We start from the raw sequence: 57,479 nt of genomic DNA on the forward strand, positions 1-57,479 counted from the left end.
CACGTGGACGTACAGCGTCCCGGCGGGCGGCTCCACCGAGGACTTCTTCAACGCGGTGGCGTACCAGAACGGCTGGTACGACTTCACGGTCACGGCCGACTCCGACTCGACGTGGTCGCGCCGGTACACGGGGCACATCGAGACGGGGGCGGTGTCGGTCAGCGGGTGACGCCGACCGCGTGCCGGAGCTTTGCCTGAGTACGAGAGCTCATGTGGCGCCGGTCACGCGTCGGCTCAGAACAGCGTGTCGCTGTTCTCCACGTTGTAGGTGACGGTCTCGGCCTCGCCGAGCCCACCGCCCTGGAGGCCTCGATAGACGCGGACGACTCCGCCGACGGCGAGCAGGTCGGGGTGCCCGTCCTGGTCGTAGTCGCCGATGCCGAGCAGGGTGTCGTACGCGGCCCAGCCACCCGTACCGATCATGACGCGGTTGCCGAACCCGCCCCTGCCGTTGCCCGGGTAGAGCCACAGCTTGCCGTTGTTCTCGCTGACGACGAGGTCGTTCCTGCCGTCGCCGTTCAGGTCGCCGGGCCCGGCGAAGGACTTCATGGCGTTCCAGCCGGCGCCGAGCAGCAGCCGGTTGCCGAACGAGCCCTTGCCGTTGCCCGGGTACATGTAGAGGTTCCCGGCAGTGTCCCGGGCCAGCAGGTCGCCCTTGCCGTCGCCGTTGAGGTCGCCCGTGGCCTGGATCTGGCTCATGCTGTTCCAGCCACCGCCGAGGGCCAGCCGGTTGCCGAACGAGCCGTTGCCGTTGCCCGGGTACATGTAGAGGTTCCCGGTGGTGTCCCTGACCAGCAGGTCCTCGTTGAGGTCGCCGTTGAGGTCGCCGTGCCGGGTCATCGCCGTCATGGAGTTCCAGCCGGCCCCGAGCAGGGATCCGGCGGAGTTGCCGCTCAGGAACCACAGCCGGCCCGCGTAGCTGCGGTGGAGCAGGTCCGGCCCGCCGTCGCGGTTGAGGTCGCCGAACGACTGGGCCGGACCCGCGTTGGGGCCGTACGGGGTCGACCAGTCGATGCTCTCGGTGCCGCCCTGGCACTCCCGTACGGTGTGCGCCCAGCGGGCGGAGCCGAGGTTGTTGTCCAGGTGGCTGTTGGCGTCCGCGAAGTCGGACAGATTGATGCCGTAGCTTCCCGGCCCGCCCGCCATGACGTCGTGCACGGAGTCGAGGTACTCGTAGTTGGTCCGGCTGTACAGGCAGAGCTGTTCGTAGCCGGTGCGGTTGACGACCGACGACGCCTTGGAACGCCAGGCGCCGAGGTCGCGCTGCGGAGTCGAGTACGACGCCATCGCGCCTTGGCCGTCGGCGCCGTCGAAGACGCAGAACTTGCCCTGAGGACAGCGGTCGAAGCCGGTCGCGGCCTGGGCCGGAACGACGGAGGTCGCGACGAGCCCCAGGGCGGCAGCAGCCGTCACCAGGGCAGCGCGAAGCTTGGTACGCATGGAAGGTTCCCCCCAAGGAACAACTCATCCGCACACGTGCACGGAGAGAGCTGCATCGTAATGGCTGCCCAAAAACCGCACCACGCGGATGGTGGCCGGGCTCCCCGAGGCACCCCGCGGCCGAGGCGGAGGCCACCCTCCGAACCTTTCAAGTCACCTGCGCGCCACATCACTTGGCCCAGACCACGCCCCGCCGCCAGACTCGCCCCATGCCCACACCTACCGAGCAGCACTGGACCCCGATCCACGGCGAGCCGTACCGGCCCGTCCCCTACCGTCCGGCCCGGATGGCGAGCACCGAGACCCTGGCGCGGGCCGCCGAGTTGCGCGAGCGCATGGACGAGCGCCGCACCGTACGCCGCTTCTCACCCGACCCCGTCCCCGAGCGGGCCGTCCGTGACGCGGTCGCCTGCGCCGCGACCGCCCCGTCCGGCGCCCACCAGCAGCCGTGGACGTTCGTCCTGGTCAAGGACGCGGACGTACGGCGCAGGATCCGCGCGGCGGCCGAGGAGGAGGAGCGGATCTCCTACGACGGGCGGCTCGGCGAGGAGTGGCTCGCGGCGCTGCGGCCCATCGGCACGGACGCCGTGAAGACCCATCTGACCGACGCCCCGGTGCTGCTCGTCGTCTTCCAGCAGCGCTACTGGCTGGCCGAGGACGGCACCAAGCACAAGCACTACTACGTCGACGAGTCGGTCGGCATCGCGGTGGGCATGCTGCTCTCCGCCCTCCACCAGTCCGGCCTGGCGGCCCTCGTCCACACGCCGAGCCCGATGCGCTTCCTGTCCGAGGTCCTGGAGCGGCCCGCGAACGAGAAGGCGTTCGCCGTCATCCCGGTCGGCTACCCCGCCGACGACTGCGAAGTACCGGATCTGGTCCGCAAGTCGCTCGACCAGGTGCTGGTCGAGGTCTGAGAGCCTGTGTCCGGACATGGAACCGCCCCCGTCCTCGGTTGGGGGACCAAGGACGGGGGCGGGGTTTCGGTGCGACCGAAGGTCAGCCCATGTGCGGGTAGCCGTAGTCGGTCGGCGGGACCAGCGTCTCCTTGATGGCGCGGGTCAGCGTCCAGCGCATCAGGTTCTGCGGGGCGCCCGCCTTGTCGTTGGTGCCCGACGCGCGGCCGCCGCCGAAGGGCTGCTGGCCGACGACGGCGCCGGTCGACTTGTCGTTGATGTAGAAGTTGCCCGCCGCGTAGCGGAGCTTCTCCATCGTGTGGGCGGCCGCGGCGCGGTCGTTGGAGATGACGGCGCCGGTCAGGGCGTAGTCGGAGGCCGACTCCATCTGCTCCAGCATCTCGTCGTACTTGGCGTCGTCGTAGACGTGGATCGCCAGGATCGGGCCGAAGTACTCGGTCGTGAAGACCTCGTTCGCCGGGTCGGTGCACTCGATGACGGTCGGGCGGACGAAGTAGCCCACCGAGTCGTCGTACGTGCCGCCCGCGACGATCGTGCAGGAGGCGTCGGCCTTCGCGCGGTCGATCGCGGCCTTGTTCTTGGCGAACGAACGCTCGTCGATGACCGCGCCGATGAAGTTCGACAGGTCGGTGACGTCACCCATGGAGATGCCGTCGACCTCGGCCGCGAACTTCTCCTTGAAGCCGTCGTTCCAGATCGACGCCGGAATGTACGCACGCGAGGACGCGGAGCACTTCTGGCCCTGGAACTCGAAGGAGCCGCGGGTCAGCGCGGTCTTCAGGACGGCGCGGTCGGCGCTCGGGTGCGCGACGACGAAGTCCTTGCCGCCCGTCTCGCCGACCAGGCGCGGGTAGGTGCGGTACTTCTCGATGTTCGTGCCGACGGTCTTCCACAGGTGCTGGAAGGTCTTGGTCGAACCCGTGAAGTGGATGCCCGCCAAGTCGCGGTGGTTCAGGGCGACCTCGGAGACGGCCAGGCCGTCACCGGTGACGAGGTTGATGACGCCCTTGGGCAGGCCCGCCTCCTCCAGGAGCTGCATGAGCAGCACGGCGGCGTGGGTCTGCGTCGGGGACGGCTTCCACACGACGACGTTGCCCATCAGGGCCGGGGCGGTCGGCAGGTTGCCCGCGATGGCCGTGAAGTTGAACGGCGTGATCGCGTAGACGAAGCCTTCGAGCGGGCGGTGGTCCATGCGGTTCCACACGCCCGGCGAGTTCGCCGGGGGCTGCTCGGCGAGCAGGTTGCGGGCGTAGTGGACGTTGAAGCGCCAGAAGTCGACGAGCTCGCACGGGGTGTCGATCTCGGCCTGCTGGGCGGTCTTCGACTGGCCGAGCATCGTGGAGGCGGCCAGCGTCTCGCGCCAGGGGCCTGCGAGCAGCTCGGCGGCGCGCAGGATGATCGCGGCGCGGTCGTCGAAGGACATCGCGCGCCAGGCCGGGGCGGCGGCGAGCGCGGCGTCGACCGCGTCCTGGGCGTCCTGCTCGGTGGCGTTGGCGTAGGTGCCGAGGAGGGCACGGTGGTTGTGCGGCTGCACGACGTCGAAGCGCTGGCCACCGCCCATCCGCTTCTCACCGTTGATGGTCATCGGCAGGTCGACGGGGTTCTCCGCCAGTTCCTTGAGCTTGGCTTCCAGACGGGCGCGCTCCGGGGAACCAGGGGCGTAGCCGTGCACCGGCTCGTTGACCGGGGCGGGGACCTGGGTCACAGCGTCCATGATTCCTATACTCCTTTGTGAGGGGTGTTCGGGTGAGCGGAGGCTCGGGGCCTGTCCGAAATCTAGTTCTTTGTGATCATCGAGCGGACGAAGAACAGCAGGTTGGCCGGCTTCTCCGCGAGGCGCCGCATGAAGTAGCCGTACCAGTCGGTGCCGTACGCCGTGTAGACGCGCATCCGGTGGCCCTCGGCGGCGAGCCGCAGGTGCTCCTCGCTGCGGATCCCGTACAGCATCTGGAACTCGTACTCGTCCAGCTTGCGCCCTGCGCGCCGGGCGAGCTCCTGGCCGATGGCTATCAGGCGCGGGTCGTGGGACCCGATCATCGGGTAGCCCTCGCCCTCCATGAGGATCTTCAGGATGCGGACGTACGCCTTGTCGATCTCGCCCTTGTCCTGGTAGGCGACCTCGGCGGGCTCCTTGTAGGCGCCCTTCACGATGCGCACGCGGCTGCCGTTCGCGGCCAGGCGGCGGGCGTCGGCCTCGGTGCGGAAGAGGTAGGCCTGGATGACGCAGCCGGTCCCCGGGAAGTCCTTCCGCAGCTCCTCGTGGATGGCGAACATCGAGTCGAGGGTGGTGTGGTCCTCCGCGTCCAGGGTGACCGTGGTGCCGATGGAGGCTGCGGCCTCGACTACCGGGCGGACGTTGGCGAGCGCCAGCTCGTGGCCGCCCTCCAGCGCCTGGCCGAACATCGACAGCTTCACCGACATCTCGGCCTTGGTGCCGTGGCCGAGCTCCTTGAGGCGCTCGATGAGTTCGAGGTAGGCGTCGCGGGCGTGGCCGGCCTGCTCGGGGGTGGTGATGTCCTCGCCCACCACGTCGAGGGTGAGCTCCAGGCCCTTGCCGACGGTCTCCTCGACGATCGGGACGACCTGGTCGACGGTCTCGCCGGGGATGAACCGGTTCACCACGGGCTTGGTCACCGGGGCGGCCGAAACAAGCTTGCGCATCTTGTCGCTGCGCGACGCGGCGAGGATCACGGGACCCAGCACGGGGCACCTCCACGGAAAGAACTAGACGGGGCCGTGACCGGGACCGAAGGGACGATGGACGCCTTCCGGACGTACCGGTAACGGCACGGAGAACCACCGTGAAACCTAAGGATCTCCCCGATCCTCTGCCATCGACAGCTGTCACGCATCCGTGGCCCAGATCTCATACACATGTCTGAAGCGCCTTCCTGGATGAGCGAGAATGGCTCTTGTGAAGGGCGACTACCAGGATCTGGTCGATGAAATCTCGGCGCTGCTCGGCGCCCCCGCGACGCTGGAGAACCGGGATTTCGGGCTGATCGCCTTCGGTGCGCACGACTCCGAGGACGACCTCGCGATGGACCCGGTCCGCACCCGTTCGATCCTGACCAGGAAGTCGACGCCCGCCGTCCGCGCCTGGTTCGAGGCCTTCGGCATCACCCGCGCCACCGGCCCGGTCCGCATTCCGGCCGCCCCCGACGCGGGGGTCTTCCGCAGCCGCATCTGCCTTCCGGTGCGCCACCGGGGCGTCGCCCTCGGATACGTCTGGCTGCTCGACGCCGAGCCGGGACCGGCCGCGGACAAGCTGGCCGCGGCGATGGAAGTGGCGGCCCGGATCGGGGTGCTGCTCGCGGACGAGGCGCAGGCCGGCGCGGACCTCTCGCGCGAGTTCCGGGCGGCGCTGACCGCCGAGCGCGGCTGGCAGCGCGACACCGCGACGGCCGCGCTGCAGACAGCCCTCGGCCCGGACGCGGAGGGCCTGCACGCGCTGGTGTTCGTGGCCCCGTGGCCGGGCGAGGACGCCCCTTCGGCCCGTACGGTGCCCGGCGCCGCGGCGGTGTGCACGGTGCCGTGGCCGTCTTTGGGCGCGAGCGCGGGGCTGGGTCTCGCCGCCCTGGTCCGGTTGCGGTCGGCGGACGCGCTCGCGCCGGCCCGGACCGCGGCGGAGCGGCTGCGCGGGGATGCCGGGAACGGTGCGGCGGCCGGGGTGGCGGTGGCCCGCCGCGGTCTCGCCGAGCTCGCCCTCGCGCACCAGGAGGCGACCTCCGCCGTGCGTGCGGCGCTCGCGGAACCCCGGCTCGGCCCGGTCGCCCAGTGGTCGGACATCGGCCCGTACCGCATACTGACCGCGCTGCCCGCCGTACGGGACCAGGACCCGGCGGTGCGGGCCCTGTTGACCCCGGCGCACCGTGAACTCGCCCGCACCGCCGAGGTGTTCCTCGACCACGCGGGCCAGGCGGGGCGCGCGGCGGCGGCCCTGGGCATCCACCGCCAGACGCTCTACTACCGGCTGTCCCGCGTCGAGCACCTCACCGGCCTCGACCTGGACCAGGGCGAGGACCGGCTGCTGCTGCACATGGCGCTGAAGGCGGCGCGGCTGTGACGGTCAACTCCGGCCCTGGGAACGGGAGTTGACCGTCAGCTCCAGCCCTGGGTCCCCGGCGTGACCCTCAGCTCGCACCCTGGGCGCCCTCGGCGCCCTCGTCCCCGTCGAGCCCCATGACGATCTTCAGGCCCTCGGTCAGGTCCTTCGCCGAGGGGGCCGTTTCCGGGTCGACCATCCACTGGACCATCACCCCGGCGAGCAGCGCCTGGTAGAAGGTGCCGGCGAGCCGCGCCCGTTCGGGGTCGGCGTTCTCGTCGATGCCGAGGAAGCCCTCCGCGAGGCCCTTGCGCCCCTCCAACTGCGGCCCGGCGAGGGCCTTTTGGAGCTCGGGGTCGCTGTCGATCCGGGAGACGATCTCCATCTGGAGCTTCCAGACCGGGCGGCTCCGCTCGTACGAGTCGATGACGCCCGCCCAGCCCCGCTCGAAGCGTTCCAGCGGGGGCAGGTCCTCGGCCACGGCCCCCTTGTCCCGGCCCTCGGCGACCGCGTCGCCCCACTCCTCGGTCAGCTTCAGGAAGGCCAGGTTGAGCAGGGCCTCCTTGGAGCCGTAGTGGTAGCCGATGGAGGCCAGGTTGGTGCCGGACTCGGCGACGATGTCGCGGGCGGTGGTGCGGGCGTAGCCCTTTTCCAGCAGGCAGCGCTTGGCGCCTTCGAGCAGATCCTCACGGTGTCCCATGACAGCAGCGTACCCGGCATGCAGACATCCGTCTAAGACAAGCGTCTAAGTCGGATTCTGCGGGCCGGGTACGGGGCCGCGGGACCGGCGCGGGTCAGTCGGTCAGGTTCACCGAGCGGGCCGAGTTGGCGCCGATCTCCTCGGCGACCTCGGTCAGCACGTTCTGCGGGATGGTGTCGTCCACGGTCAGCACGGCGAGCGCGTCGCCGCCCTCCTCCGCGCGGGAGACCTGCATGCCGGCGATGTTGAGCCCGGCCTCGCCGAGCACCCGGCCGACGGTGCCGACGATGCCCGGACGGTCCTCGTAGCGCAGCACGATCATGTGGTCCGCGAGCGCCAGGTCCACGTCGAACTCGCCGATCGCGACGACCTTCTGGAGGTGCTTGGGGCCGGCCAGAGTGCCGGAGACCGAGACCTCCTCGCCGTTCGAGAGGGTGCCGCGCACGGTCACCACGTTGCGGTGGTTCGGGGACTCGCTCGACGTGGTCAGGCGGACCTCCACGCCGCGCTCCTGCGCGAAGAGCGGCGCGTTCACGTAGGAGACCGTCTCGTCCACCACGTCCTCGAACACGCCCTTGAGCGCGGAGAGTTCGAGCACCTTGACGTCGTGCTGGGTGAGCTCGCCGTACACCTCGACGTCGAGGCGGACCGCGACCTCGCCCGCCAGCGCGGTGAAGATGCGGCCGAGGCGCTCGGCCAGCGGCAGGCCGGGCTTGACGTCCTCGGCGATCACGCCGCCCTGGACGTTGACCGCGTCCGGCACCAGTTCGCCCGCGAGGGCGAGGCGTACGGACTTGGCGACGGCGATGCCGGCCTTCTCCTGGGCCTCGTCGGTGGACGCGCCCAGGTGCGGGGTGCAGACGACCTGGTCGAGCTCGAACAGCGGGGAGTCCGTGCAGGGCTCCTTCGCGTACACGTCCAGACCGGCGCCCGCGACGCGGCCCTCCTTGAGGGCGGAGTACAGCGCGGCCTCGTCCACGATGCCGCCGCGCGCCGCGTTCACGATCCGCACGTGCGGCTGCACCTTGTGCAGCGCCTCGTCGCCGATCAGGCCGAGCGTCTCGGGGGTCTTGGGCAGGTGCACGGTGATGAAGTCGGAGACTTCGAGCAGCTCGTCGAGGGAGAGCAGCTTGACGCCCATCTGGGCGGCGCGGGCCGGCTGCACATAGGGGTCGTACGCGACGATCTTCATGCCGAAGGCCGACATGCGCTGGGCGACCAGGACGCCGATGCGGCCGAGGCCGACGACGCCGAGGGTCTTCTCGCTCAGCTCGACGCCGGTGTACTTGCTCCGCTTCCACTCGCGGTTCTTCAGCGCGGTGTTGGCCTGCGGGATGTTGCGCGCGGTGGCGACCAGGAGGCCGCAGGCGAGCTCGGCGGCGGTGACGATGTTGGAGGTCGGTGCGTTCACGACCATGACGCCGGCCTTGGTGGCGGCCGAGACGTCGACGTTGTCGAGGCCGACTCCCGCGCGGGCGACGACCTTCAGCTTCTTGGCGGCGGCGACCGCCTCCGCGTCGACCTTGGTGGCCGAGCGGATCAGGATCGCGTCGACACCGGCGATGGCGGGCAGCAGTTCCGCGCGGTCGGCTCCGTTGCAGTGCCGGATCTCGAAGTCCGGCCCGAGGGCGTCGACGGTGGCGGGCGACAGCTCTTCAGCGATGAGTACGACAGGTTTCGAGCTCACGTGGGTCCTCACTGAATCCTTTGCGGACGGCCGTCCCGACGGCCGCAGGCGGTGGAGGGGCTAGCCGCGTGGAAGACGCACGACGCTGTGGGCCTGACGCGTTTGTGTTGCTGAGCAGTGTAGTGCTGCTCCCCCGAGGGTTTTCCGCCACGAAGGCAGGATCACCCGATGGGGGTTGGACTGGTTGTCCAGGGTCGTGCGGTAGCCGACGGGGCCGGACACGGATACTGTGCCCGACCCCGCTGACATCCGGCTTACGCCTCGTCGTTCTGGACCCAGCTCATGAGCTTGCGGAGCTCCTTGCCGGTGGTCTCCAGGAGGTGCTCGGAGTCCTGGGTCTTGTACTCGTTGTACTTCTTCAGACCCGAGTGGTACTCCTCCATCCAGTTCTTCGCGAACGTACCGTCCTGGATCTCCGCGAGAACCTTCTTCATCTCCGCCTTCGTATCGGCGGTGATGATCCGCGGACCGGTCACGTAGTCGCCCCACTCGGCGGTCTCCGAGATCGACCAGCGCATCTTCTCCAGACCGCCCTCATACATGAGGTCCACGATCAGCTTCAGCTCGTGCAGACACTCGAAGTACGCGATCTCCGGCTGGTAACCCGCCTCCGTCAGCGTCTCGAAACCCGCCTTCACCAGCGCCGCCGTACCACCGCAGAGCACGGCCTGCTCACCGAACAGGTCGGTCTCGGTCTCCTCGGTGAACGTCGTCTTGATGACACCCGCCCGCGTGCCGCCGATGCCCTTCGCGTACGACAGGGCCAGCGCCAGACCGTTGCCCTGGGGGTCCTGCTCGACGGCCACGATGCACGGAACACCACGGCCCTCCTCGTACTGACGGCGCACCAGATGACCCGGGCCCTTCGGAGCGACCATCGCCACGGTCACGTTGGCCGGCGGCTTGATGAACCCGAAGCGGATGTTGAGGCCGTGGCCGAAGAACAGCGCGTCGCCGTCCTTCAGGTTGTCCTTGATCGACTCCTCATACACCTGGGCCTGGATCGGGTCCGGGACCAGGATCATGATGACGTCGGCCTCGGCCGCCGCCTCGGACGGCGTCACCACGCGCAGGCCCTGCTCCTCGGCCTTCGCCTTGGACCTGGAGCCCTCGTGCAGACCGACGCGGACGTCGACACCCGAGTCACGGAGCGACAGCGCGTGGGCGTGGCCCTGGCTGCCGTAACCGATCACCGCGACCTTGCGGCCCTGGATGATGGACAGGTCGGCATCGTCGTCGTAGAACAGCTCGGCCACTGGGATATCTCCTTGGTGTGCTGGTGTTGCGTCCACCGTATCGGTGGGGGTGAGTAAGGAATGGGTGAGTCCGCTATACGGGCGGGTCAGGCCCGTATCGGCGGGTCTCAGGCGCTGCGGTCCAGGGCGCGCAGCGAGCGGTCCGTGATGGACCGGGCCCCGCGCCCTATGGCGATCGTGCCGGACTGGACGAGCTCCTTGATGCCGAACTGCTCCAGCATCTTCAGCATCGCCTCCAGCTTGTCCGCGCCGCCGGTCGCCTCGATGGTCACGGCCTCCGGGGAGACGTCGACGGTCTTGGCGCGGAACAGCTGGACGATCTCGACGATCTGGGAGCGCGTTTCGTTGTCGGCACGCACCTTCACCAGGACGAGCTCGCGCTGGATCGCAGCGCCGGGCTCGAGTTCGACGATCTTCAGGACGTTGACGAGCTTGTTGAGCTGCTTGGTCACCTGCTCCAGGGGCAGGTCCTCGACATTGACCACGATGGTGATGCGGGAGATGTCGGGGTGTTCGGTGACACCGACCGCGAGCGAGTCGATGTTGAAGCCGCGGCGGGAGAACAGGGCGGCGATCCGGGCGAGGATGCCGGGGGTGTTCTCGACCAGGACCGAGAGCGTGTGCTTGGTGGACATGAGCCTCTTACCTCTTCCTACAGCTCTCAGTCGTCTTCGTTGTCGCCGAAGTCGGGGCGGACTCCGCGGGCGGCCATGACCTCGTCGTTGGAGGTCCCGGCGGCGACCATCGGCCACACCTGGGCGTCCTCGTGGACGATGAAGTCGATCACGACCGGGCGGTCGTTGACCGAGTTCGCCTCCTCGATCGCCTTGTCCAGGTCCTCGGGGCGCTCGCAGCGGATCGCGTAACACCCCATCGCCTCGGACAGCTTGACGAAGTCCGGGACCCGGGTGCCGCCGCTCGGCTTGCCCTGCTCGGCGATGCCGTCCTCCGGGCCGGAGTGCAGCACCGTGTTGGAGTAGCGCTGGTTGTAGAACAGGGTCTGCCACTGGCGGACCATGCCGAGGGCGCCGTTGTTGATGATGGCGACCTTGATCGGGATGTTGTTCAGCGCGCAGGTGGTCAGTTCCTGATTGGTCATCTGGAAACAGCCGTCACCGTCGATCGCCCAGACCATCCGGTCCGGCCGGCCGGCCTTGGCGCCCATGGCGGCCGGGACCGCGTAGCCCATCGTTCCGGCACCGCCCGAGTTCAGCCACGTCGCGGGCAGTTCGTAGTTCACGAAGTGGGCGGCCCACATCTGGTGCTGGCCGACACCGGCCGCGTAGATGGTGTCCGCGTCCGCGAGCTCGCCGATGCGCTGGATCACGCGCTGCGGGGACAGCGTGCCGTCGTTCGGCTCGTCATAGCCAAGGGGGTAGGTCTCGCGCCAGCGGTTGAGGTCCTTCCACCAGGCCGTGTAGTCGCCCTTGTGGCCCTCGGAGTACTCGGCCTGGACGGCCTGGACCAGGTCGGCGATGACCTCGCGGGCATCGCCCACGATCGGGACGTCGACCTCGCGGTTCTTGCCGATCTCGGCCGGGTCGATGTCCGCGTGGATGACCTTGGCGAACGGCGCGAAGCTGTCCAGCTTGCCGGTGACGCGGTCGTCGAAGCGGGTGCCGAGCGCGATGAGCAGGTCCGACTTCTGCAGTGCGGTGACGGCGGTGACCGCACCGTGCATGCCGGGCATTCCCACGTGCAGCGGGTGGCTGTCGGGGAAGGCGCCGAGCGCCATCAGGGTGGTGGTGACGGGCGCTCCGGTGAGCTCCGCGAGGACCTTCAGCTCGGCGGTCGCGCCGGCCTTCAGGACGCCGCCGCCGACGTACAGGACCGGGCGCTTGGCCGCCACGATCAGCTTGGCGGCCTCGCGGATCTGCTTCGCGTGCGGCTTGGTGACCGGCCGGTAGCCCGGCAGGTCGGTCCCCGGTGGCCACGTGAACGTGGTCTGCGCCTGCAGCGCGTCCTTGGCGATGTCGACCAGGACCGGGCCCGGACGGCCGGTCGAGGCGATGTGGAACGCCTCCGCGATCGTGCGCGGGATGTCCTCGGCCTTCGTCACCAGGAAGTTGTGCTTGGTGATCGGCATGGTGATGCCGACGATGTCCGCCTCCTGGAAGGCGTCCGTGCCGATCGCCTTCGACGAGACCTGCCCGGTGATCGCGACCAGCGGCACCGAATCCATGTGCGCGTCCGCGATCGGCGTGACCAGGTTCGTGGCACCCGGCCCCGACGTCGCCATACACACGCCGACCTTGCCGGTGGCCTGGGCGTACCCGGTGGCCGCATGCCCCGCGCCCTGCTCGTGACGGACCAGGACGTGACGGACCCGGGTGGAATCCATCATCGGGTCGTACGCCGGGAGGATGGCACCGCCCGGAATCCCGAACACCACCTCCGCCCCGACTTCCTCAAGAGAACGGATGAGGGACTTCGCGCCCGTGACGTGCTCAACGGTCGCGGACTGGTGTCCGCCGTTACGGGGCCGCGGCTGCGGATGGTGGGCCCCGGTGGCCTGCTCGGTCATCGGCATTCTCTTCTCGAAGCTGAGGGTTTTTGCGGTGGTTTAGTCGAGATCGCGGTAGTGCTTGAGGGGTGCCAGTGCAACAAAAAACCCCTCGTGCCGTGAGGCAAGCGAGGGGAGCGCGTCGGGTGCGGTCTGCGGAGCCTGCTTGGGGCTCCGCTTCAGCCGACGCGCTTTCCAAGTACGAGAATTCGGGTGCGCATGGCATTGACCCTCCCCCCGGCGCGCAGGTGGTGTCAAGTAGGTGGGACGGGCGTCTCATTATTTGAGCTCAGCATGGGCCTGCTCCGGCCACTGAGCACGGGGAGCGCAGCCCCGCCGGGCACCGGGTATTCGCCGCGTACCAGGGCCCGCCGCAGCCGGTACTCGTCGAGCGGACCGGAGAACGCCATGCCCTGCCCATGCGTACACCCCATGGCGCGCAGCGCCAGGACCTGCTCCGGCACGTCCACCCCGTCGGCCACCGACTGCATGCCGAGATCGCAGGCGATCCGGAGCAGCCCCGCGGTGATCTTGTGGAGGCGGGCCGATTCGACGACGCCCTCGACCAGCCCTCTGTCCAGTTTCAGCAGGTCGATGGGGAGCCGGCGCAGAGCGTTGATGGCCGCGTAGCCGCTGCCGAAGCCGTCGAGCGCGACCCGCACGCCGAGTCTGCGCAGGCCCACCAGGCGCCGCTCCAGCTCGTCGAAGGAGATCCTGGGGTCGCTGTCGGCGAGCTCGATGATCAGGGCGCCCGAGGGCAGCCCGTTCCTGGTCAGGAGGGCTTCCACCGAGCCGAGCGGCATCGACTTGTCGAGGAGGCGGCGGGCCGAGAGGCGTACCGAGACGGGTGCGTGGTGGCCCGCCCTCATCCGTTCGGCGGCGAGCTCCACGGCCTCTTCGAGCAGCCAGCGGCCGAGCTCGGCGGCGCGCTCGCTCTCGTCGGCCACCCGGAGGAATTCGGCCGGGGTGAACAGGATGCCCTGGGCTGATCTCCAGCGGGCCTGGGCGGCGACCGCGGAGACCTCACCGGTGGTGAGGTCGACGACGGGCTGGTGCAGGACCGCGAATTCGCCCTCGTTCAGCGCGGTACGCAGCCGGGCCGCGAGCTCCGACTTGCGGACGACCTCGGCCTGCATCTGCGGGGCGTACAGCTCGACCCGGTTCTTGCCGCCCTTCTTGGCCCGGTACATCGCGAGGTCGGCGTTGCGCAGCAGCTCGCCCGCGCCGACGCCCGGCTCGGCGAAGGCGACGCCGATGGACGCGGCGACCCGGACATCGTTGCCGTCGATCTGGTAGGGCTGCGACAGGGTGAGGCGCAGTCTGTCGGCGATCTCCCTGACGTGGTACTCGCGGGCCGATCGGTCGCGGGTGCCGTCGCCCAGGATCAGCGCGGCGAACTCGTCGCCGCCGAGCCGGGCCGCGGTGTCGCCGGCCCGTACCGAGTCCTGGAGCCTGCGGGCGGCCTGGATGAGCAGTTCGTCGCCGGCCTGGTGGCCGATGGTGTCGTTGACCTGCTTGAAGCCGTCGAGGTCGATGAAGAGCACGGCGGTGCCGGGGTCGGAGCTGCGCCGCCCGCCGAGCGCCTTGCGCACCCGCTTGGTGAACAGGGCGCGGTTGGGCAGGTCGGTGAGCGGGTCGTGCTCGGCGTTGTGCTCCAACTGCGCCTGGAGGCGCACCCGTTCGGTCACGTCGCGGCTGTTGAGAATGAGCCCGCCCTGGTGGCGGTTGACCGTCGACTCCACGTTGAGCCACTCGCCGGTCCCCGACTTGAAGCGGCATTCGATCCGCGTCGTGGGCTCCTCGGCGGGCGGCGCCGCCAGAAACCGGCGCACCTCGTGCACCACCCGGCCGAGGTCCTCGGGGTGGATGAGCGAGGCCAGTTCGGAGCCCACCAGTTCCTCCGCGTCCCGTCCGTAGACGCCGGCGGCGGCGGGGCTGACGTACCGCAGCATTCCAGTGGGGGCAGCGATCATGATGACGTCGCTCGAACCCTGCACCAGGGAGCGGAAGTGGTTCTCCTTCTGGGCCAGTTCATGGGTGAGCGCGATGTTGTCGAGCAGCATGATCCCCTGGCGGACCACCAGGGCCAGCACGACCGTGCAGCCGGTGAAGACGACCATCCGGTCGACCCGGTGCCCTTCGATGACGTTGTAGAGGATCCCCAGGGTGCACACGGCGGCCGCGAGGTACGGCGTGAGCGCGGCCAGCGAGCTGGCGAGCGGCCGCGTCACCGGCAGCGCGTGCGAGCGCACCCGGCCGGCCGCCGGGCGGGCGTCGCGCGGGGCGGCCATCGGCGGCCGGGGCGGCGCGGCCGGTGTCCTGCGGGCGCCCCAGGGCGCGTACGCGAGCAGCAGGGAGCCGGCGAACCAGCCGGCGTCCAGGAGCTGGCCCGAGCGGTAGTGCTCGCGCAGCAGCGGCGAGGTGAACAGGGCGTCGCACAGCACGGTCAGGGCGAGCGCCGCGATCGCGGTGTTCACGGCGGACCGGTTGGCCGACGAGCGCCGGAAGTGCAGCGCGAGCACCATGCTGACCAGCACGATGTCCAGCAGCGGGTAGGCGAGCGTGAGGGTGGCGTGGGCGACGCCCTCACCTTCGCCCTCGTGGGCCGTGCGCGCCAACGCTAGGCTCCAGGACAGGGTGAGCAGGGAGCCGCCGATGAGCCAGGAGTCCAGTGCCAGGCAGACCCAACCCGCCTTGGTGACGGGGCGTTTGGCGAGCACGAGCAGGCCCACGATGGCGGGCGGCGCGAAGCAGAGGAAGAAGAAGTCGGCGGGCGAGGGGGTGGGCACGCCGCGCTGGAGCACCACCTCGTACCAGCCCCAGACGCCGTTGCCGCAGGCGGCCATGGCGGAGGAGAACGAGAAGAGGAGCCACGCCGGCCGAAAGCTGCTTTCGCCCTCGGTCGCGCCGCTCCGCGCGTAGCGGAAGCAGGAGACCGCGGCGATCAGGGCCGCGCCGGAGAGGCCGAAGTCGCCCATGATCAGGGCGAGTTCCTCGGAACCCCAGCCCAGGAATGCGCCGGTGGCATATCCGGCACAGATCAGTGCGAGCGCCAGTTGGGAGACCATGCCGGTCCCGCCGCCTCCGCTCAGGGGCGGCCGGGTCAGAACCGCTCCGGGGGCGCTCACCGGACTGCTCCTCGCCAGCGGGCCCGCCTCGGGGTACCGGCCGGCCGGGGCCGGGTGTCCGTGTCGCCGCCCCATCGGCCGTGCTCCTGGGCGCCGTTCCTCGTTGTGCCGGTTGTCGCCTCGACCCTCGCCGCTCCACCGCGGTGCATTGTCGCGCGATGCGCGCGGCGGGGTTTCCGCAGGCGGCTCCACCGCGTCGGATCGTTCGTCCATTGGCCGTGCATCGCCCGTCGCCCCCCTCGCAGTGATCGCTCCCCGCGCCGTAGACGCACGGCGTCGGCCCCCGGTCGGGACGATACACCAGTCTCGTCACTCAGGGACATAGCCCTTATACGCTCAGTGACAGTCCGGAGTTGTGTGGGCACCGGGTGCACCTGAATCGCTGCGGAGCGTTACTGATCCGTCGTCAGAACGACGTTGGCGAGGGGTTCTTGGGCCACGAAGCGGGTGAGCTGAGCGGCCAGCAGCCGCTTGGCACGGGGCAGGAACGCGGAACTGGAACCGCCCACATGCGGGCTGATGAGGACATTCGGTGCGTGCCACAGCGGGTGTCCCTTGGGCAACGGTTCGGGGTCGGTGACATCGAGTGCCGCGTGGATGCGCCCCGACTCCAATTCGGCGAGCAGCGCCTTGGTGTCCACCACGGGCCCGCGCGCGACGTTCACCAGGAGCGCCCCGTCCTTCAGGCGGCCCAGGAACTCGGCATCGACCAGGCCCTTCGTCCGCTCGGTCAGCGGCGTGGAGACGATGACGACGTCCGCTTCAGGGAGCAGCGCGGGCAGATCTGTCAATGCGTGCACTTCACCGCGCTCCGTTGTGCGCCATGAGCGCGCGACGCGCGCCACCCGCGCGCACTCAAAGGGCGCGAGCCGGTCCTCGATGGCGGCGCCGATCGACCCGTAGCCCACGATCAGGACGGACTTGTCGGCGAGCGCCGGATAGAACCCGGACCGCCACTCCTGCCTCTCCTGTCCCTGGACGAAGCCGGGGATCCCGCGCAGCGAGGCGAGGACGAGGGCGAGGGTCAGCTCGGCCGTGGACGCCTCGTGGACACCGCGCGCGTTGCACAGGCGTACGCCCGGCGGCAGCAGGCCGAGGCCGGGTTGTACGTGGTCGATGCCGGCGGTCAGCGTCTGCACGACCCGGATGCCGGTCATGGCGGCGAGCGGGCGGACCGCGATCTCGGACGGCTTCATGTACGGGACCACGTAGAAGGCGCAGTCGGCGGGGTCGGCCGGAAAGTCGGGGCCGCCGTCCCAGAACCGGTAGTCGAGGGAGGCGGGCAGGCCCGGGACGTCGGCCGGGTCGAAGGGGATCCATACGTCTGCGGTCATGGTCAGGAGGCTATGCGAAGGGCCCCGGTGGCCAGAGGTTAGTTTGGGGAGGGACGAGGGAGGGATCCGGCCAGGTGGAGCGCAGGACAATCGGGGCGGGGGCCCTGCGGGCGGGTGCGATCGGACTCGGCTGCATGCCGATGAGCTGGGGCTACTCCCGCTCGCAGCAGGACCTGGAGCGCTCGCTGCGGGCCGTTCACGCGGCCCTCGACACCGGCTCGAACCTCCTTGACACCGCCGACATGTACGGCCCGTTCACCAACGAGCTGCTGCTCGGGCGGGTCCTCAAGGAGCGGCGGGACGAGGCGTTCGTCGCCACCAAGTGCGGGCTGCTCGTGGGCGTCGACCAGCACGTGGTCGCCAACGGCCGCCCCGGGTACGTGCGCCGGGCCTGTGACGCCTCGCTGCGCCGCCTCCAGACGGACGTCATCGATCTGTATCTGCTGCACCGCGCCGACCCGGAGGTCCCGGTCGAGGAGACCTGGGGGGCGCTGGCGGAGCTGGTGACGGCGGGGAAGGTGCGGGCGCTGGGGCTCAGCGCCATGGGCGCGCGGGCGGTGCGCCGGACCGCGCCGGTGGCCGGGGTGCACGGGCTGCACGTGGGCCGGTACGAGGAGACGGTGCGGCTGCTCGACCGGGTCCAGCAGGTGTTCCCGGTCGCGGCCGTGCAGGCAGAGCTGTCCCTCTGGTCGCGGGAGGCGCTGGACACGCTGCTGCCGTGGTGCACGACCCGGGGCGTCGGCTTCCTCGCCGCAATGCCCCTGGGCAACGGGTTCCTGACGGGCACGCTCACCCCGGGCCAGGGGTTCGAGCCGGACGACATCCGGGCCCGCCACCCCCGCTTCACGGCGGAGATGATGGCGGCGAACCAGCCCGTGGTGGCGGGCCTGCGCCGGGTCGCCGCGCGGCACGGGGCGACCCCGGGCCAGGTGGCGCTGGCCTGGCTGCTGCGCCTCGGGCACCAGGTGATACCCGTCCCGGGGGCCAAGCGCGAGGAGTGGGTGCGCGAGAACGCCCTCGCGGCGGGCCTGGCCCTGACCCCGCGGGACCTGGCGGAACTGGCTGCGCTGCCACCGGCGCGGGACTGAGCGCGGGCTCGGCGGACCCTGCGCGCGGCGGGAGTTGGAGCGCCCGGCCGGGGTCGCTGCCCGCAGAATGAACCCAGCGCATCGACCCCGTCGAAGGGAACCACCACCGTGCGACGAACCACCGTGGCCACCGCCCTGGCCGCAGCCACGCTCGTGCTCGCGGCCGGCTGCTCCTCCACGGACGCGCGGCCGCAGGGCAAGGGCGCCCCCTCCGGCCCCCAAGCGTCCTCGACAGCGACCCCGCACGCCCAACTCCCGCCCGCCAAGGGCTCGGTGAAGGTGGCCAGGACCGTCACCGAGGATCTGAAGTCGCCCTGGGGCATCGCACCGCTCCCCGAGGGCGGGCTCCTCGTCGGCTCCCGTGACGACGGCTCGGTCGTGCTCGTCGACGCGCAGACCGGCAAGAAGACGGCCGTGGGCAGCGTGCCCGGCGTCGCCCACCAGGGCGAGGGGGGACTGCTCGGGCTCGCCCTGTCGCCCTCGTACGCCTCGGACCATCTCGTCTACGCGTACTTCACCACCGAGTCCGACAACCGCATCGCCCGGATGATCTACGACCCGCAGCGGCCGGAGGGCCAGCAGCTGGGGGCGCCGGACACCATCCTGCGCGGGATCCCCAAGGGCAACAACCACAACGGCGGGCGGATCGCGTTCGGGCCCGACCGGATGCTGTACGCGGGGACCGGCGAGACGGGCGAGCGGGGGCTCGCCCAGGACAAGAAGTCACTCGGCGGGAAGATCCTGCGGATGACGCCCGACGGGCAGCCCGCGTACGGCAATCCGGAGGCGGACTCCGTCGTCTACTCCTACGGGCACCGCAATGTGCAGGGCCTCGCCTGGGACGGCGAGAACCGGCTGTGGGCCTCGGAGTTCGGGCAGGACACCTGGGACGAGCTCAACCTCGTCGAGCCCGGGAAGAACTACGGCTGGCCCGTGGTGGAGGGCAAGGGGAACAAGCCGGGGTACGTCGATCCCGTCGCCCAGTGGAAGACGTCGGAGGCCTCGCCCAGCGGGATCGCGTTCGCGGCCGGCTCCGTGTGGATCGCCTCGCTGAAGGGCGAGCGGCTGTGGCGCGTCCCGCTGGACGGCACCAAGCCGCTCGCCGACCCCGAGGCCTTCCTGACCGGCCAGTACGGTCGGCTGCGCACCGTCCTGCCGGCCGGGAGCGACGGCAAGCTCTGGCTGCTCACCAACAACACCGACTCGCGCGGCAAGCCGAAGCCGGAGGACGACCGCATCCTGGAGTTGGACGTCACCTAGGCGTCGACGTCACGCGAGGCTCGGCGTTGCGTAAAGGCTCGGCGTCGCGTCGGCATCAAGGGGCGGGGCTGATCGCCTCCGGGAACAGGTTGAGGCGGTGGGCCAGGGCCGCCGCCTCGCCCCGGCCCGAAACCCCCAGCTTGGCGAGGATGTTGGAGACGTGCACGCTCGCCGTCTTCGGGGATATGTAGAGCTCCTCGGCGATCTGGCGGTTGCTGTGACCGGCCGCGACCAGGCGCAGGACGTCCTGTTCGCGGCTGGTGAGGCCGAGCGCCTCCACCGGCTCGGCCCGGGCATCGGCCTCCACGGGGTCCGGGGCGGTCAGCGGGAGGCGGGCCCGGCGGGCCAGGAGCTCCAGTTGTTCGCGCAGGGGGCGGGCGCCCAGGCGTACGGATTCGGCGTGGGCCTGGCGGAGCAGCGAGGCGACGGTCTCGCGGTCGCCGCCCTCGGCGAGGAGGGCCGCGGCCCAGCGGTGACAGACCAGGGCCAGGTCGTGGGGGCGTTCGACGGGTCTCAGGGCGCGGGCGGCCGCTTCCCAACCGGCGGCCCGGTCGCGGCCCTCGGCGCGGTCCAGCTCGGCGGCCACGACCAGGGCGAGCGCCTCGCACGCGGGGACGCCGGTCGGCAGCCGTTTGGCCGCGGTACGGATCAGGTCGAGGCCGGCGGCCCGGCCGGGCCCGGCCGACGGGAGGCCTCGTAGGTCGGCCTCCATGGAGGCGGCCGCGGCGAGCAGCGGCCAGGCATAGCGCTGGGTGCCGGGCGGGAAGCCCGTTTCGACGGCGCGGGCCAGCTCGGCGCGGGCCTCGTCGATGCGCCCCTGGGTGGCCGCGATGCCGAGCGCGATCCGGGCGAGCGGGATGGCGTGCTGGGCCATCGGGTCGTACTTGCCGAAGGCCGCGTGGGCCTCGGCGAGGGAGGCCGTCGCGGCGTCCAACTCGCCCCGGAGCAGGGCGAGATCGGCGCGGCGCATGAGGGCGTTGCCGAGCGGTTTGGTGCTCACCGCGATCCGCTGGACCCGCTCGACGCAGTCGGCGGCCTCCGCCCAGCGGCCGAGGTTGAACAGGGACTCGGCACGGTTGGCCTGCACCCAGGCCTCGTTGTCGAGGAGGCCGTACTTCTGGGCGAGGCGCACCCCGTCGTCGGCCAGGCGCACGGCGTCCGCCGAGCGGCCGACGGCCTCAAGGCCCGAGCAGAGGTTCACATGGCCGCGGGTGGCCTCGCCGATCAGGCCCAGCTCCAGCGAGCGGTCGATGACCGTACGCATCAGGGCGAGGCCCCCCTCGACCGAGCCGGAGTCCAGCATGAGGCTGCCGAGGGTGAGCTTGACGTTGAGCTCGATCTCCTCGGTCTTCACCAACCGGGCGTATTCCACGGCCTGTTCGGCCGCGGCCAGGGATTCGGCGCCGGGCTTGTGCAGCATGCGCCAGCCGGCCGCGGTGGCGAGGACCTCGGCGTGCACGGCGGACGGCGCGAGCCCGCGCACCAGCTCCTGGGCGGTGGCGATCTCGGCCCAGCCGTCGCCGCGCCCCAGGTTCTGCATCAGGCGGGAGAGCTGGATCCAGAACCAGGCGGCGCGCAGCGGGTCGCCTCCGGAGGGCTGGTCGCTCTCGGCCTCGATGAGCCGCAGCGCCTTCTTGGCGAGCTTCAGGGCGCGTTCGCGCTCGCCGCACAGCCGGGCCGCCTCGACGGACTCGGCGAGCAGGTCGAGGTAGCGCAGCGACGCCGGGGTCTCGGGGGCGCAGCCGCAGGCCGGGTAGGAGCCCGCGTGGTCCAGGGGCCGGAGCCCGGCGCGTATCTCCTGGGGGACGGCGTCCCAGAGCTCCATCGCCCTTGACAGGAGCTTCAGTTGCTCCGCATAGGCGTGCCGGCGGCGGGCTTCGACCGCCGCGTCAAGGACCACGGGCAGCGCCTTGGCGGCGTCGTGCGCGTGGTACCAGTAGGTGGCGAGCCGGGTGGTCCGCTCGTCGGGCCGCACCAGCGAGGGGTCGGCCTCCAGGGCTTCGGCGTAGCGGCGGTTGAGGCGCGAGCACTCGCCGGGCAGCAGGTCGTCGCTGACGGCCTCGCGGACCAGGGAGTGGCGGAAGCGGTAGCCGTCGCCGTCCCACGCGGGCAGCAGGATGTTCGCGCCGACGGCGGCGCGCAGGGCTTCGATGAGCTTGTCCTCGGGGAGCCGGGCGACCGCGGCGAGCAGCGGGTACTCGACGGTGGAGCCGCCCTCGGCGGCGATCCGCACCACCCGCTGGGCGTCCTCGGGCAGGCCCTCGACGCGGACGAGCAGGAGGTCGCGCAGCGAGTCGCTGAGGTCGGGGCAGGTGCCGTCGGGGTCGCGGCCGACGACGAGTTCCTCGACGAAGAAGGCGTTGCCGTCGGAGCGCTCGAACACCTCGTCCACCAGGCGCTGTTCGGGTTCGGCGGCGAGGATGCCGGTGAGCTGGCGGTGGACCTCGGCCCGGGTGAAGCGGGGCAGTTCGATGCGCCGCACGCTGCGCAGCCGGTCGAGCTCGGCGAGCAGCGGGCGCAGTGGGTGGCGGCGGTGGATGTCGTCGGCGCGGTAGGTGGCGACGACGACGAGCCGGCCACGCCGCAGGGTGCGGAAGAGGTAGGCGAGCAGATGGCGGGTGGAGGCGTCCGCCCAGTGCAGGTCTTCGAGGACCAGGACGACGGTGCGCTCGGCGGCGATCCGTTCCAGCATCCGTACGGTGAGCTCGAAGAGGCGGGCGGTGCCGTCCTCGCGCGAGGTGGGGCGGCCGGTCCTGGCGAGCTCGGGCAGGAGCAGGGCCAGCTCTTCCTCCTGGCCGTCGGCCGCGGCGGCGAGCTCGTCGGGCAGCCGGCGGCGCAGGGCGCGCAGCGCGGCCGAGAAGGGGGCGAAGGGCAGCCCGTCGGCGCCGACCTCGACGCAGCCGCCGATGGCGATCACCGCGCCGGCCGCGCGGGCGGCGTCGGTGAACTCCTCGACGAGCCGGCTCTTGCCGACGCCCGCCTCGCCGCCGACGAGCAGCGCCTGCGGCTCTCCCCCGGCCGCGGCGCGGGCGAGTGCTTCGTTCAATACCGCCAGTTCGCCGGCGCGGCCGACGAACACGGGGCTGACTGACCTGGTCTCCACGCTGCCGAGCATCGCACAGGAGTCTGACAACGCGGCCTCGGACGGTCCGTCCCCGGCTGGGGAGGCGGCCCCGGAGGAGGTCGGGGCCACGGCCGGGGACGGCGTCCGGGCGGTGGTGGCGGGGCGGGTCGGGGTGGTCGTCATCGCGGGCGGCCGGGGGCTCAGGCGGCCCGTACGAACCGGTTCCGCGGTGAACTCACCCGCCCCTCCGGCCCGTTGTCGCCATCGCGGCGGCCGAAGCGGCGCCCGGCCCGGCGGGCCAGGCCCACCAGGCGCTCCTGGTCGGCGCGGCGCAGCAGCTCGGCCTCGTGGACCTTGTGCATCTCGTAGTCGAACATCTCGGCACTCCTGGGTTGACGCGGTTGAGGTTGCTCCGCTCGGTTCCGGTGTTGTTCCGGTCCCTTGCGATGCCTCAACTCTCGTCTCCCAGGGGCCTCTCCCACATCGGGCGACTGCCGCATCTGTAAGGAGGTGCTGCCTTAGACGTCTCGGATGCCGGACCCGATCCGTCTAAGGCGGGGTGGCGGGTGCCTTAGGCGCGCCCTTCGAAACCTCAGCCCTTGGTGCTGGGCAGCGCCGCGAACAGGTCGAGGTACATGCCCGCGGAGATCAGCAGGCCGATCACGCCGAGGACGACTCCGGCGAGGGCGACGGCCTTGACCCACACCGGCTGCTCGGCGCGACCGGGCGTCCCGAAGGCGGGCCGGGCGAGCACGATGGCGCCGACGACCAGGGCGAGCAGCGCGAAGACGCCGTTGACCAGGGCGGTGGTGTGCCAGGAGTTGCCGTAGATCTCCTGGATCTGCTGGGCGGCGGTGCCGGTCTGGGAGGTCTTGATCTGGCCGATCAGGGTGGCTCGCTCGGAGAGCGTCTTGCCCATCCAGGTGCCGCTGAGCGACACCGCGCCGAGCGCACTGGCGACGACGGCCGCGGCGCCCGTGCCGAAGGCCGGCCGGGGGGCCGGCTCGTCGTCGAGCTCGTCGGCATCGTCCGCTTCGTCGAGGCCGTCTTCGAGCCCGGCCTTCTCTGAGTCCTGGGCGTCGGGGGTTTCGGTGGCCTCAGGGGCCGTTTCGGCGGTCGCTCCCCCGGTGGTGGACGTGGCCTCTGTCTCGGCCTCGGCGTCCGTCTTGGGCTCGGTCTCGGCGTCGGTCTTCGTCGTGGCGGGGGTGGCGTTCATGCCGGGCACGCTAGGTGCCGTTTCTGAGAGCCCGCTGAGAGCTTCCTTAACGCGCGGCCCCCGCCTGCCTCAACGCGAACCCGGCAGTTGGTGGCTCAGCGCCCCGCCCGGCCCACCCGCGCCGCCCGCCACTCGTCGGCGAGCACCGCCCAGATCTCGCTGTCGTGCCGCACCCCTCGGTAGAGGTAGCTCTCGCGGAGCACCCCGTCCTTGGTCATGCCGAGCCGCCGGGCGACGTTGGTGCTCGCGGTGTTCTCGGCGGACGCCACCCACTCGACGCGGTGCATCCCGCGTACGTCCACGGCCCAGTCGATCAGCGTCGTGATGGCCCGGGTGATCAGGCCGCGCCCGACCGCGGCCTCCTCCAGCCAGCAGCCGACCTCGCAGTTGCCCTGGGCCGGTTCGAAGGTCCGGAAGATGACGGCGCCGACCAGCGTGTTGTCGAGCCAGATGCCGTAGATGCGCCCGGCGTCGGCGGCCGTCTTGTCCGCGTACCCCTGGAGGAAGGCGCGCGCGGAGGGCAGGTCGGTCGCGAAGTCGGGCAGGGCGATGTGGGTGCCGATGAACTCGCGGCCCCGGTTCATGTGGGCGAGGAACTCCTCGGCCTGCCACGGCTCCAGCGGGCGGAGTTCGGCCCCGTCGTCCCCCAGAGATACTGCGAACATCCCCACTCCTCCATCTGATCCGTCTGAGCGATTGCTAGGGCACGAGTTGGTCGGCCCGGTCGGCCGCCGGCTGCTCCGGGATCTTCGCACGGCGGCATTCGGGGGCCTCGATGCTGATCCTGGGGAGTCGCCGGTCGAGCCAGGCGGGCAGCCACCAGTTGGCGCCGCCGAGCAGGTGCATGAGGGCGGGCACGAGCAGGGTGCGCAGGACGAACGCGTCGAGCGCGACGGCCGCCGCGAGCGCGATGCCGAACATGGCGATGACGCGGTCGCCGCTGAGCACGAACGCGAGGAAGACCGAAATCATGATGACGGCAGCGGAGTTGATCACGCGGCTGGTCTCGGCGAGGCCGACCCGGACCGCCCGCCGGTTGTCGCGGGTCTCCAGCCACTCCTCGTACATCCGGCTGACCAGGAACACCTGGTAGTCCATGGACAGGCCGAAGAGGACGGAGACCATGATCACCGGCAGGAACGGTTCGATCGGCCCGGACCGGCCGAGGCCCATGAGTTCGCTGCCCCAGCCCCACTGGAACACCGCGACGACGATGCCGAACGCGGAGGCCACCGCCGCCACGTTCATCGCGGCCGCCTTGAGCGGGATCCCGATCGAGCGGAAGGCGAGCAGCAGCAGGACGCAGCCGAGCGCGATCACCACGCCGACGAACAGCGGGAGTTTGCCGACGATGATCGCCGCGAAGTCGTCGTAGCTAGCGGTCACGCCGCCCACCTGCGCCTTGAGCGAGCTGCCCCGCTCGGCGGCGGGGAGCACCTCGTGGCGCAGCCGGTCGACGAGGTCGCTGGTGCGCTGCGACTGCGGTGCCGAGTCCGGTACGACGGTCAGGACGGCGGTGCTGCCGCTGCCGTTGTACGTCACCGGGCTCACCGAGGCGACGCCGCCGGTGGCGCGCAGCACGTCGGGCAGCCGCTCCATCGCGAGCCGGTCGCCGGGGCCTTCGAGCTCGGCGACCACGGCGAGCGGCCCGTTCACGCCGGGCCCGAAGCCGTCCGCGAGGAGGTCGTAGGCCTTGCGCGTGGTGCTCTTGGCGGGGTTGTTGCCCTGGTCGGAGGTGCCGAGGTGGAGGGAGAGCGCGGGCAGCGCGAGCACCAGCACGACCCCGGTGGCGATCACGCCGAGCAGCTTGGGGTGGCGCTCCACGAAGGCGGCCCAGCGGGCGGCGAACCCGGTGGGCGGCTCGGGCTGCGGGCCGTGTTCGGCGAGCCCCCGCCGCTCACGGCGGCTGAGCGCCCGCATCCCGATGAACGAGAGCAGCGCGGGCAGCAGCGTGACGGAGGCCGCCACGGTCAGGACGACCGTGAGGGAGGCGGCGACGGCCACGCCGTTGAGGAAGCCCAGGCGCAGGACGAGCATGCCGAGCAGGGCGATGCAGACGGTCGCCCCCGCGAAGACGACGGCTCGGCCGGTGGTCGCGACGGCCGTGCGGGCCGCTTCCTCGACACCCATGCCCTGACGCAGCGCGCGCCGGTGTCTGGTCACGATGAACAGGGCGTAGTCGATGCCGACGCCGAGCCCGACGAGCATGCCCAGCATGGGCGCGAAGTCGGCGACGGTCATGACGTGGCCGAGCAGTCCGATGCCCGCGTACGCGGTGCCGACGCCGACAAGGGCGGTGGCGATCGGGAGCAGGCTGGCGGCGAACGAACCGAACGCGAGGAACAGCACGACGGCCGCGACGACCACACCCACGACCTCGCTGAGGTGCGCGGACGGCGCTTCGGTGAGCGCGACCGCGCTGCCGCCGAGTTCGACGTCGAGCGAGTCGGACGCGGCGGCCCTGGCCGTGTCAACGACGGCCTTGGCCTGCGCCTCGGGGATGTCGTCGGCCTGCTCGTCGAAGGTGACGGTGGCGTACGCGGTGCGTCCGTCGGCGCTGATCTGTGCCGCGCCCTCGGCCCCGTACGGGCCGGCCACGGAGGCGACCCCGGGGAGCTTCGCGACCTGCGCGAGCGTCCGCTCCAGCCGCTGCCGTACGGCGCTGTCGCGGACCGAGCCGGAGTGGGTGTGCCAGACGATGGAGTCGGTGTCGCCGCCCCGGCCGTGGAAGGCGGCGTCGAGCAGGGCGCTCGCGCGGCCGGACTCGGTGCCGGGGACCTCGTAGTCGTTCGAGTAGGCGGAGCCGGCGACGGCCGCCGCGGTGGTGGTGGTGGCGAGCGCGAGGAGCCAGAGCAGTACGGCGACGAGGCGGTGCCTGACGCACCAGCGCGCGAGGGCGGCCAACAGAGTGCTCCCGGATGATTTTGTGGCTCTTTGACCGGGAACAGCCCGCAAAGAACGGCGGTGCGCAGGATGCGCGTCAGCCACTCTGGCAGTCAATAGAGATCGTTTGCCCCTTTCGTGGCGTTCCTCACAGGACCCCTCCCCCTATGGGGGCGAAGGGCCCGGACTCAGCGCCGAAGGGCCTCCGCGGGTTCGATTCGGGCGGCGCGCAGCGCGGGGTAGGCGCCGGCCAGCAGACCGGTGAGGGTGCCGATCAGCGGAGCGGGCAGGGTCGTCCACGGGTCGAGGATGGCCGTCCAGTGGTGGGCGAGCGCCACCGAGAGCGTGACCACGATGCTGACGGCGGTGCCGAGCAGGCCGCCGAGGGTGCCGAGCGCCGCGGACTCGGTGAGGAACTGGGCGGCGATGTGGCGGGGCCGCGCGCCCAGTGAGCGGCGCAGGCCGATCTCGCCGGTGCGTTCCAGGACGGAGACCAGGGTGGTGTTGGCGATGCCGACGGTGCCGATCACCAGGGTGATGCCCGCGAGCAGCAGGAACAGCGAGTCGAGGCTCCCGGTGACGCTGTCCTGGAGCGTGTGGGGTGCGGGCGGCGGCACGGCCTGGAGGTGGTCGGGGCGGTCCGGCCGGAGCGCGAGCGGGGCCTGCTTCGCGATGAGCCGGGCGGCGCCGACGCGGGTCTGGATGAGCATGGTGGCGGCGTAGTCGGGCGCCGGGTCGCCGTAGTCGGCGCGGGCCGTGCGGTCGGGGATCATCACCGAGAGCAGCAGGTTGGGCAGCCGCTCAACGTTCTTCAGGATGCCGACGACGGTGTACGGGGTGCCGTTGACGAAGACGGCGGGCTGGGCCGCGAGACTGCTGATGCCGAGGCGGCGGGCGACGGCCGAGCCGATCACGGCGACATGCATGCGCCTGTTGTCGTGGAAGGTGTTGTAGAGGGTGCCGCCGGCGAGCGTGGGGCCGACGGCCTGGAGCAGCCCCGGGCTCGCCGCGTACACCGTGAGGCCTTCGGCGCCTTCCTGGCCGGCCGCTCCGGCGGCGGGTCCGGAGCGGGTGGAGACCGCGGGCGGGGTCTTGAACACCTGCCAGTAGGTGCCCGCGTGGACGGCGCCGTTGAGTCGCTCGGCGCGCTGGTCGGCGTCGTCGGGGAAGTCGTAGCGGGTGGCCGCGCCGGTCTGTTGCGCCGGGTCGGGCGCGCCGACGTCCTTCACGGTGACCTGGGTGGCGGCGAGCACCGTGAAGTCGGAGCTGATCTGGCCGCGCGCGGTGGCCGTGAGCCCGAGGATGGCCACGAACGCGCCCACACCGAGCAGCGTGCCGAGGACGGTCAGCGCGGTACGGGCCGGGCGTTGCAGGATGCCCGCCACCGATTCGGCCGCGAGGTCCCTGAAGACCATCCGGGTACGGGGGATGCCCGGGTGACGCGGGCGCCGGGCGGGCCTCCTCATGCCGGACTCCCGACGCTCAAACGGCCGCTGTCCTCGGCGAGTTGGCCGTCGCGGATGGTGATGGTGCGCCGCGCGCGGGCGGCGACGGCCGGGTCGTGGGTGATGACGACGAGGGTGATGCCGCTGTCGTTGAGGGCGTCGAGCGTGTTCATGACCCGGCCTGCCGACGCGGAGTCCAGGTTGCCGGTGGGCTCGTCGCAGAGCAGCAGGCTGGGCCGGTTGACCAGCGCGCGGGCGATGGCCACGCGCTGGCGCTCGCCGCCGGACATGGCGGAGGGCAGCGCGTCGAGCCGGTGCCCGAGGCCGACGGCGAGCAGTGCGTCCACGGCCTCGGTACGCCGTCGGGCGCGCGGGGTGCCGAGGTAGACCTGGGCGAGCATGACGTTCTCGGTGGCGGTGCGGTACGGCAGCAGGTGGAAGGCCTGGAAGACGAGGCCGATGCGGTGGCCGCGCAGGGCCGTGCGGTCGGCCTCGGGCAGGCCGCCGGTGTCGATGCCGTCGAGCCGGTAGCGCCCGCCGGTGGGCCGGTCGACGAGGCCGATCACATTGAGCAGCGTCGACTTCCCGGACCCCGAGGGCCCGACCACGGCGATGTACTCGCCGCGGTGGACGGTGAGATCGGTGGGCCGCAGCGCGTGCACCGGGGGCGGCCCGGGGTAGGTGCGGGCGGCGGCGGCCAGATCGATGACGGCGGGGGTGCCGGTGGGCGCGGGGGTGACTGCGGCGTCGCCCCGGGCCTCCTGGACAGGCATGGCGGGGTCCTCGGCAGGGGCTGCCACCTCCGCCTCCAGGCCATCCAGGGTCTCCGCCGCCGCCCCGCTTCGCCTCCGCCACCTCCTCACTGGCCCACCACCACCGCGTCCCCCGCCGCGAGCCGGAAACCCGGGGCAGCCGTCACGGCCACGTACCCGTCGGCGTCCATGCCCGCGGTGACCGGGATGCGGTTCTGGGCGCCGGAGGCGGCGCGTACGGACACCGAGGTGCGGCCGTCGGCGCCCGCGCTCACGGCGGTGGCGGGCACGACGAGGACCGGCCCGTTGCTGGACGCGGCGGTCACGGTGACCCGCACGTCGAGGCCGAGCCAGGGCGCGGGGAGTTCGGTGTCCGGGGTGACGGTCAGCGGGTAGCCGGCCCGCGTCTGCGGGGTGTCGCCGCCGCCGTCCTGGCCGGCGCCGGACGAGCCGTTCTGTCTGCCACTGCCCGAACTGCCGTTGCGCTGGCCGGTGTTGGTCGATCCGGTGGTGTACGCGCCGAGTGCGGTGATGGCGCCTTTGGCCTCCTGGCCGAGCACCTCGGCGGAGAGCTGGACCTTCATGCCCTCGCGCAGCGACGACTTCTGGTCCTGGGTGAGGACGGTGGTCACCACGGGCCGCCCCGAGTCGATGGTGAGCAGCGGCGCGGCGACGGCCGAGCCGACGGCTGCGCTGACGGCCGAGAGCCGGGCGGGGAAGGCGGGCACGAAGGTGAACTCGGCGAGCGGGAGCATCACCCCGGTGTGCGCGACGAGGTCGTCGAGTGCCTTTTGCGCGGTGGACAGGTCCTGTTGGGCGTAACCGAGCTGGGTGGTGGCGGCCGACATCGCAGCGGCCCCTTTCGCGCCGTCGCGGGTCGCGCGGGCGGCGGTGACGGCGCGCTGCGCGGTGGTGACGGCCTGGCGGGCCGAGGTGAGCGGCTGCTGGTCCGCGGCGCCGTGCGGGCCGCCGGTGTCGGGCGGGTCGTAGCCGCGGTCGGCGTAGAGCGCGGCGACGGCGGTCTTGGTGCGCGGCCCGAAGGTGCCCGCCGGGTCGCTGTCGGCGTACCCGAGGCGGCGCAGCGCGTCCTGGAGTTCGCCGACGTCCTTGCCGGTGTCGCCCGGCTTGAGGTCCCGGTAGGCGGGGACCGGCCCGGACAGCGCGATGACGGGCCGCCCGGAGACCTCGACGAGGACGTCGCCCGGCGCCACCGCGCTGCCGGCCTTCTTGCGGATCCCGGTCAGGAGCAGCGCACTGGCCCCGGCCCCTTGGGACTGGCCCTGTACGGGCGTGAAGTTGACGCTGCCGCCCGCGGTGACGGTGCCGCGCAGGATCACCGACTTGGTGAGGACACGCTGCTGCACCGGGGCGGTGAGCACGGTGGGGTCGGGGGCTCGGCGCCCGGCGGCGTCCTGGGCCGGGGAACGGACGAAGACCGAGGCGACGAGCCCGCCGACGGACAGCAGCGCCGCGCCCGCGGTGACGATCAGAAGAATGCGCTGACGCCTGATCAGGGCCGATGCCGAAGGCGGAAGTCGAGGTTCGGCGGAACGCGGTTCGGGCACGTCCGGCGGACCGGCTTGCTTGTCCGGCATATCGGGGTCCAGGGCGGCTGGAATACCCGATTCGGGCGTGGAACTGTCTGCCATTCGGTCCGCCTGCCAGGTAGCCGCCCGGTCCGCTCGCGGGATCGGGCGCCAGCTTGATGTGCGGGACCGGCCGCGTCAAGAGGGAATTTCCGGGGCGGCCGAAGAGCAGTGTGGCCGAATCACGGCTGTCGTGAACGCGCGCCACAAGGGACACCCGTAAGCACACGATCTTTACCTACCCTTTTCAACTGGGATTCTCCTCAAGGGAATTGACCGCTCCGGACAGATTTATCCATCCGCCCCTTCGCGGGATCCGGCCAAGATTTCCCGACATCCGCCGCCCCTGCCGTTCCTTTGCTCCCATGGAGGCACAGGGTCCGCAAAGTCTCCATTGACCGGCCGAACCACACCACTTACGGTTCTCCTGCCTTGGGAGACATCCCGGGACACAGCGGTCTCCGGCCGGAACCGTGCAACAAAAGAGCACGAAAGCTCGGCCTCACGTCATTTCTCAAGTCACTGAAGGAGATTCGCTGTGAGATCCAGATACGCATTGGCCGTAGCCGGTGTCGCAGTCGCCGCCCTGGCCGGCCTCGCCACCCCCGCATCGGCCGCGAGCACCCCGGCCACCACCACGCTCGGCCCGGCCGCCACCGTCATCGGCATCGAGTTCGTCAACGCCAACTACCAGGGCGCGACGTACACCGTGACCGGCGGCACCTGCACCGCCTCCACCTCGGACCTCGACTTCTACGTCAACTCCATGCCGGGCGGCTGGAACGATGTCATCTCCTCGTTCCACAGCTACGCGAACTGCTACACCAAGCTGTACGAGGACAACAACCGCACGGGAGCCACCTACGGCTACGTCGGCGACTCCAGCTATGTCGGGAACGCGATGAACGACCGCGCCAGCTCCATTTCGTGGAGCTGACCGGATCCCACTCGGCTGCCGCCGCGGACCAGGGCACGGTCCGCGGCGGCGGCCGGCCGGCGAACCGGCTGCTCCGCACCCCAAGTCCCTGCGGGCACGAAGTCTGAAAGGTGGCCATGGACGCGCGAGTTCCACAGGGAGGGCGCCCGGGCGCGGCGCCGCCGACCAGGCTGCCCAGGGTATCGGGCCCGCCCCTCGCGGTGGCGGCGGCCGTGGCGCTGCTGCTCGCCGCGGGCTGTTCGAGCCCGGCACAGAAAGCGGAACAGCCGAAGACCGGCGCCATTCCGAAGATCACCGACGCCTCGGAGATCAAACCGCTGCCACTGGACGCGTACACCCTCAATCAGCAGCAGTATCTGGACACCCTCAATGCCCAGCGCGTACTGGCCCGGCGCTGCATGACGCAATACGGAATCGACTGGCACGGCAGCGATGTGATCGACCCGGCGCCCGTCGGCCAGAAACTCGACACACTGTTCCTGATCGTCGACGCGAACCGTGCCTCGCAGTACGGATACCACTCGCCCGACGATCATTCCAAGGACGGCTCCACGGGCGGAAAGAAATCCGGCACGGGTGGTGATCCGACCCCGGTCGAGAAGTCGGTCTTCACCGGCACGTACAAAGGCCCGGACATCAATGGCCATTCCGTCCCCAAAGGCGGCTGCAATGCCGTGGTGGAAGCCGAGTTGACCAAGGGCGGCGCGCCGGGAGTGGGGATCTTGGACGCCGCGAACGTCATGATGGGCCCGTATCAGCAATCGAAGTCGGACAGCCGGGTCCAGGACGCGTTCGGCGCCTGGAGTACGTGCATGAAAGGCAAGGGGTATACGTACAAGAGCCCCGACGACGCCGTGAACGACCCGGCGTGGCACTCCCCCCAGCCGAGTCCGACGGAGATCGCGACGGCCCGCGCGGATGTCGCCTGCAAACAGCAGACCAATGTCGTCGGCATCTGGTACGCGGTCCTCACCGCCTACGAGAACCGGTACATCGAGTCCCACGCCGAGGACCTGGCCAAGGTGAAGCAGCAGGTGGACGCCACGCTGCGCAATTCGGCGACGATCCTCGCGACGGGGAGCTGACATGACGTCAAATAAGCGACGGCGCCTGGCGGTTGTGGCAGCGCTCGCGGTTCTTCTCTCGATGGGCGGTCTGGCGGGCTGCAACGACGACTCGTCGCCGCAGCCCGCCACGACCACCCAGGGCGCTTCCCCCGGATGACAGCCGGTCCCGGTCAGCCGGAGATGCTCGGGCGGCCGTTCTCGATGTGGCCCATCAGGCGCCTGCGGAACGGGCCGCCGCCGTCCGCGGTCACTTCGAGGTCGTACCAGCCGTGCGCGTCGGCGGCGGAGTGCACCACGGTGCGGCTGCGCCCGGGCTTGACCGTGACGGTCCGCTTCCAGTCCCGCAGATCGGCCTCGTCGGCGTAACCCAGCGGCCTCACGACGAAGGTGACGGACTTGTCGCCGCGGTTGCGGAGCGTCAGGTGGACGTCGCGGTCGTTGTGGTCGAGGTACGTGGTCACCTCGGCGGCGTCCGTGGCGCCGGCTCCCTCGAATTCCCGCCGGAACCCGTTCGGCCCGGTGACCGTGAACCTGTAAGCACCGTTCGCCCCGCCGGTAAGGGGCACACTCCATTGCGCCTTGCCCCTTACGTCCTTGTGCTGGGGCGCGGCGAACTCCTTGGCGTACGGGTAGAGCGCGAAGTGGGCGCTGGCCCGGCCGTTGTTGCTGAGCTGCACCTGGAGGGCACCGTCGGCGACCCGTGCGTAGGCATCCGGCTGGTACGGCAGCGGCCGGGCGGGCCGGGTGCCCTCTTCCTGTACGGGCATGTGCTGCTGGGCGGGCGGCTCGGGGCGCCAGCGTCCGCTCAGCGGCGGGATGGGGCCGGGGTGGGTCACGGCGGGCTGCGGCCTGCCGCGCTTGAAGTCGAAGGCGGAGGTGAGGTCGCCGGTGACGGTGCGCCGCCACGTGCTGATGTTGGGCTCGCGCACCCCGGTCCACTGTTCCAGGAAGCGGATCACGGAGGTGTGGTCGAAGACCTCGGAGCAGACGTAGCCGCCGACGCTCCACGGCGAGACGACGAGCAGCGGCACCCGCGCGCCGAGCCCGGTGGGCTTGCCCTCCCACTGCTCGTCGGCCACCTCGGGCGGGGCGACGGGCGGCGGGACGTGGTCGAAGAAGCCGTCGTTCTCGTCGTAGTTGACGAGGACGACGGTGTGCCGCCAGACGTCGGGGTGCTTGCCGAGCGCGTCGAGCACCTTGTAGACGATGGTGGCGCTGTGCACGGGCGAGGAGACGCTCGGATGCTCGGAGTCGAGCGCGGAGGGCACCAGGTAGGAGACCTCGGGCAGGGTGCCGGCGGCGACGTCCTTGCCGAAGGCGTCGGCGAGCGTGCCGGTGGGCACCCGCCTCAACCCCCGCTCGAAGAGACCGCGTTCGGCCTTGGTGAGGGTGGCTACCCCTTGGTCGAGCAGCCCCAGAAGCCGCTGCCGCTCGGCGTTGTCAGTGGTGTCGCGTACAACGGAGTAGAAGGACTCCATGAAGGTGTGCCCACCGGTCTTGGCGAGCACCTTCCGCGCGATCGCCTTGAAGGTGGTGAAGAACTCGATCTGGTTGTCGGTGAAGTTCTCCCATTCGGTGTACGTCTTCCAGCTGCGCCCGGCCTTTTCGAGCCGCTCGGCGTAGGTGCCCCAGCCGTACCCGGGATGGGTGCCCTCGTCGTACGCGTCATTGCCGACGGCCCGCTGTCCGTTGGCCTCGTACCCGGTCTTGCCGCTCCACAGATGGTTGCGGTTGGGGCTGGTGGAACTGTGGATGGAGGAGTGGTAGGCGTCGCAGACGGTGAAGGTGTCGGCGAGCTCGTAGTGCAGCGGGATGTCCTGGCGGTCGTAGTAGGCCATGGTCGCCGAGGTCTTGGCGGAGACCCAGTTGTCCATCCAGCCGCCGTTCCAGGCCTTGGCGCCGCCGCTCCAGGAGTGGTCGAGGGCGCCTATGTACTGGAGGTCCTGGTGCTGGGTGGCGGCGGCGCCGCGCACGGGGAAGGGAAGGACGGTGCTGCCGAGCGCCCCGGGCTGCTCGAACACGGGCCTGCCGCTGGGGAGTTGAAGGGCATTGCGATCACCGAAACCGCGCACACCCCTCAAGGTGCCGAAGTAGTGGTCGAAGGACCGGTTCTCCTGCATCAGGATCACGACGTGCTTGACCGCGCTCAGCCCACCGGCGGGCGGCCCGGCGGCCATCGCAGTCTGCAGCGAGGGCGGCAGCAGCGACCCGGCGGCGGCCGCGCCGAGGGCGCCGCCGCTCAGCGCGAGCAGTCGGCGCCGTGAGATGCCGGGGGCGGCGGCTGCGGCTGCGGCTGCGTTGTCCGTGGTCAAGTGGTCCTCCCGAGCGGTGTGGTGTGTACGGGGGGAACGGTAGTGACCCGGGGTGTCCCCCAGAAGACCCCGCCCCGGCCCCCGGATGAACGTCCAAGCCCTCCCTCCGGAAGTCCAACCCGGTTTCCCCTTCGGGGATGGGGGCCCTGCGGGCCCGGGGAGGGTGGGGGTGGGTTCAATCCCCGCGGACCGCGAGACCTGCTCGCGCAGTTCCCCGCGCCCCTCAACCCGCATTCCGGCTGCGGACCGTGCGTGGCTGGTCGCGCCCACGCGGCGGAGCCGCACAATGTCACAGCCCCGCGCCCCTCAACCCCCTTTCGCCCGCAGGCCGTGCGTGGTTGCTCGCGCAGTTCCCCGCGCCCCTAGCAGGATGGTGCTGGCCCGGTCGGCATCCTCAGCCTGTCCGGCGTTTGAGGACGAGCGCCGTTCAGGCGCGAACGGGGTCTGGGGCGGAGCCCCAGGACAGCAGCTCGACCACCCCCACCCCCGGAGGGTCTAGGGGAAGGGGCGGGGTGGGGAAACCGAAGGGGCGGCCCGCCCCGGGCAACTCGCCGGAGCAGACCGCCCCTTGGGGGACGGAGACGTGAGGGCTAGCCCTCGACCCCCAGCCGCTCCAGGATGAGCTCCTTGACGCGCGCCGCGTCGGCCTGACCACGCGTGGTCTTCATGACCGCACCGACCAGCGCGCCAACCGCCGCCACCTTGCCACCCCGGATCTTGTCCGCGATGGCCGCGTTGGAAGCGATCGCCTCGTCCACGGCGGAGCCCAGCGCACCCTCGTCCGAGACGACCTTCAGACCGCGCTTCTCGACGACCGCGTCCGGGTCGCCCTCGCCCGCGAGGACACCCTCGATGACCTGGCGAGCCAGCTTGTCGTTGAGGTCGCCGGCGGCGACGAGCGCGACGACCCGGGCGACCTGCGCCGGGGTGACGGGCAGCTCGTCCAGGGCGACGCCCTGCTCGTTGGCGTTGCGGGCGAGCTCGCCCATCCACCACTTACGGGCACCGGCCGCATCCGCCCCGGCCTCGATCGTCGCGACGATCGGATCGACCGCGCCCGCGTTCAGCATCGACTGCATGTCGTGCTCGCTGACGCCCCACTCCTCGCGGAGCCGGTTGCGCCGCACGCGGGGCATCTCGGGGAGACCCGCACGCAGTTCCTCGACCCACGCGCGCGCGGGAGCCACCGGCACCAGGTCCGGCTCGGGGAAGTAGCGGTAGTCCTCGGCGTTGTCCTTGATGCGCCCCGACGTGGTGGAGCCGTCCTCCTCGTGGAAGTGACGGGTCTCCTGCACGATGGTGCCGCCGGAGGACAGCACGGCCGCGTGCCGCTGGATCTCGAAGCGGGCCGCCCGCTCCACGGAACGCAGCGAGTTGACGTTCTTGGTCTCCGAACGCGTGCCGAACTTCTCGACGCCGTGCGGGCGCAGCGACAGGTTCACGTCGCAGCGCATCTGGCCCTTGTCCATCCGGGCCTCGGAGACGTCGAGCGCCTTGATGACCTCGCGCAGCTCGGCCACGTACGCCTTGGCGACCTCGGGGGCCCGCTCGCCCGCGCCCTCGATCGGCTTGGTGACGATCTCGATGAGCGGGATGCCCGCGCGGTTGTAGTCCAGGAGCGAGTGCGAGGCGCCGTGGATGCGGCCCGTCGCGCCACCGACGTGCGTCGACTTGCCGGTGTCCTCCTCCATGTGGGCGCGCTCGATCTCCACGCGGAAGATCTCGCCGTCCTCCAGTTGGACGTCCAGGTAGCCGTTGAAGGCGATCGGCTCGTCGTACTGCGAGGTCTGGAAGTTCTTCGGCATGTCCGGATAGAAGTAGTTCTTCCGGGCGAAACGGCACCACTCGGCGATCTCGCAGTTCAGCGCGAGACCGATCTTGACGGCCGACTCGACGCCGATCGCGTTGACGACCGGCAGCGAGCCGGGCAGGCCGAGGCAGGTGGGGCAGGTCTGCGAGTTGGGCTCGGCGCCCAGCTCGGTAGAACAGCCGCAGAACATCTTGGTCTTGGTGCCGAGTTCGACGTGGACCTCAAGGCCCATGACGGGGTCGTACGACGCGAGGGCGTCCTCGTACGAGACCAGATCAGTAACGGTCACGGTGAAAAACTTCCCTCTCAGCCCAACAGGACGTCGTCGTCACCGATGCGCTTGAGCTCGCGCAGCAGGAGGGCGACGCCGGTGGCGATGGCGGCGGCGGAGACGACGGCGTCGAGCAACTTCAGCGTGTCGTGGTCGGTACGGGCCTTCTTGGCCTGCTTGACCACGCTGATGGCGCCGAACGCGGTGGTGCCGATGGACAGGTACGTACCGGCCTTGGACTTCTTGAAACCCTTGGCCTTGGTCAGTGCACTCACAGCGACGGAGCCTCCTCAAGCAGCGGGTGACCCCACTTTTCCACGAAGGCGGCCTCGACAGCGGCGCCCACCTTGTACAGGCGGTCGTCCTTCATGGCGGGGGCGATGATCTGCAGCCCGACCGGCAGCCCGTCCTCCGGCGCGAGGCCGCAGGGCAGCGACATGGCGGCGTTGCCCGCCATGTTGGTCGGGATGGTGCACAGGTCGGCGAGGTACATCGCCATCGGGTCGTCGGCGCGCTCGCCGATCGGGAAGGCGGTGGTGGGCGTGGTCGGCGAGACGATCACGTCGACCTGCTCGAAGGCCTTCTCGAAGTCGCGCGTGATGAGGGTGCGGACCTTCTGGGCCGAGCCGTAGTACGCGTCGTAGTAGCCGGAGCTCAGCGCGTACGTACCGAGGATGATCCGGCGCTTGACCTCGTCGCCGAAGCCGGCCTCGCGGGTCAGCGCGGTGACGTCCTCGGCGGACCTGGTGCCGTCGTCGCCGACTCGCAGGCCGTAGCGCATGGCATCGAAGCGGGCCAGGTTCGAGGAGCACTCCGACGGCGCGATCAGGTAGTACGCGGAGAGCGCCAGGTCGAAGGACGGGCAGTCCAGCTCGACGATCTCGGCGCCGAGCGACTTGAGCAGCTCGACGGACTCGTTGAAGCGCTGGACGACACCGGCCTGGTAGCCCTCACCGGAGAACTGCTTGACGACGCCGACGCGCATCCCGGCGACGGAACCGTTCTTCGCGGCCTCGACGACCGGCGGGACCGGCGCGTCGATGGACGTCGAGTCGAGCGGGTCGTGCCCGGCGATGACCTCGTGCAGCAGCGCCGCGTCCAGGACCGTACGGGCGCAGGGCCCGCCCTGGTCGAGGGAGGACGAGAAGGCGACCATGCCGTAGCGGGAGACCGCGCCGTAGGTCGGCTTGACGCCGACGGTGCCGGTGACGGCGGCGGGCTGGCGGATGGAGCCGCCGGTGTCCGTGCCGATGGCGAGCGGGGCCTCGTAGGAGGCGAGCGCCGCGGAGGAGCCACCGCCCGAACCGCCCGGAATCCGGGTCAGGTCCCACGGGTTGCCGGTCGGGCCGTAGGCGCTGTTCTCGGTGGAGGACCCCATGGCGAACTCGTCCATGTTGGTCTTGCCGAGGATGACGACGTCCGCGTCCTTGAGGCGCTTGGTGAGCGTCGCGTCGTACGGCGGGATCCAGCCTTCGAGGATCTTCGAGCCGACGGTGGTCGGGATGCCCTCGGTGGTGAAGATGTCCTTCAGCGCCAGGGGCACACCGGCCAGCGGGCCGAGCTTCTCGCCGGCCGCGCGCTTGGCGTCGACGGCGCGGGCCTGCGCGAGCGCGCCGTCGCGGTCGACGTGCAGGAAGGCGTGGACCTTCTCGTCCACGGCCTCGATGCGGGCCAGGTGGGCCTCGGTGACCTCGACGGCGGTGAGCTCGCCGGCCGCGATCTTCGACGCGATCTGAGCCGCTGTGAGCTTGATGATGTCCGTCATGTGATTAGTCCTCCCCCAGGATCTGCGGCACCTTGAAACGCTGCTGCTCCTGGGCCGGGGCGCCGGAGAGCGCCTGCGCGGGGGTGAGCGACGGACGGACCTCGTCCGCGCGCATGACGTTGGTCAGCGGCAGCGGGTGGGAGGTCGGGGGTACGTCTTGGTCGGCGACCTCGGAGACGCGGGCGACCGCGCCGATGATGTCGTCGAGCTGTCCGGCGAAGTGGTCGAGCTCTTCGCCCTTCAGCTCCAGACGCGCCAGCCGGGCGAGGTGGGCGACCTCCTCGCGCGTAATGCCAGGCATGCAGCGATCCTCAGGGGTGAGTGAGTGTGGTTTGGGCCCAATCCTATGGGGCGCACCACCCTCACCACGAAACGGATTACCCGCTCACCCTCGGTCACCGCCCCCGGCCCGCGTCGCCGGGCTCTTCCCGGCCCGTCCAGGGATCTCCCACATCTGGTCATGCTCCGTTCACATCGCGTGTGCGGACGACTGGCTGACTTGGCGAAGTTGTCCAGCCAACTCGCCTCACCACGTCGTCCATCGAGAGGACCAGACCTCCGTGTCCCCCGTCAGTACCGTCCGGCTCGTCGCGCCGGCAAGCCCCCGCGAGGGCGACCGGCTCTCCTTCCACTGGACCACCGACGCCCCCGATCCCAAGAACTGGATCGGCATCTACGACGGCGACCGCAAGCCCGGCACCGGTTCCTCGCTGGTCTGGTCGTACGTCGCGGCCGCCTCCGGCGACCTCACGCTCGACGCCTCGGGCCTCGGCGAGGGCGTGTACACCGCCTACCTCCTGGCCAAGGACGGCTACGGGATCCTCGCGCAGACCCCGCCGATCACGATCACCGCGCGGCCGCCGGTGGTGCCGCCGCACGCCGTCGTCGACTCCTTCACGACCGGGGAATTCGCGGCCGGTTCACCCGTGTCGATTCCGCTCGGCCCGCTGTGGGTGCGGCCGCCGGGCAACCCCTCCGGGGCCCCGTCGTTCCGGCGACTGTCCGGCGACTCCTGGCTGGGCGTCGGCGCCGACGGCACGGTGACCGGGACGGCGCCCGCGCGGCCGGGCGCGCACCCGGGGCGGATCACGGTCGCGGTCAAGGACAGTGCTGGCGGGAACGACGTCGTCACCGTCCAGGTGCCGGTGCGCGCCGCCGGGGCCCGGCCGCGTCTGACCATCGCCTCGCTGAACCTCTGGGACGCCGGCGCGCACATCGACGACGTACCTCAGAAGCTGCTGCGGCTCGTCCTCGGCCAGGGCCTCGACGTGCTCGCGCTCCAGGAGACGGGCGGCGCCTCGGCCAAGCCTCTGGCCGACGCACTGGGGTGGCACGCCTATGACACCCCGGCCGGGCTCGGCATCGTCAGTCGCTTCCCGCTCACGGAGGTGGCCTCGCCCCTGGCCGGCGCGGCGGCAGCGACCCTCCAACTCCCGGGCGGGCGGCGGCTGCGGCTGTGGACGGCCCAGCTGGACGAGGCCGCGTACGGGCCCTATGCGGTACGGGACGGGCGCACCCCCGCCGAGGTCGAGGCGGCCGAGCTCGCCAGCGTCCGGTACCGGCAGACGACCGCGCTGCTCGCCGCGATGAAGCGCGACCTGGCCGCGCGGAACACGCCGGTCGTCCTTGCGGCCGGGCTCGCCTCGCCCTCGCACCTGGACCGGGCCACCAAGGTGCGCTGGCCGGTGACCGTCGCCCTCGGCGCGGCCGGGCTGCGCGACGCCTTCCGCGAGGCGCACCCGAACCCGTCCCGCGAGCCCGGCACGACCTGGTCGCCGGTGCGCCCCGGGGAGCCGCAGGACCGCATCGACCAGCTCCAGTACGCCGGGCCGCTGCACGTCGAGGCCGCGTACGCGCTGGTCACGGGGTGGCCGAAGCCGGTGCCGGACACCGCCGGGAACGGCTGGCCGTCGGACCACGCGGCGCCGGCCGTCACGTTCACCGTCCGCTGAGCGGCCTTCCGCCGAGCCGACTTCCGCCGAGCCACCCTTCCGCCGGGCCCGCGGCACGTCCCTTCGCCGCCCGCCCGGCCCGCGCCTCGTCCCGCAGCCGATCCTGACCCGAAGGATTCCTCCGTCATGACTCCGCTCAGCCGCCGCGCCTTCGTGGGCGCGTCCGCCGCGACCGCCGCCGCTGCCGCCGTCGGCCTGCCCGAACCCGCGACCGCCTCCCCGCGCCCCAAGGGCAGCATCGAGGACGTCAAGCACGTCGTCGTCCTGATGCAGGAGAACCGCAGCTTCGACCACTACTTCGGCGCCCTCAGCGGCGTCCGGGGCTTCGACGACCGCCAGGCGCTGGCCTTCCCGAGCGGCGACTCCGTCTTCCGCCAGCCCGACGCGGGCCGCTCGGACGGTTTCACGCTGCCGTTCCGGATGGACACGACGAAGTACAACGCCCAGAACGCGGGCGGCCTCCCGCACGACTGGGGCACCGGCCACACCGCGATCAACGGCGGCGCGATGAACAAGTGGGTGGCCGCCAAGGGCGAGCGCACCATGGGCTACTTCACCCGCGAGGACATCCCCTACCAGTACGCCCTCGCCGACGCGTTCACCCTCTGCGACGGCTACTTCTGCTCCCAGGCGGGCCCCACCGACCCCAACCGGCTCTACCTGTGGTCGGGCACCTGCGGCCCGGGCAAGGACGGCACGACCGGGCCCTGGACGGACAACACCCCGGTCACCGACAACCCGGTCGCGGACTGGACGACGTACGCCGAGCGCCTGGAGGCGGCCAAGGTCAGCTGGCGGGTCTACCACAACCCGTCGAAGGACGACCGGTACGGCGACTACGACGACAACGCGCTGTCGTACTTCAAACAGTTCCACAACTTCCCTATCAGCGACCCGCGTTACATCAACGCGATGACCAAGTTCGACCCGGCGGCCTTCGACAAGGACTGCAAGGACGGGACGCTGCCCACAGTGTCCTGGCTGGTGGCGCCGTACCTGTTCAGCGAGCACCCCTCGGCGGGCCCCGACTACGGCGCGCACTGGGTCGACCAGGCCCTCCAGTCGCTCTTCTCGAACCCGGAGGTGTGGAAGCACACCGTCTTCCTGGTCATGTACGACGAGAACGACGGCTACTTCGACCATGTGCTGCCGCCGTTCCCCGAGCCGGGCACTCCGGACGAGTTCGCGGCGGGCCGCCCGATCGGCCTGGGCAATCGCGTCCCCCTGTGGGCGATCTCCCCGTGGTCACGCGGCGGATACGTCAACTCCCAAGTATTCGACCACACTTCGGTGCTCCGCTTCCTGGAGCTGGTGACCGGGGTGCGCGAGCCGAACATCTCGGACTGGCGCCGCGCGGTGTGCGGCGACCTGACGACCTGCTTCGACTTCACGCGGCCCGACTACTCGATCCCCAAGCTCCCCGACACGGTCGCCCTGATGGCCAAGGCGGACGCGGGCAACGCACTGCCCGCCGTCAAACTGCCCCCGAACGGGGCCCAGTCGATGCCCACCCAGGAGCCGGGCACCCGCCCGCACCGCCTCCTGCCGTACCGCCCCTGGGCGGACGTCACGGTGAATCGCACGACGGGCCGGGTCACCTGCACCCTGGCCAACTACGGGAAGGCCGCCTTCCACTTCACGGTGCTGCCGAACGCGGTGAAGCCCTTCACGGGCACGCCGTTCACGGTCGCCCCGGGCACGTCGAAGACATACATCTGGGAAACCTCGGAGACCGACGGACGCTACGACTTCACGGTCCACGGCGCCGACGGCTTCGTCCGCCGCTTCTCGGGCACCCTCACCCACCACGACGCCCCGGCCCCGCGCCCCTCGGCGACCGCCGCGCTGAGCGGCCGAACCCTGGCCCTCCGCCTCCGCAACGAGGGCACGAGCGAGGTGTCGTTCACCGTGGCCGACGACCGCGCCAGCCGTACGGTGTGGGTCCCTGCGAGGGGCAGCTCATCGGTCAACTGGCCGTTGCGGGACGGCAGTTACGACGTCACGGTGACGGCGGCGAGCGGGACGCGGTTCGTGCAGCGGTACGCGGGAACGGTCCACGGGGCGTAGGCGCGACCCTGGGGGGGCGCGGGGAGCCTCTGATTGCGCAGTTCCTCGCGCCCCTTAAGACCCGCCTTCACCCCGCAGACCGTGCGTGGCTGGTCGCGCAGTTCCCCGCGCCCCTAGCAGGGTCGGCGCTGGCCCGCACCGGGCATCTCAGCCCGTCCGGCGTTTGAGGACGAGCTCCCTTAAGGCGCGAACGGGGTCTGGGGCGGAGCCCCAGGAAACCGGCCTCCCCCTTCCCCAACCCCCAGCGGGTTTCGGGAAGGGGCGGGGTGGGGCCCCCGGGGTCTGGGGCACAGCCCCAGGACGGGGGCCCAGGTCACTGGACAGGCTGCCCGGAACCCTGCGCCTCCGCCTCCGCCCGCGCCGCGGCAGCCGCCGCGATCTCGGCGGGCCGATGCCACCCGGAGTCGCCCCGCGCGAGCAGCCAGGCCGTCGCCTCGGCGGGCGGCATCGCGGCGGCCACCAGCCACCCCTGCACCGCGTCGCACCCCAGGTCCCGCAGCCGCTCCCACGTCTCGTCGTCCTCGACGCCCTCCGCGACCACCAACAGGCCCAGCGAGTGGGCGAGATCGACGGTGCAGCGAACGATCTCCGCGTCCTCGTTGTCGATGGCGAGCCGGGCCACGAACGACCGGTCGATCTTCAACTCGCTGACCGGCAGCCGCCGCAGGTGCACCAGCGAGGAGTACCCCGTACCGAAGTCGTCGAGGGACATCTTCACTCCGTGCCCCGTCAGCCCGGCCAAGGTGTCGGCGGCCCGCTGCGGGTCCTCCAGGAGGACGTGTTCCGTTATTTCCAGCTGGAGCGCGCCGGCCGGGACGCCGTGCCGGGCGAGGCGGGCGGCGACGGCCCCCGCGAAGCCGGGCGTGTGCACGTCGCGCGGGGACACGTTGACGGCGACCGGGACCTTGAGGCCCTGGGCCCGCCACCGCGCCACCTGGGCGAGCGCGGTCTCCAGGACGTACTCGGTGAGGTGCGGCATCAGCCCGCTGGACTCGGCGATCGCGATGAACTCGTCCGGAGGGACCCGCCCGCGCTCCGGGTGCACCCAGCGCACCAGTGCCTCAAGCCCCGCCACCTGGCCGTCGAACTGGACCTTCGGCTGGTAGTGCAGCTCCACGTCCCCGGCGTCGAGCGCGCGCCGCAGATCGCCCAACAGGCCGAGCCGGTCCGGGGTGTTGGAGTCCCGCTTGGACTCGTAGACCTCCACGCCCGTACGGTCCCGCTTGGCCTGGTACATGGCGACGTCGGCCCGGCGGAGCAGCCCCTCGGCGTCCAGCGCGTGGTCGGGGAACAGCGCGACGCCCGCGCTGGCCTCCAGGACGAGGGTCAGCCCGTCCAGGTCGAGCGGCGAGGACAGCTCGGCGACCAGACCGCGGGCTGTCCGCATGGCGCTGGTCGCGGAGTCGCAGACGGGCAGTAGCACGGCGAACTCGTCGCCGCCCAGCCTGGCCGCCTCGGCGCCGCGCGGCAGAGCGGTCTTGAGCCGTTCGGCTATCTGGAGGAGGAGGCGGTCTCCGGCGAGGTGTCCGAGGGTGTCGTTCACCGACCGGAAGCGGTCGAGGTCGATCAATACGAGCGCGGAGCGGGTGCCGGCGTTCTCCGCCTCTTCCAGGGCCGACCAGGTGCGTTCCAGGAGCCACTGGCGGTTGGGGAGGCCGGTGAGCGGGTCGCGCAGCTGCTCCTCGGCGCGCGCCCGGGCGATCCAGAGCGTCGAGTCGAGGGCGACGAGCGGCACCGCGAACAGCGGGAGCAGCACGGGCACCGACATGGCGACGACGCAGATCAGCGGGGCGATCCCGAGCAGCGCGACCGCCACCAGACCCTGCCTGAGCAGGGCCGTGCGGGCGACGGTGGGCAGCCCGCCGCCGCGGGGCGCGAGCGCGTACCAGAGCAGCATCCTGGTGATCAGCAGATACGTACCGGCCGCGAGCACGATTTCGGGGGCGGTGGCGATGCTCCACTGGGCGGGCCACCACGGGTGGGCCACGCCCGGGACGACGCCGAAGGCGGACAGGACCAGGCCCGCGGCTCCTATGCCGAGGATGTCCACGGCGCCGTGCAGCACGCCCTGGCGCCAGCGGTTGCGCCGCGCGGCGCCGACCAGGACCACCACGGCCAGGCTGACCAGCGCGGCCGGCAGCCAGCCGTACAGGAGCAGCACGGCGATGGTGAGGGCGGCTCCCGAGCCGGTGCCGCCCCACCAGCGCTCGCGGCCGAGCGCGACGAGATGGCCGACGATGATGCCGGTGAGGACGGCGAGCGACCAGCCCGTCGTCCCGCTCGGGAACAGGGCGTCGCCCTGCTGGACGGCCCGGTAGAAGCCGGTGGCGAGGACCACGCCCGCGAGGCCTGTGACAACGGCCGTCAGTCTGGACGAAAATCCCGTGAACCCGCGCAGCCTCACGGCCGGGGCGGTGCTCTCGGTCGGTTTCATTCCCGTCCCTCTCACAGCCGGCAGTGCCCGTGCACGCGATGGCCCCGATGTCATGCCACCACGACTGGTGTTGAACCCCAACCGCTCCACGAGCAGGGGCCATCAGCCGTGCACGACAGGCGCACATCTCAACAGTAGGCCGCAGAAGGCTCTGTCGGGCAGCGGTCTACAGCTCTTGCCCGAATGCGACCCAGCCACCCGCATCGGTCTGCTATGCGCCGAACGGGTGACTCCGCGCAGCCTCCAGGCCCCCTGTTACTACCCTCCTTTGCGTCTCATTCCCCCTCTGGGGCGTTGGGCATCGCGGCTTCTCTTGCCGCGTCGGGCCCTTGTTCCAGCAGAACGGCGAAGCCGTCCTCGTCCAGAACCGGAACCTTCAGCTGCATCGCCTTGTCGTATTTGGAACCCGGGCTGTCGCCGACGACGACGAACGAGGTCTTCTTGGAAACGGAACCGGTGACCTTGGCTCCGCGGCTCTGCAGCGCCTCTTTCGCGCCATCTCTGGTGTGCCGCTCAAGAGTTCCGGTCACGACAACGGTGAGGCCCTCCAGCGGGCGCGGTCCCTCGTCCTCTCCGGTGCTCTCGTCCTCCATGCGGACGCCGGCGGCCTTCCACTTGCGCAGGATCTCCTGGTGCCACTCCTCGGCGAACCATTGCTTGAGGGAGGCCGCGATGATGCCGCCGACGCCCTCGACCGCGGCGAGTTCCTCCTCGCTGGCCTGCTCGATGCGGTCGATGGAGCGGAATTCGCGGGCCAGCGCCTCGGCGGCGACCGGGCCGACATGGCGGATGGAGAGCCCGGTGAGGATGCGGGCGAGCGGGCGCTCCTTGGCGGCCGCGATGTTCTCCAGCATCGAGACGGCGTTCTTGCGCGGCTCCCCGTTCATGTTGGCGAAGACGAGGGCGACCTTCTCCTCGCCGGTCTTGGGGTCGCGCTTGGGCAGTCCGCTGTCCTGATCGAGGACGTACGCCTTGATGGGCAGGAGCTGATCCATCGTGAGGTCGAAGAGGTCGCCCTCGTCGAGCAGCGGCGGGGTGGCGGGCTCAAGCGGCTTGGTGAGGGCGGCGGCCGCGACGTACCCGAAGTTCTCGATGTCGAGGCTCTTGCGGCCACCCAGGTAGAACAGCCGCTCCCTCAATTGGGCGGGACAGGACTGGGCGTTGGGGCAGCGAAGGTCGATGTCGCCCTCCTTCATCGGACGCAGCGCGGTCCCGCATTCCGGGCACTCGGCGGGCATCTCGAAGGGGTACTCGCTGCCGTCCCGCAGGTCGGCGACGGGGCCGAGGATCTCCGGGATGACGTCGCCGGCCTTGCGCAGCACCACCGTGTCGCCGATGAGGACGCCCTTGGCCTTGACGACGTCCTGGTTGTGGAGGGTGGCGAACTCGACCTCGGAGCCGGCCACGGTGACCGGCTCGACCTGGGCGTAGGGCGTGACGCGGCCGGTACGGCCCACGCCCACGCGGATGTTGACGAGCTTGGTGTTGACCTCTTCGGGCGCGTACTTCCAGGCGATGGCCCAGCGCGGGGCGCGCGCGGTGGAGCCGAGGCGGCCCTGGAGGGGGATCTCGTCGAGCTTGACGACGACGCCGTCGATCTCGTGCTCCACCACCGAGTGCCGGTTCTCGCCCATGTAGGCAATGAACTGCCGCACTTCTTCGAGGGACTTGACCACCTTGTTGCGCTGAGCGGTCGGCAGGCCCCATTCGCGCAGCAGGCCGTACGCCTGCGAGAGGCGGTCGATGTCGAAGCCCTCGCGGGCGCCGATGCCGTGCACCACCATGTGCAGCGGTCTGGTCGCGGTGACCTTGGGGTCCTTCTGGCGCAGCGAACCGGCCGCCGCGTTGCGCGGGTTGGCGAACGGCTTGTCGCCCGCCTCGACCAGTCGGGCGTTCAGACCCTCGAAGGCCTCCATCGGGAAGTAGACCTCGCCCCGGATCTCGACGAGCTCGGGGATGCGGTCGCCCTTGAGGCGGTCCGGGATGTCGGCGATGGTGCGCACGTTGGGCGTGATGTCCTCGCCGGTGCGGCCGTCGCCACGGGTGGCGGCGCGGGTCAGCCTGCCGTGCTCGTACGTCAGGTTCACGGCGAGGCCGTCGACCTTCAGCTCGCACAGGTAGTGGTAGTCGGCGGTGCCCACGTCCTTGGCGATGCGCTCGGCCCAGGCCGCCAGTTCCTCGTCGTCGAAGGCGTTGTCCAGGGACAGCATCCGCTCGCGGTGCTCGACCGAGGCGAAGTCCGTCTCGTAGGCACCCGCCACCTTCTGGGTCGGCGAGTCGGGCGTGCGCAGCTCGGGGTGCTCGTCCTCCAGCGCTTCCAGCGAGCGGAGCAGCTTGTCGAAGTCCCCGTCGCTGATGACCGGTTGGTCCTTCACGTAGTACCGGAAGCGGTGCGCCTCGATCTGCTCGGCGAGGAGCGCGTGCTTCTCCCGTGCCTCCGCGGGCACCGCTGCGTTCTGTTCGCCAGCCACCGTCATGTCCTCCCGTTTCCCGTCTTCCCCGTCACTCAGGGTTGTCCGCGAGCGATCTCGCCGCCCGGACGCAGTGGGCGAGCGCGGCCCGGGCATAGGCCGGGGACGCACCCGCCATACCGCATGCCGGGGTGATCACCACGGACTCGCCCAGAGTCCCCGGATTCAGCCCCAGCCTGCGCCACAGCGTCCTGACACCCATGACGCTACCGGCAGGGTCTGACAATGGGCCGTCGGTGCCCGGCACCACTCCGGCGAAGAGCTTGATGCCGCTCTCGGCGGCCTCGCCGATCTGCTCGTCATCACGCTCGGTGAGCAGCGAGAAATCGAACGACACCCCGGCGGCCCCGGCCCGCCGCAGCAGGGCGAACGGGACGTCGGGGGCGCAGGAGTGGACGACGACGGGGCCGTCGTGCACGGCGACGACGTCCCGCAGCGTGGCCTCCACGACCTGCCGGTCGACGGCCCGGTGGGTGCGGTATCCGCTGGCGGTACGGATCTGCCCGCGCAGCACGGAGGTGAGGGAGGGCTCGTCGAGCTGGAGCACGAGCTGGGCGCCGGGCACCCGGCGGCGTACGTCGGCGAGGTGGTCGCGCAGGCCCTCGGCGAGCGATCCCGCGAGGTCGCGGCAGGCGCCGGAGTCGCCGAGCGAGAGCTCGCCGTTCCTGAGCTCCAGGGCGGCGGCCAGCGTCCACGGCCCGACGGCCTGCACCTTCAGCGGCCCGGTGTAGTCCTGGGTGAACTCCTCCAGGGCGTCGAGGTCCTCGCCCAGCCAGGACCTGGCCCGCCGGGTGTCCCGGCCGGGCCGGTCGCTGACGCGCCAGCCGCTGGGTTCCACGTGTCCGTACATCTCGACGAGGAGCCCGATGGTCCGCCCGATCATGTCGGCGCCGGGCCCGCGCGCGGGCAGCTCCGCGAGGTGGGGGAAGTCGCCGCTCGCCCCTTCGGCCCCGATCAGCGATCCGGTGACGGTCTTGGCGGTCTCCCGCGCGTCGCCGCCCGGCATCGAGCCGACGCCGGTGGCGGGCCCCCAGGGGAAATTGCTCTGTTCGCTCACCCCGGAAGCGTACGCAACCGGGCGCGGCGCCCGGTCCCGGCTACTTGCCGGGGCGCACGGTGAGGTCGTTGACCTCGGCGTCGGCCGGCAGGTCGATGGCCATCACGATGGTGGTGGCCACCGACTCGGGGTCGATGAACTTCGCCGGGTCGTACTCCTTGCCCTCCTGCGAGTGCACCTTGGCCTGCATGGGGCTCGCGGTGCGGCCCGGGTAGACCGAGGTCACGCGGACGCCGTTGGCGTGCTCCTCGTGGCGCAGCGAGTCGGCGAGCGCCTTGAGGCCGTGCTTGGAGGCGGCGTACGCGCCCCATTCGGCATGCGCGTTGAGGCCGGCGCCGGAGTTCACGAACACCACGTGGCCGCGCGAGGCGCGGAGTTGGGGCAGCAGGTGGCGGGTGATCTCGGCGGGGGCGATCAGGTTGACGTTGAGCTGCTGGTGCCAGGTCTTGGGGCGCAGCTCGCCGACCGGGCCGAGGTCGACGATGCCCGCGATGTGCAGCAGCGAGTCGAGGTGGTCCGGCATCGGCTGCTTGTCGAAGGCCCAGGAGAGGCGGTCGGGGTCGGCGAGGTCGCCGACGAGGGTGCGGGCGCCCGGGTAGCGGGCGGCGAGCTCCTTGGCGCGTCCGGCGTCGCGCGCGAGCAGGATGAGCTCGTCGCCGCGCTCGTGCAGCCGGCGCGCGACGGCCGCGCCGATGCCGGAACCGGCCCCGGTGATCAGATGAGTAGCCATACCCGCCATGCTCCCACTGGTCGCCGTCCTACTGGATGCCGAGGGACTCTTCGAGGTAGGCGAGCGCCGCGACGCCGTCCTCGGCGAAGAAGACCAGCTCGGTGAGGGGAACGGGCAGGAAGCCCTCGTCCTCCATGCGGCGGAACTGCTCCTTGAGGCCGTCGTAGAAGCCCGCGGTGTTGAGCAGGACGACCGGCTTGGTGGTCTTCCCGTGCTTCTTCAGCTCCAGGATCTCGGTGGCCTCGTCCAGGGTTCCGGTGCCGCCCACCATGATCACGACGGCGTCCGACTTGGCGAGCAGCAGCGCCTTGCGCTCGGCGAGGTCCTTGGCGATGACCATCTCGTCGGCGTTCTTGCGGGCCTTGGCCGCGAGGAAGTCGACGGAGACCCCGACGAGCTTGCCGCCCGCGTGCTGCACCCCGTCGGCGACGACCTTCATGAGCCCGCTCTCGGAGCCGCCCCATACCAGCGTGTGCCCGCCCTTGCCCAGGAGCTCGGCGAACTCTTTGGCGGGGCGCGTGTAGCGCTCGTCGAGGTCGGCCGCGGAGAGGAAGACGCAAATATTCATACGGCAACGATACGAGGGAGCGGCAGGGAAGAAGAGTGGCCCGGCTAACGCTGCACCTCTTATGACGACTGGACATCGCATCACCATCGAGCGGGGCACCGAGCACGTGCGGGTCGTTCGCGACGGGCAGGTGCTCGCCGAGAGCAGCCGTCCGCTGCTGCTGCGCGAGACCGGCCTCCCCGTCCGCTACTACCTTCCGCCCGAGGACGTCCGCACCGACCTCTTGACACCGTCGGACACCCACACCTATTGCCCGTTCAAGGGAACAGCCTCCTACTGGTCGCTGCCGGACGCGCCCGATCTCGTCTGGTACTACCCCGACCCGAAGCCGGACGTGGCCGAGATCAAGGACCACCTCTGCTTCTACGAAGTGGAGACCGTCACCGAGTAGTACGGCCCCGGCTCAGGTCCGCGCGCCGACCTGGAACGTGCGCCGGTAGGCGACCGGGGACACTCCCAGGACGGAACGCATGTGCTGGCGCAGCGAGTTGGCGGTGCCGAAGCCGGCCCGGTGGGCGACGAGGTCCACCGGCAGGTCGCTGGACTCCAGGAGCTGGCGGGCCAGTTCGAGGCGCTGGGCGGTGAGCCAGTTGCCGGGTGTCATGCCCGCCTCCTCACGGAAGCGGCGCGTGAAGGTGCGCAGGCTCATCCGCGCGTGGGCGGCCATCTCGCCCAGCGGGAGCGGGTCCTGGAGGCGCTCCAGGGCCCACTCGCGGGTGGCGGCGGTGCTGGCCACCGTGGGCTCGGGGACCGGGCGTTCGATGTACTGGGCCTGCCCGCCGTCGCGCCACGGCGGGACGACGCAGTGGCGGGCCGCCCGGTTGGCGACGGCGCTGCCGTGGTCGCGGCGTACGAGGTGCAGGCACAGGTCGATGCCGGCGGCCGCGCCCGCCGAGGTCAGCACGTCGCCGTCGTCGACGAACAGGACGCCCGGGTCGACCTCGATGCGCGGGAAGGTGCGCGCGAAGGCGGCGGCGTCGCACCAGTGCGTGGTGGCGGGCCGCCCGTCGAGCAGCCCGGCGGCGGCCAGGACGTAGGAGGCCGTGCAGATCGAGACCATGCGGGTGCCGGGCCGGATCCGCTCGAAGGCGTGGGCCACGGGCTCGGGCAGCGGGCCGCCGTCGGCCATCGCGCCGAGGTCGTGGGTGGGCGGGATCACCACGGTGTCGGCCGCGGCGAGCGCCTCGGGCCCGTGCTCGACGGCCACGGAGAATCCGGCCTCGGTGCGCACCGGCCGCCCGTCCACGGTGCAGACGGTCACCTCGTAGAGGGCTTCGCCGCCGGGTCCCCGGGCGGTGTCGAAGATCCGCGAGGGGATGCCCAGCTCGAAGGAGACCACTCCGTCGAGGGCGAGCACCGCCACACGGTGGACTTTCCGTCGTACAGCCATGGCCAGATTCTGTCACATCATGGCCAAACGGCCAGCACCACGATGGTCGTCCGGGGTGCAGGCTGGTGCTCCCACCAGCGGAAACACCCCGAAAAGGATCAGACATGTCCCAGACCATGCGCGCCATCAGCCCCCTTCGTTGGGGCGGCCCCGAGGTGCTCGCCGAGATCGAGACCGAGCGGCCCGAACCGGGCCCGGCCGAGATCCTTGTCCGGGTGCACGCGGCCGGCGTCAACCCCGCCGACTGGAAGGTCCGCGCGAGCGGCGGTCTCGCGGTGATGGGCACGCCGCCGATCCTCGGCTGGGACGTGTCCGGCACGGTCGAGGCGGTCGGCTTCGGCGTCACTCTGTACCGGCCCGGCGACGAGGTGTTCGGCATGCCGCGCTTCCCCCACCAGGCGGGCGCGTACGCCGAGTACGTCACCGCCCCGGCCCGGCACTTCGTGCCCAAGCCCGCCGGGATCGACCACATCCAGGCCGCGGCGCTGCCGCTGGCCTCGCTCACCGCGTACCAGTCGCTCGTCGAGACGGCCCGACTGGCCGCCGGACAGCGGGTGTTGATCCACGCCGCGGCGGGCGGGGTGGGCCACCTCGCCGTGCAGATCGCCAAGGCGCGCGGCGCGTACGTCATCGGCACGGCGAGCGCCGCCAAGCACGACTTCGTGCGGGGTCTCGGCGCGGACGAAGTGATCGACTACACCGCGGTCGACTTCACCGAGGCGGTGCGGGACGTGGACGTCGTCCTCGACCCCATCGGCGACGCGTACGGCAGCCGCTCCCTGAAGGTGCTGCGCCGTGGCGGCGTCCTGGTCTCGATCGCGTCCCCGGACGAGGACGAGCTGCTCGCGGAGGCGGCCGAGCTGGGCGTCCGTGCGGGCTTCACGCTGGTGGAGGCGGACTACGCGGGCATGCGGGCGATCGCCGCACTGGTCGAGGAGGGCCGGCTGCGCGCGGAGATCGACTCGGTGTTTGAACTCACGGACGCGGCCAAGGCGCACGAGTACGGCGAGCGGGGCCGCACCCAGGGCAAGCTGGTGCTGCGGGTCGTCTAGGGGTCGCTTTCCCTTTTTCGAAGCGGGCACCCCCTTGGGCGCCCGCTTCGAAGCGGGCGTTTCTAGACCTTCGCCGCGGCCCGTTCGGTCGTCGCGATCGTTGCCGAGCCCACCACGCGCGTGCCTTCGTACAGGACGATCGCCTGGCCGGGAGCGACGCCGCGGACCGGCTCGGCGAACGTCACGTTCAGGACGCCGTCGACGAGCTCGGCGGTCACCTCGGTCTCACCGCCGTGGGCGCGCAGCTGCGCGGTGTACGTGCCGGGGCCCACCGGGGCGGTGCCGCACCAGCGGGGCTTGATCGCGCCGAGGGCGGTGACGTCGAGCGCCTCGACGGGGCCGACGGTGACCGTGTTGTTCACCGGGGAGATGTCGAGGACGTAGCGGGGCTTGCCGTCGGCGGCCGGGTGGCCGATGCGCAGGCCCTTGCGCTGGCCGATGGTGAAGCCGAAGGCGCCCTCGTGGCTGCCGATCTTCGCGCCCGACTCGTCGACGATGTCGCCCTCCGCCTTGCCGAGGCGGTTGGCGAGGAACCCCTGGGTGTCGCCGTCGGCGATGAAGCAGATGTCGTGGCTGTCGGGCTTCTTGGCGACCGCCAGGCCACGGCGCTCGGCCTCGGCGCGGATCTCGTCCTTGGTGGTGAGGGTGTCGCCGAGCGGGAACATCGCGTGGGCGAGCTGGCGCTCGTCGAGCACGCCGAGGACGTACGACTGGTCCTTGGCCATGTCGGAGGCGCGGTGCAGCTCGCGGGTGCCGTCCTCGCCCAGGACGACGGTCGCGTAGTGGCCGGTGCACACCGCGTCGAAGCCGAGCGCGAGGGCCTTGTCGAGCAGCGCCGCGAACTTGATCTTCTCGTTGCAGCGCAGGCACGGGTTGGGGGTGCGGCCGGCCTCGTACTCGGCGATGAAGTCCTCGACGACGTCCTCGCGGAAGCGCTCGGCCAGGTCCCAGACGTAGAAGGGGATGCCGATGACGTCCGCGGCACGGCGGGCGTCCCGGGAGTCCTCGATGGTGCAGCAGCCGCGGGCCCCGGTGCGGAAGGACTGGGGGTTCGCGGAGAGCGCGAGGTGCACGCCGGTGACGTCGTGGCCGGCTTCGGCGGCCCGGGCGGCGGCGACGGCGGAGTCCACACCGCCGGACATGGCGGCGAGTACGCGCAAGGGGCGCGGGGAGGTCATCGGCGAGGGCTGCGTCGAAGTCTGAGTCATAGCACTCGTAAGGGTACGTGGGATCGGGAACCCGGGGCGCGGGAGTATCCGTTGTGGATCTCAGAGGGGACCGGTCCGGGATCCCTCGGGGCCCGAGGGGTGCGGTGGGGCCCTCGCGGGGAGCGGTTCGGGGAGGGACGGGGGCGGGGCGTATGGCGACCAGCCGCAGGGGGCTGCTGATCGGGGGCGCGGTGGTGGCGCTCGGCACCATCGGATATCTGAACAAGCCGCAGGCGCGGCCGCACAAGCCGCGCAAGGCCGGGGCGGTGGACTACGCGGGCGCCCAGTGGGTGGCGGCGTCGTCGGCGAACTGGCGGATGGCCGACCGGCCGGACGACTACCGGGTGGACCGGGTGGTGATCCATGTCGTGCAGGGCAGTTTCGACAGCGCCCTGAAGACGTTCCAGGACCCGGACAACAAGGCCGCCGCCCACTACGTGGTGGGCAAGGACGGGCACATCGCGCAGACGGTGCGGGAGCTGGACGTGGCCTTCCACGCGGGCAACCGCGAGTACAACGAGCGCAGCGTCGGCATAGAGCACGAGGGCTTCGTCGAGGAGGCGTCGTCCTTCACGGACGCCATGTACACGTCGTCGGCACGCCTCACGGCCGCGATCTGCGCCCGCTATCGAATAGCCGTCGACCGGACGCACATCATCGGGCACGTGGAGGTGCCCGGCACCGATCACACCGACCCCGGTCCGCACTGGGACTGGCCGCGCTACATCTCGCTGGTCGGAGCGGCCGGCCGGGCCTGAGCCGCGGGAGCGGCCGCGTTCCGGGGACGGTGGCTCAGACGAGCCCTGCCGTGCGGGCCCGTTCGACCGCGGGGCCGATCGCGTCGGCGACCGCGTCGACATCGGCCTCGGTGGAGGTGTGGCCCAGCGAGAACCGCAGGGTGCCGCGGGCCAGGTCGGGGTCGGTGCCGGTGGCGAGCAGCACATGGCTGGGCTGGGCGACGCCCGCGGTGCAGGCGGAGCCGGTGGAGCATTCGATGCCCTGCGCGTCGAGCAGCAGGAGGAGGGAGTCGCCTTCGCAGCCGGGGAAGGTGAAGTGGGCGTTGGCGGGCAGGCGCCCCGCCGGGCTCGGGTCGCCGCCGAGGATCGCGTCGGGCACGGCCTTGCGCACGGCCTCGACGAGCCGGTCGCGCAGCCCCCCGATGTCCTGGGCGAACGCGCCGCGGCGTTCGGCGGCGAGCCGCCCGGCGACCGCGAAGGAGGCGATGGCGGGGACGTCGAGGGTGCCGGAGCGCACGTGCCGCTCCTGGCCGCCGCCGTGCAGCACGGGTACGGGGGTGTACTCGCGGCCGAGCAGCAGGGCGCCGATGCCGTACGGGCCGCCGATCTTGTGTCCGGAGACGGTCATGGCGGCGAGTCCGGACGCGGCGAAGTCCACGTCGAGCTGACCGAAGGCCTGGACGGCGTCCGCGTGCATCGGAATGCCGAACTCCCGCGCCACCGCGGCCAGTTCGGCGACCGGCAGCACGGTGCCGATCTCGTTGTTGGCCCACATCACGGTGACCAGGGCGACGTCGTCGGGGTTGCGCTCGACGGCCTCGCGCAGGGCGTCGGGGTGCACCCGGCCGTACGGATCGACGGGCAGGTACTCGACGGTGGCGCCCTCGTGTTCGGCGAGCCAGTGCACCGCGTCGAGCACGGCGTGGTGCTCGACGGGGCTGGCTAGCACGCGCACGCGGCGCGGGTCGGCGTCCCGGCGGGCCCAGTACAGGCCCTTGACGGCGAGGTTGTCGGCCTCGGTGCCGCCGGCCGTGAAGACGACCTCGCTGGGGCGGGCGCCGAGCGCTTCGGCGAGTTCCTCCCGGGCCTCCTCGGCGGTGCGGCGGGCCCGCCGTCCGGCGGCGTGCAGCGAGGACGCGTTGCCGGTGGCGGTCAGCTGGGCGGTCAGCGCCTGGACCGCCTCCGGGAGCATCGGAGTGGTCGCGGCGTGGTCGAGGTAAGCCATGGTGGGCCCGATTCTACGAGCCGCGCCGGGCGGACCGTGCCGCAGATCCGGCCAGGGCCGGGGCGGGGTTCAGCCGCCGAGGCCCCAGGACACGGTGTGGTCGGCGAGGACCAGGGCGAGCAGCACCGCGAGGTCGGCCACGCCCAGGGCGAGCCCGAGCAGGGCCCGGCCGCGCCGCTTGGTCCCGTACAGGAGGGAGAGCGAGGAAAGGACGATGGCGGTGGGGCCGAGGACGAGGTTCATGACGAGCAGCCCGAGCAGGCCGAGGACGAAGGCCGCGATGGCCATCCCGTCGGCGTCACGGGGTGGGGGTCCCCCCTGCTCCTTGAGAGCTTGGGGGGAGGTGCGGCGTCGGATCGCTGCGAGTTCCATGGTGGTCAGCCCTTCCGGTGCGAGAGGCGTTCACGGGCGGCGAAGACGATGAGCCAGACGCCGATGGCACCGGCGACGGCGAGGGTGACCGGGAGCGGAAGGTGCGCCGCTGAGCCCAGCACGACCCCCAGGAGGAGGAGGGCTGCGACGAGGAAAAGCATGGGATCCCTTTCTGTGCGCGGCGGGGCGGCGGGGCCGGACGGGCCCAACCAGCCTTGGGAGTACGACTGTTCACTGACTGATGAGTCTAGTCTTCCCAAGTTCAGCAAACAGCTGTTTACTGAGTGGCATGAGCCACACTCTCGGAATCCGGCAGGCCCAGAAGCAGAAGACCCGGCAGGCCCTCATGGACTCGGCGCTCCAGCTCCTGGAGCACCAGAGCCTGAGCAGCCTCGGGCTCCGCGAGGTCACCCGGGCCGTGGGGGTCGCGCCGGCCGCGTTCTACCGGCACTTCAAGGACACGGCCGACCTCGGGGTGGCCCTGGTCGAGCAGGCGCTGGGCAGCCTCCACGACACGATCCGCGCGGCGATCGTCACGACCGGGGCGGGCGAGGAGCGCATCCACCGGGTGGTGGCACTGATCGCCGCGCATGTACGCACGCACCCGGCGCACGTCCGCTTCATCGCCCGCGAACGGCACGGCGGGGTCGCCCCGGTCCGCGAGGCCATCGGCGTACAGCTGCGGCGCTTCGCGGACGAGGTGGCCGAGGCGCTCGGCGCGGATCCGCAGTCGGCGGGCTGGACTTCGGCGGATCTGCGCATGCTGGCCGGGGTGTACGTCGACCACATGGTGATGACGGCGTCCGCGCTCCTGGAGGCCGGCGAACCCGGCGAGGAGCCGGTCCTCACCACCGCCCGCGCCCAACTCCGCCTGGTGACGCTGGGGCGCCGGCACTGGCTGGACTAGGCGTACGGGGTGCGTTGGCGGGTCGGGGCTGCGGCCCCGGCGGGTCGCACTGGAGACGAAGTGCCCATGGGGGCCGGGCGGAGCCCCGGGCTGGCCCGGGTCGATCAACCCCGGGCAATAGACGGGCGGGTGGGCAAACGCCCTCTCAACCCCGCGGCGCCCGCGCCAGCTGGCGGGACTGGGCGACCAGCCGGTCCGCCGAGTCCCAGACTTCCGCGTCCTCCTCCAGGAAGCCCCCGGCCAGGTTCCGGGTCGTGATCGACACCCGCAGCGGTCCCGGCGCCGGGCGGCAGCGGATGTGCGTGGTGAGTTCGACCGTGGGGGTCCAGCCCTTCAGACCCAGCTCGAAGGAGGTGGGCGGGAGCGCGTCGACGGTGAGCAGCAGCGAGATGGGGTCGGCGTCGCGCCCGTCCGCGAGCCCGAACCACGCCCGCATCTCACCCTTGCCGGAGGGCGCGCCCACGGCCCAGCCGAGGGTGGTCGGGTCGAGCTTGAGCATCAGCCGGTCGGTGATCGCGGAGCTGCCGGGGATGGGCGGGCGGCTGCCGTCGGGGGCGTCCGTCGCGCCGATGCAGTGCGAGAGCGGCGGAATCGCGGGCGGCTTCGCAGTGGTGCGGACGTCGTCGCTGAGCGAGTCGAGGTCGCCGTACGAGGCGAGGACCCGGATGCGTTCGACCTCCGCGCCGCTCTCGTCGTACTGGAAGAGCGAGGCCTGGCCGGTGGAGAGGGCGCGGCCGGTGCGCACCACCTGGGTGCGGATGACCGCGGGCCCCGGCACGGACGGCGTGAGGTAGTGCGCGGAGACGGTGAACGGGTCCGGGTGCGGCAGGGCGTCGCCGAGCGCAC

At 71.3% G+C, this 57,479-nt stretch carries 47 protein-coding genes (2 of these 47 only partly in view); 13 read left to right on the top strand and 34 right to left on the bottom strand.

Annotated features, from left to right (window positions below; genetic code table 11):
- Positions 1 to 169, top strand: partial view of a phosphocholine-specific phospholipase C gene (locus tag OHA17_RS12040; RefSeq protein WP_406506492.1) — the 3' portion only. Its footprint begins 1,874 nt before the window's first position; 169 of the gene's 2,043 nt are visible here — the last part of the coding sequence; the start codon falls outside the window, past its left edge; it ends in the stop codon at positions 167 to 169.
- 65 nt (positions 170 to 234) lie between these two features.
- Here OHA17_RS12040 and OHA17_RS12045 read toward each other — a convergent pair whose 3' ends face one another.
- A complete protein-coding gene (locus tag OHA17_RS12045; RefSeq protein WP_406506494.1) occupies positions 235 to 1,440 on the bottom strand; it encodes an FG-GAP-like repeat-containing protein in 1,206 nt (401 codons plus the stop codon).
- A gap of 209 nt (positions 1,441 to 1,649) precedes the next feature.
- On the opposite strand from OHA17_RS12045, the gene OHA17_RS12050 reads away from it, so the two are divergent.
- Complete coding sequence (locus OHA17_RS12050; RefSeq protein ID WP_406506496.1) at positions 1,650 to 2,354, top strand: nitroreductase family protein; 705 nt, start codon at positions 1,650 to 1,652, stop codon at positions 2,352 to 2,354.
- An 82-nt stretch (positions 2,355 to 2,436) separates the two neighbouring features.
- Here OHA17_RS12050 and pruA read toward each other — a convergent pair whose 3' ends face one another.
- Together pruA and OHA17_RS12060 are read right to left on the bottom strand one after the other, a co-directional pair.
- On the bottom strand, positions 2,437 to 4,068 hold the full coding sequence (pruA, locus tag OHA17_RS12055) for an L-glutamate gamma-semialdehyde dehydrogenase (RefSeq protein ID WP_406506498.1): 1,632 nt from the start codon (positions 4,066 to 4,068) through the stop codon (positions 2,437 to 2,439).
- 62 nt (positions 4,069 to 4,130) lie between these two features.
- Positions 4,131 to 5,057: a proline dehydrogenase family protein gene (locus OHA17_RS12060; protein ID WP_053723796.1), complete on the bottom strand. Its 927-nt coding sequence runs from the start codon at positions 5,055 to 5,057 to the stop codon at positions 4,131 to 4,133.
- A 202-nt stretch (positions 5,058 to 5,259) separates the two neighbouring features.
- Between OHA17_RS12060 and OHA17_RS12065 the strand changes: the two genes are divergently transcribed.
- Positions 5,260 to 6,420, top strand: coding sequence for a PucR family transcriptional regulator (locus OHA17_RS12065; RefSeq protein ID WP_406506500.1), 1,161 nt, complete (start codon positions 5,260 to 5,262; stop codon positions 6,418 to 6,420).
- 67 nt (positions 6,421 to 6,487) lie between these two features.
- Here OHA17_RS12065 and OHA17_RS12070 read toward each other — a convergent pair whose 3' ends face one another.
- The 7 genes from OHA17_RS12070 to OHA17_RS12100 form a co-directional block, all read right to left on the bottom strand.
- Positions 6,488 to 7,099 (bottom strand): TetR/AcrR family transcriptional regulator, encoded by a 612-nt coding sequence (locus OHA17_RS12070; protein WP_406506502.1) that lies wholly within the window; start codon positions 7,097 to 7,099, stop codon positions 6,488 to 6,490.
- Positions 7,100 to 7,193: 94 nt separating this feature from the next.
- The gene (serA, locus tag OHA17_RS12075) at positions 7,194 to 8,786 is read right to left on the bottom strand and encodes a phosphoglycerate dehydrogenase (protein WP_406506504.1); all 1,593 of its coding nucleotides are present in this window, start codon (positions 8,784 to 8,786) and stop codon (positions 7,194 to 7,196) included.
- A gap of 254 nt (positions 8,787 to 9,040) precedes the next feature.
- Complete coding sequence (gene ilvC, locus OHA17_RS12080; protein WP_406506506.1) at positions 9,041 to 10,042, bottom strand: ketol-acid reductoisomerase; 1,002 nt, start codon at positions 10,040 to 10,042, stop codon at positions 9,041 to 9,043.
- A 107-nt stretch (positions 10,043 to 10,149) separates the two neighbouring features.
- On the bottom strand, positions 10,150 to 10,677 hold the full coding sequence (gene ilvN, locus OHA17_RS12085) for an acetolactate synthase small subunit (protein WP_053726090.1): 528 nt from the start codon (positions 10,675 to 10,677) through the stop codon (positions 10,150 to 10,152).
- Positions 10,678 to 10,703: 26 nt separating this feature from the next.
- Positions 10,704 to 12,572 (bottom strand): acetolactate synthase large subunit, encoded by a 1,869-nt coding sequence (locus OHA17_RS12090; RefSeq protein WP_406506508.1) that lies wholly within the window; start codon positions 12,570 to 12,572, stop codon positions 10,704 to 10,706.
- A 227-nt stretch (positions 12,573 to 12,799) separates the two neighbouring features.
- The gene (locus OHA17_RS12095; RefSeq protein ID WP_406506510.1) at positions 12,800 to 15,673 is read right to left on the bottom strand and encodes a putative bifunctional diguanylate cyclase/phosphodiesterase; all 2,874 of its coding nucleotides are present in this window, start codon (positions 15,671 to 15,673) and stop codon (positions 12,800 to 12,802) included.
- A gap of 392 nt (positions 15,674 to 16,065) precedes the next feature.
- On the bottom strand, positions 16,066 to 17,007 hold the full coding sequence (locus OHA17_RS12100; RefSeq protein WP_406506512.1) for a 2-hydroxyacid dehydrogenase: 942 nt from the start codon (positions 17,005 to 17,007) through the stop codon (positions 16,066 to 16,068).
- 74 nt (positions 17,008 to 17,081) lie between these two features.
- On the opposite strand from OHA17_RS12100, the gene OHA17_RS12105 reads away from it, so the two are divergent.
- Entirely contained in the window at positions 17,082 to 18,095 is a 1,014-nt protein-coding gene (locus OHA17_RS12105) for an aldo/keto reductase (RefSeq protein ID WP_406506514.1), read from the top strand.
- Positions 18,096 to 18,203: 108 nt separating this feature from the next.
- On the top strand, positions 18,204 to 19,355 hold the full coding sequence (locus OHA17_RS12110) for a PQQ-dependent sugar dehydrogenase (RefSeq protein WP_406506516.1): 1,152 nt from the start codon (positions 18,204 to 18,206) through the stop codon (positions 19,353 to 19,355).
- Between the two features lie 55 nt (positions 19,356 to 19,410).
- Here the strand turns inward: OHA17_RS12110 and OHA17_RS12115 are convergent, their stop codons facing one another.
- The 8 genes from OHA17_RS12115 to OHA17_RS12150 form a co-directional block, all read right to left on the bottom strand.
- Positions 19,411 to 22,470 carry an AAA family ATPase gene (locus OHA17_RS12115; RefSeq protein WP_406510693.1) on the bottom strand — a complete coding sequence of 1,020 codons (3,060 nt, stop codon included), beginning with the start codon at positions 22,468 to 22,470 and terminating at the stop codon, positions 19,411 to 19,413.
- 149 nt (positions 22,471 to 22,619) lie between these two features.
- Positions 22,620 to 22,796 carry a hypothetical protein gene (locus OHA17_RS12120; RefSeq protein WP_199826887.1) on the bottom strand — a complete coding sequence of 59 codons (177 nt, stop codon included), beginning with the start codon at positions 22,794 to 22,796 and terminating at the stop codon, positions 22,620 to 22,622.
- A gap of 215 nt (positions 22,797 to 23,011) precedes the next feature.
- On the bottom strand, positions 23,012 to 23,635 hold the full coding sequence (locus tag OHA17_RS12125; protein ID WP_406506518.1) for a hypothetical protein: 624 nt from the start codon (positions 23,633 to 23,635) through the stop codon (positions 23,012 to 23,014).
- Between the two features lie 95 nt (positions 23,636 to 23,730).
- The gene (locus tag OHA17_RS12130) at positions 23,731 to 24,300 is read right to left on the bottom strand and encodes a GNAT family N-acetyltransferase (protein ID WP_398879461.1); all 570 of its coding nucleotides are present in this window, start codon (positions 24,298 to 24,300) and stop codon (positions 23,731 to 23,733) included.
- Between the two features lie 34 nt (positions 24,301 to 24,334).
- Positions 24,335 to 26,539, bottom strand: a complete 2,205-nt coding sequence (locus OHA17_RS12135) for an MMPL family transporter (protein WP_406506521.1) — start codon at positions 26,537 to 26,539, stop codon at positions 24,335 to 24,337.
- A 167-nt stretch (positions 26,540 to 26,706) separates the two neighbouring features.
- Positions 26,707 to 27,984: an ABC transporter permease gene (locus tag OHA17_RS12140; RefSeq protein WP_406506523.1), complete on the bottom strand. Its 1,278-nt coding sequence runs from the start codon at positions 27,982 to 27,984 to the stop codon at positions 26,707 to 26,709.
- Positions 27,981 to 28,736, bottom strand: a complete 756-nt coding sequence (locus tag OHA17_RS12145; protein WP_406506525.1) for an ABC transporter ATP-binding protein — start codon at positions 28,734 to 28,736, stop codon at positions 27,981 to 27,983. Before OHA17_RS12145 ends, OHA17_RS12140 begins: the two co-directional genes overlap by 4 nt.
- Positions 28,737 to 28,822: 86 nt before the next feature.
- Positions 28,823 to 30,310, bottom strand: a complete 1,488-nt coding sequence (locus OHA17_RS12150; protein WP_406506526.1) for a peptidoglycan-binding protein — start codon at positions 30,308 to 30,310, stop codon at positions 28,823 to 28,825.
- Positions 30,311 to 30,839: 529 nt separating this feature from the next.
- Between OHA17_RS12150 and OHA17_RS12155 the strand changes: the two genes are divergently transcribed.
- Both OHA17_RS12155 and OHA17_RS12160 read left to right on the top strand, forming a co-directional pair.
- Complete coding sequence (locus OHA17_RS12155; protein WP_406506528.1) at positions 30,840 to 31,238, top strand: hypothetical protein; 399 nt, start codon at positions 30,840 to 30,842, stop codon at positions 31,236 to 31,238.
- A 212-nt stretch (positions 31,239 to 31,450) separates the two neighbouring features.
- On the top strand, positions 31,451 to 32,323 hold the full coding sequence (locus tag OHA17_RS12160; protein ID WP_406506530.1) for a hypothetical protein: 873 nt from the start codon (positions 31,451 to 31,453) through the stop codon (positions 32,321 to 32,323).
- Positions 32,324 to 32,475: 152 nt separating this feature from the next.
- Here the strand turns inward: OHA17_RS12160 and OHA17_RS12165 are convergent, their stop codons facing one another.
- The 5 genes from OHA17_RS12165 to gatC all read right to left on the bottom strand — a co-directional run bounded on the left by OHA17_RS12165 (position 32,476) and on the right by gatC (position 38,764).
- The gene (locus OHA17_RS12165) at positions 32,476 to 34,572 is read right to left on the bottom strand and encodes a phosphocholine-specific phospholipase C (RefSeq protein ID WP_406510694.1); all 2,097 of its coding nucleotides are present in this window, start codon (positions 34,570 to 34,572) and stop codon (positions 32,476 to 32,478) included.
- A gap of 635 nt (positions 34,573 to 35,207) precedes the next feature.
- Positions 35,208 to 36,716 (bottom strand): Asp-tRNA(Asn)/Glu-tRNA(Gln) amidotransferase subunit GatB, encoded by a 1,509-nt coding sequence (gatB, locus tag OHA17_RS12170; protein WP_053726240.1) that lies wholly within the window; start codon positions 36,714 to 36,716, stop codon positions 35,208 to 35,210.
- A gap of 17 nt (positions 36,717 to 36,733) precedes the next feature.
- Positions 36,734 to 36,973: a hypothetical protein gene (locus OHA17_RS12175; protein ID WP_053726239.1), complete on the bottom strand. Its 240-nt coding sequence runs from the start codon at positions 36,971 to 36,973 to the stop codon at positions 36,734 to 36,736.
- Positions 36,970 to 38,463 (bottom strand): Asp-tRNA(Asn)/Glu-tRNA(Gln) amidotransferase subunit GatA, encoded by a 1,494-nt coding sequence (gene gatA, locus OHA17_RS12180; protein WP_406506532.1) that lies wholly within the window; start codon positions 38,461 to 38,463, stop codon positions 36,970 to 36,972. Before gatA ends, OHA17_RS12175 begins: the two co-directional genes overlap by 4 nt.
- A gap of 4 nt (positions 38,464 to 38,467) precedes the next feature.
- Positions 38,468 to 38,764: an Asp-tRNA(Asn)/Glu-tRNA(Gln) amidotransferase subunit GatC gene (gene gatC, locus OHA17_RS12185; protein WP_003966094.1), complete on the bottom strand. Its 297-nt coding sequence runs from the start codon at positions 38,762 to 38,764 to the stop codon at positions 38,468 to 38,470.
- Between the two features lie 259 nt (positions 38,765 to 39,023).
- Here gatC and OHA17_RS12190 point away from each other — a divergent pair, with 259 nt between their 5' ends.
- Entirely contained in the window at positions 39,024 to 40,415 is a 1,392-nt protein-coding gene (locus OHA17_RS12190; protein WP_406506534.1) for an endonuclease/exonuclease/phosphatase family protein, read from the top strand.
- 126 nt (positions 40,416 to 40,541) lie between these two features.
- Positions 40,542 to 42,482, top strand: a complete 1,941-nt coding sequence (locus OHA17_RS12195; RefSeq protein WP_406506536.1) for a phosphocholine-specific phospholipase C — start codon at positions 40,542 to 40,544, stop codon at positions 42,480 to 42,482.
- 313 nt (positions 42,483 to 42,795) lie between these two features.
- Here OHA17_RS12195 and OHA17_RS12200 read toward each other — a convergent pair whose 3' ends face one another.
- The 5 genes from OHA17_RS12200 to OHA17_RS12220 all read right to left on the bottom strand — a co-directional run bounded on the left by OHA17_RS12200 (position 42,796) and on the right by OHA17_RS12220 (position 49,742).
- Positions 42,796 to 44,916 (bottom strand): putative bifunctional diguanylate cyclase/phosphodiesterase, encoded by a 2,121-nt coding sequence (locus tag OHA17_RS12200; RefSeq protein ID WP_406506538.1) that lies wholly within the window; start codon positions 44,914 to 44,916, stop codon positions 42,796 to 42,798.
- Positions 44,917 to 45,191: 275 nt separating this feature from the next.
- The gene (gene ligA, locus OHA17_RS12205) at positions 45,192 to 47,393 is read right to left on the bottom strand and encodes an NAD-dependent DNA ligase LigA (RefSeq protein ID WP_406506540.1); all 2,202 of its coding nucleotides are present in this window, start codon (positions 47,391 to 47,393) and stop codon (positions 45,192 to 45,194) included.
- A 25-nt stretch (positions 47,394 to 47,418) separates the two neighbouring features.
- The gene (locus OHA17_RS12210; protein WP_406506542.1) at positions 47,419 to 48,444 is read right to left on the bottom strand and encodes a methionine synthase; all 1,026 of its coding nucleotides are present in this window, start codon (positions 48,442 to 48,444) and stop codon (positions 47,419 to 47,421) included.
- Between the two features lie 40 nt (positions 48,445 to 48,484).
- On the bottom strand, positions 48,485 to 49,183 hold the full coding sequence (locus OHA17_RS12215) for an SDR family oxidoreductase (RefSeq protein ID WP_053726234.1): 699 nt from the start codon (positions 49,181 to 49,183) through the stop codon (positions 48,485 to 48,487).
- 19 nt (positions 49,184 to 49,202) lie between these two features.
- On the bottom strand, positions 49,203 to 49,742 hold the full coding sequence (locus OHA17_RS12220) for a TIGR00730 family Rossman fold protein (RefSeq protein ID WP_406506545.1): 540 nt from the start codon (positions 49,740 to 49,742) through the stop codon (positions 49,203 to 49,205).
- Between the two features lie 61 nt (positions 49,743 to 49,803).
- On the opposite strand from OHA17_RS12220, the gene OHA17_RS12225 reads away from it, so the two are divergent.
- On the top strand, positions 49,804 to 50,133 hold the full coding sequence (locus OHA17_RS12225) for a DUF427 domain-containing protein (protein ID WP_406506547.1): 330 nt from the start codon (positions 49,804 to 49,806) through the stop codon (positions 50,131 to 50,133).
- A 12-nt stretch (positions 50,134 to 50,145) separates the two neighbouring features.
- Here OHA17_RS12225 and OHA17_RS12230 read toward each other — a convergent pair whose 3' ends face one another.
- Positions 50,146 to 51,132: a GlxA family transcriptional regulator gene (locus OHA17_RS12230; RefSeq protein WP_406506548.1), complete on the bottom strand. Its 987-nt coding sequence runs from the start codon at positions 51,130 to 51,132 to the stop codon at positions 50,146 to 50,148.
- Between the two features lie 104 nt (positions 51,133 to 51,236).
- Here OHA17_RS12230 and OHA17_RS12235 point away from each other — a divergent pair, with 104 nt between their 5' ends.
- On the top strand, positions 51,237 to 52,184 hold the full coding sequence (locus OHA17_RS12235; RefSeq protein ID WP_406506549.1) for an NADP-dependent oxidoreductase: 948 nt from the start codon (positions 51,237 to 51,239) through the stop codon (positions 52,182 to 52,184).
- A gap of 62 nt (positions 52,185 to 52,246) precedes the next feature.
- Here the strand turns inward: OHA17_RS12235 and mnmA are convergent, their stop codons facing one another.
- A complete protein-coding gene (gene mnmA / locus OHA17_RS12240) occupies positions 52,247 to 53,392 on the bottom strand; it encodes a tRNA 2-thiouridine(34) synthase MnmA (RefSeq protein WP_406506551.1) in 1,146 nt (381 codons plus the stop codon).
- A gap of 152 nt (positions 53,393 to 53,544) precedes the next feature.
- Between mnmA and OHA17_RS12245 the strand changes: the two genes are divergently transcribed.
- Positions 53,545 to 54,150 (top strand): N-acetylmuramoyl-L-alanine amidase, encoded by a 606-nt coding sequence (locus tag OHA17_RS12245; RefSeq protein ID WP_406506553.1) that lies wholly within the window; start codon positions 53,545 to 53,547, stop codon positions 54,148 to 54,150.
- Between the two features lie 34 nt (positions 54,151 to 54,184).
- On the opposite strand, the gene OHA17_RS12250 is transcribed toward OHA17_RS12245, so the two are convergent.
- From OHA17_RS12250 to OHA17_RS12260, 3 genes are all read right to left on the bottom strand, one after another.
- Positions 54,185 to 55,354, bottom strand: coding sequence for a cysteine desulfurase family protein (locus OHA17_RS12250; RefSeq protein ID WP_406506555.1), 1,170 nt, complete (start codon positions 55,352 to 55,354; stop codon positions 54,185 to 54,187).
- A gap of 69 nt (positions 55,355 to 55,423) precedes the next feature.
- The gene (locus OHA17_RS12255; protein WP_406506557.1) at positions 55,424 to 55,726 is read right to left on the bottom strand and encodes a DUF4190 domain-containing protein; all 303 of its coding nucleotides are present in this window, start codon (positions 55,724 to 55,726) and stop codon (positions 55,424 to 55,426) included.
- Positions 55,727 to 55,731: 5 nt separating this feature from the next.
- A complete protein-coding gene (locus tag OHA17_RS12260) occupies positions 55,732 to 55,887 on the bottom strand; it encodes a hypothetical protein (RefSeq protein ID WP_406506559.1) in 156 nt (51 codons plus the stop codon).
- Between the two features lie 128 nt (positions 55,888 to 56,015).
- On the opposite strand from OHA17_RS12260, the gene OHA17_RS12265 reads away from it, so the two are divergent.
- Positions 56,016 to 56,633 (top strand): TetR family transcriptional regulator, encoded by a 618-nt coding sequence (locus OHA17_RS12265; protein WP_406506561.1) that lies wholly within the window; start codon positions 56,016 to 56,018, stop codon positions 56,631 to 56,633.
- Between the two features lie 145 nt (positions 56,634 to 56,778).
- Here OHA17_RS12265 and OHA17_RS12270 read toward each other — a convergent pair whose 3' ends face one another.
- Positions 56,779 to 57,479 carry the 3' portion of a thioesterase family protein gene (locus tag OHA17_RS12270; RefSeq protein WP_406506563.1) on the bottom strand. The gene runs 169 nt beyond the window's last position, so the window shows 701 of its 870 coding nt (coding positions 170-870); its start codon lies off the right edge, out of view — the gene reads right to left on this strand; the stop codon is at positions 56,779 to 56,781.

Origin of the sequence: Streptomyces sp. NBC_00212 (genome assembly GCF_045206365.1) — a bacterium.
Classification (GTDB): Bacteria; Actinomycetota; Actinomycetes; order Streptomycetales; family Streptomycetaceae; genus Streptomyces.

Bases quoted from the DNA above. Each gene is read 5' to 3' on its own strand.
- OHA17_RS12120 (WP_199826887.1), bottom strand. From the start codon at position 22,796: ATGTTCGACTACGAGATGCACAAGGTCCACGAGGCCGAGCTGCTGCGC.
- OHA17_RS12230 (WP_406506548.1), bottom strand. From the start codon at position 51,132: ATGGCTGTACGACGGAAAGTCCACCGTGTGGCGGTGCTCGCCCTCGAC.
- gatC (WP_003966094.1), bottom strand. From the start codon at position 38,764: ATGCCTGGCATTACGCGCGAGGAGGTCGCCCACCTCGCCCGGCTGGCG.
- OHA17_RS12200 (WP_406506538.1), bottom strand. From the start codon at position 44,916: ATGAAACCGACCGAGAGCACCGCCCCGGCCGTGAGGCTGCGCGGGTTC.
- OHA17_RS12045 (WP_406506494.1), bottom strand. From the start codon at position 1,440: ATGCGTACCAAGCTTCGCGCTGCCCTGGTGACGGCTGCTGCCGCCCTG.
- OHA17_RS12260 (WP_406506559.1), bottom strand. From the start codon at position 55,887: ATGCTTTTCCTCGTCGCAGCCCTCCTCCTCCTGGGGGTCGTGCTGGGC.
- gatA (WP_406506532.1), bottom strand. From the start codon at position 38,463: ATGACGGACATCATCAAGCTCACAGCGGCTCAGATCGCGTCGAAGATC.
- OHA17_RS12115 (WP_406510693.1), bottom strand. From the start codon at position 22,470: ATGCTCGGCAGCGTGGAGACCAGGTCAGTCAGCCCCGTGTTCGTCGGC.
- ligA (WP_406506540.1), bottom strand. From the start codon at position 47,393: ATGACGGTGGCTGGCGAACAGAACGCAGCGGTGCCCGCGGAGGCACGG.
- OHA17_RS12220 (WP_406506545.1), bottom strand. From the start codon at position 49,742: ATGAATATTTGCGTCTTCCTCTCCGCGGCCGACCTCGACGAGCGCTAC.
- OHA17_RS12250 (WP_406506555.1), bottom strand. From the start codon at position 55,354: ATGGCTTACCTCGACCACGCCGCGACCACTCCGATGCTCCCGGAGGCG.
- OHA17_RS12100 (WP_406506512.1), bottom strand. From the start codon at position 17,007: ATGACCGCAGACGTATGGATCCCCTTCGACCCGGCCGACGTCCCGGGC.
- OHA17_RS12070 (WP_406506502.1), bottom strand. From the start codon at position 7,099: ATGGGACACCGTGAGGATCTGCTCGAAGGCGCCAAGCGCTGCCTGCTG.
- ilvN (WP_053726090.1), bottom strand. From the start codon at position 10,677: ATGTCCACCAAGCACACGCTCTCGGTCCTGGTCGAGAACACCCCCGGC.
- OHA17_RS12140 (WP_406506523.1), bottom strand. From the start codon at position 27,984: ATGAGGAGGCCCGCCCGGCGCCCGCGTCACCCGGGCATCCCCCGTACC.
- OHA17_RS12125 (WP_406506518.1), bottom strand. From the start codon at position 23,635: ATGAACGCCACCCCCGCCACGACGAAGACCGACGCCGAGACCGAGCCC.
- OHA17_RS12265 (WP_406506561.1), top strand. From the start codon at position 56,016: ATGAGCCACACTCTCGGAATCCGGCAGGCCCAGAAGCAGAAGACCCGG.
- OHA17_RS12195 (WP_406506536.1), top strand. From the start codon at position 40,542: ATGACTCCGCTCAGCCGCCGCGCCTTCGTGGGCGCGTCCGCCGCGACC.
- OHA17_RS12225 (WP_406506547.1), top strand. From the start codon at position 49,804: ATGACGACTGGACATCGCATCACCATCGAGCGGGGCACCGAGCACGTG.
- OHA17_RS12215 (WP_053726234.1), bottom strand. From the start codon at position 49,183: ATGGCGGGTATGGCTACTCATCTGATCACCGGGGCCGGTTCCGGCATC.
- OHA17_RS12235 (WP_406506549.1), top strand. From the start codon at position 51,237: ATGTCCCAGACCATGCGCGCCATCAGCCCCCTTCGTTGGGGCGGCCCC.
- OHA17_RS12090 (WP_406506508.1), bottom strand. From the start codon at position 12,572: ATGCCGATGACCGAGCAGGCCACCGGGGCCCACCATCCGCAGCCGCGG.
- OHA17_RS12145 (WP_406506525.1), bottom strand. From the start codon at position 28,736: ATGCCTGTCCAGGAGGCCCGGGGCGACGCCGCAGTCACCCCCGCGCCC.
- mnmA (WP_406506551.1), bottom strand. From the start codon at position 53,392: ATGACTCAGACTTCGACGCAGCCCTCGCCGATGACCTCCCCGCGCCCC.
- OHA17_RS12245 (WP_406506553.1), top strand. From the start codon at position 53,545: ATGGCGACCAGCCGCAGGGGGCTGCTGATCGGGGGCGCGGTGGTGGCG.
- OHA17_RS12065 (WP_406506500.1), top strand. From the start codon at position 5,260: ATGGCTCTTGTGAAGGGCGACTACCAGGATCTGGTCGATGAAATCTCG.
- pruA (WP_406506498.1), bottom strand. From the start codon at position 4,068: ATGGACGCTGTGACCCAGGTCCCCGCCCCGGTCAACGAGCCGGTGCAC.
- OHA17_RS12050 (WP_406506496.1), top strand. From the start codon at position 1,650: ATGCCCACACCTACCGAGCAGCACTGGACCCCGATCCACGGCGAGCCG.
- OHA17_RS12150 (WP_406506526.1), bottom strand. From the start codon at position 30,310: ATGCCGGACAAGCAAGCCGGTCCGCCGGACGTGCCCGAACCGCGTTCC.
- OHA17_RS12130 (WP_398879461.1), bottom strand. From the start codon at position 24,300: ATGTTCGCAGTATCTCTGGGGGACGACGGGGCCGAACTCCGCCCGCTG.
- OHA17_RS12255 (WP_406506557.1), bottom strand. From the start codon at position 55,726: ATGGAACTCGCAGCGATCCGACGCCGCACCTCCCCCCAAGCTCTCAAG.